This is a genomic window from Candidatus Methylomirabilota bacterium (assembly GCA_035709005.1).
Classification (GTDB): Bacteria; Methylomirabilota; Methylomirabilia; order Rokubacteriales; family CSP1-6; genus 40CM-4-69-5.
Map to the genome: position 1 here is coordinate 1 of DASTFB010000101.1, position 54,782 is coordinate 54,782.

The window sequence follows — 54,782 nt, forward strand, 5'->3', positions numbered from 1 at the left end:
GCGGGGCATGCGCGCTGCGATGCTATCACGGTGCTGCTCGCCCTCATCTGGGTGCTCGGCATCCCCGGGTCGGCGGCCGCGCTGACCTTCGTCGACATGCTGGGACGAGACATCGTGCTCGCCGCACCGCCCTCGCGCATCGTCTCGCTGGTTCCCAGCGTGACCGAGCTGGTGTTCGCGCTGGGCGCGCACGATCGTCTCGTCGGCGTCACCGACTACTGCGATTTCCCGCCCGAGGCGCGGCACAAGCCCAGCGTGGGGGGAATGGTCGCGCCCAGCCTGGAGACCATCGTCGCGCTGCGTCCCGATCTCGTCGTGGCCACCGACTCTGGTAATCGCCAGGAGACGTTCGATCAGCTCCGCCGCCTCGGGATCCCCGTCTACCTGGTGCGGGCCAACCGGTTCGACGACGTCATGCAGGTCACCGCGCGGGTCGGCCAGCTCGTCGGGCGCGAGAGCGCCGTGGCGGCGCTCACGGCGAGGCTGCAGGCGCGTGTCGACGCCGTCACCCGGGCGGTGCGCGGTCGCCCCCGGCCTCGGGTGCTCTACGTCCTCTGGCCCGAGCCGCTCCTCGTTCCCGGCCGGGACGCGATCGTGACCGAGCTGATCCGGCTGGCCGGGGGGGAAAGCATCACCGCCAGCGAGCCGAGCGACTATCCGCGCTTCAGCATGGAGGCGGCCGTCGTGCGGGCCCCCGAGGTCATCCTGCTCGCTCGCCACGGCACCGGCTCGGGGCCGCTGCCTCGTGCCAAGTGGGAGGCGCTGAGCCAGCTGCCCGCCGTCCAGGCCGGACGCATCCACGCCGTGGACGGCAATCTCCTGCATCGCTACGGGCCGCGGATCGTCGATGGCCTGGAGCACCTGGCCCGGCTGCTCCATCCCGAGACGTTTCCATGAGCCATCGGGGCCGGCTCCTGCTGGCGCTCGCCGTGCTCACCGCCGCCCTCCTGGCGGTGGCGGCCCTCGCCGTGCTCGTGGGAAGCGCTCGGCTCAGGCCGGGCGCCGTCGCGGAGGTCCTGGCGGGCCGTGCCGATCCGGCTTCGACGGCCAGCGTGGTGATCCTCAGCCTGCGCCTGCCCCGCATCGCCGCGGCCGTCCTGGCCGGCGCCGCGCTCGCGGTCGCCGGCGTCGGCTTCCAGGCCCTCACCCGCAACCCCCTGGCCGAGCCTTCCGTGCTGGGGGTGTCGAGTGGCGCCGCCTTCGGCGTGGTCATCGCACAGCTCGTGAGCACGGGCGGGGGAGTCGTGGCCGAGGCCGTCCGCCTCACCCTGTTCGGATTCGCCGGAGCGCTGCTGGCCGGCGTCGCCGTCTACCTCATCGCTTCCATCGGCGGCGGCCTGCCCGTACATACGCTGCTGCTGGCCGGCGTGATCGTCGGCATCTTCTTCGCCTCGGCCACCACCGTGCTGACCTCCCTGCTCGACGTCAACCGCCTCGGGGGCATCGTGCACTGGCTGCTCGGCAACATCAGCCCGATCGCGCCGGCGCCGCTGGGCGTGTTCGCGGCCCTGGCTGCTCTGGGGTTCGGGCTGATCGCCGGCCGGGCCCGCGAGCTGAACCTGCTCGCATTGGGCGAGGAGGCCGCGCTACAGCTGGGGGTCCACGCCGAGCGGCTCAAGATCCGGATCTTCGTGGGCTCGGCGCTGCTCACCGCTAGCGTCGTCGCGTTCGCCGGCCCCATCGGCTTCGTCGGGCTCGTGGTGCCCCACGCGCTGCGGCTCGTCCTGGGGCCGGACAATCGGGTGCTGACGCCCGCCGCCCTGGTGGCCGGGGGCGCCTTCCTGCTCGCCGCCGACACGCTGGCCCGCAACGTCGTCGCTCCCGCCGAGCTCTCGGTCGGCGTCATCACCTCGTTCTGCGGCGCGCCGGTCTTCGTCTATCTCCTGCGCTCGCGCCCGCGCGGCAGCCTGTGAGCGCGCGGCTGGACGTCGTCGGCGTCGATTTCGCGTACGCCGCGGAGCGGCGCCGGCGGGCGCGCCCCTTCGGCCTGTCGGGGATCACGTTCACCCTCGCGCCCGGCGAGCTTCTCGGCGTGATCGGCCCCAACAGCGCCGGCAAGACGACGCTGATCCGCCTCCTGACCCGGGTCCTGGAGCCCACCGCGGGCGACATCCGCCTGGACGGGACCTCGCTGCGCCGCCTCGCGCGCGGCGAGCTGGCGCGCCACGTGGCGGTGGTTCCGCAGGACGTCCCGCAGGCGCTGCCCTTCACCGTGGAGCAGGTCGTGCTCATGGGCCGTTATCCTCACGCCCCGCACCGCTTCTTCGAGACCGCGGCCGATGTCGCGGTCGCGCGCGCCGCCATGGACATCACCGGGGTCGCCGACCTGGCCCAGGCCCCCATGCAGAGCCTGAGCGGTGGCGAGCGCCAGCGCGTTGCGCTGGCGCGGGCCCTGGCTCAGGAGCCCCGGTTGCTGGTGCTGGACGAGCCCACCGCGCACCTCGACCTGCGCTATCAAGCGGAATGCGCGGCGCTGCTGCGCTCGGTCAATCGCCAGCGCGGCGTGAGCGTGCTCCTCGTGTCGCACGATCTCAACCTGGCCGCCGAGGTGTCCGACCGTCTGCTCCTCATGAGCGAGGGGCGCGTGGCCCGGCTCGGCCAGCCCGCCAGCGTGCTGGCGGAGGAGCTGCTGACGGCCGTCTACGGGTGCCCGGTGGTCGTCGACCGCCATGCCGTGACGGGGCGCCCGGTGGTGCAGGTGGCGTGGGCGCCGGCGCCCTCACGCGCCGGCCGCGAGGGGAGGTGAGCGGCGCGCTCTAGAGCCAATCGACATACCCCGAGGTGAGGGAAGCCGGTGAGGCCCGACCCCGGGCCGAGGCCGGCACGGTCCCGCCACTGTGAGTGGGGAGCGCCGTCCCGTTCCGCGCGCGCGGAGCCACTGTCGGACGTCACGTCGTCGAGGACGACGGAGGCGCGATGGGAAGGTGGGGCGGACGCGACGATCCACGAGTCAGGAGACCCGCCCGGGGAGCTGCTTCGAACCCCTTTCGCGGAAAAGGAGTGAAGCATGAAGCGCAGGGTGGGAGCCATCGTGATCGGACCCGTCGTGGCGGCGGCCCTGGCCATGCCGGCCCAGGGCCAGGAGGAGACGAAGCTGGAGCCGGTCGTCGTGACCGCCACCAAGATCGAGACGCCGTCGGAGCGCCTGGGCGCTGCCGTCACCGTCATCAGCGAGGACGACATCCGCGCCTATCGGTGGGAGACCGTCGGGGATGCGCTCCGGCACGTGCCCGGCGTCGACGTCCAGCGCTCGGGGACACTCGGCAAGACCACGACCCTCCGCATCCGGGGTGCCACACCCCAGCAGGTGCAGGTCCTGGTGGACGGCGTCCGGGCGAAGAGCCCGACCGCCGGCCTGGTCGAGCTGGCCGATATCGCCATCGACCAGATCGAGCGCATCGAGGTCGTGCGGGGGCCACAGTCCACCATCTACGGCGCCGACGCCATCGGTGGCGTCGTCAACATCATCACCAAGCGCGGCCGCGGTCCCTTCTCGAGCTACGCCTCCCTGGAGGCCGGCAACGACGACACCCATCGGGAGCGCGCCGGCTTCAGCGGCAGCGCGGGGATCTTCGATTACTCGCTGGGCGGCTCCTGGTTCGCCAGCCAGGGGCAATTGCCCAACGACGCCACCGAGCAGGGGGCCGTGAGCACCCGGCTCGGCCTGACCTTGCCTCGCGACGGCCACCTCGGGGTGAGCTCCCGCTACACCAGCACGGCGTCGGAGCTGCCCCTCGACGGGCTCACGCCGACGCCTCAGAGCCCGTTCTTCCTGCTCGATCCCAACGCCGACCAGGACAGCGACACCCTCACCCTGGCGCTGGAGTGGACCCACAAGCCCGTCGCCTGGTTCGAGGCGCGGGCCCGCTACGGCGTGTTCTGGAACTGGCTCACCTTCCGGGATCCGGCGACGCCGGAGGACGCGGCGGCCGGCAACCAGGACCTCCTCTTCGGCGCGACCCGCTCCCGGATCGACACCAACCGCCAGGAGGTCGAGGTCGTCACCGCCTGGCACGCCGGGAAGTGGAACACGCTGACGGTGGGCGGCGAGTACCAGACCGAATCCGGCACGATCGACTCGGTCAGCGGCGGCTTCGCGACGGAGCTCGACGAGCGCCTGCACACCACCTCGTGGTTCGTGCAGGACGAGCTGCGCCTGTTCGACCGGCTGATCCTGTCCGCCGGGCGCCGCTGGGACGATCACAGCAGCTTCGGCGACGTCGCCACCGACCGCGCCTCAGCCGTGCTCCTGATCCGCGAGACCGGCACCAAACTCCGGGGAACCTGGGGCGAGGGGTTCCGGGCGCCCACGATCAACGATCTGTTCTTTCCGGGCTTCGCCAACCCCGACCTGGAGCCCGAGCGCAGCGAGAGCTGGGACGCCGGCGTCGACCAGCGGTTGTGGCGTGACCGCGTCCGGCTCGGCGCCACCTACTTCCACAACCATTTCCGCAACCTGATCCAGCTCACGTTCGACGCATCGCAGTGCCCGCCCGGCAACCCGTTCGGCTGCCCGATCAACGTCGGTCGGGCCCGGACGGAGGGGCTCGAGGTCTCCGTCGCCGTCGACCTCCTCGACACGCTGACGCTGTCCGGGGGCTACACCTACACGGACACGGAGGATCTCGCCACGAACCGGCCGCTGCGCCGCTTTCCCCGCCATCGCTACACGGCTGGCCTCACCTGGGAGCCGGTCAACACGGTGAGCCTCTTCGCCGAGGCCCAGGTGGTGTCGAGCCAGTTCGAGCAGGAAGGCCTGCCGAGCAATCCTGGCCACCACCGCATCGACGTGGGGGGAGTCTGGCGGATCGCGCCCCGGCGGGGCACGGCCCCGGCACTCGACCTCACCGTGCGCGTGAACAACGTCACCGACGAGGATTACATGGAGGTGCTCGGCTTCCCGGCACCGGGCATCAACTTCCTCGCCGGGCTGCAGGCGCGCTACTGAGCTCGGGCGTGAGCCGACGACCGTTGCGCGGGCTGGTGACCTCGCTCCTGCTCCACGTCGTCCTGGTGACCGCTGCGTTGGCTGTGTTGCCGCGCAGCGAGCTGCTCCCTGCGCTCTTCGTCGACCTCACGGCGTCCGACGTGGGCGAGCGGCAGCCGACCGCGGCGATGTCCACGTCCGCGTCGAAGCCATCGCGCGCCCCTGCGGCAATCCGCCGGCAGAGCACGGCGTCGTCGTCGACGGTCCCGGTAGTGGAGGAGCGCCCGCAGGTCGCATCCGCGCCGCCCAGGGCGACGGTACCCGAGGCGCCTGTCCCGTCTTCGCCACCCGAGCCGCCCGCGCCCGAACGGCGCGAGCTCGAGCCTGTTCCGCAGCGAGCTCCGTTGCCCGCGCCGGAGCGTCCGCCGACTGGGCCAGAGGTCTCGCCGCCACCAGCGGCTCTGCCCGCCGCCGCGCCGGTGGAGCCGGAATTGGCGTCACGCAGCGTGGCGTCTGCCGACGCCGGCCCGGCACGCCAGGCCTCGCCAGCGCCGCCGGAGAGAGCGGGCGGCGATCCCGCTGCCGCCGCAGAGACCGCTGCCAGCGAAACCGCTGCCTCTCCAGCAAGCGACAGTGTGGCGGTCGGCCACGACCGCACCGGACGGGAGGCACACGATGACGCCAGTGATGCGAGTCCCTCGGAGCAGGGGCTGGCCCGGGGCTCTCCGACCGGCGAGGGCGGTGAAGCGCTGCCGGGCGTCTACAGAGACTATCTGGCCGGACTGCGTCAGCGCATCCACGAGGCGCTACGCTATCCGCCCGCAGCTCGCCGCCGCGGTCTCACCGGCGCCGTCACCATCGAGCTCACGGTCTTGCCGAGCGGAGTCATCAGCGACGTCAAGGTCGTGCACTCGTCGTCGCACTCGCTGCTCGACGATGCGGCCGTCGAAACGGTGCAAGAGCTGCGAGCGCAGCGGTTCCCCCCGAACGTGCCCGCCCGTCCGCTCCGTGTTCGCCTGCCAGTAGTCTTCCAGCTCGAGTGAGCAGAAGAGAATATCCGACAGATAGTTACGGCTCGTAGAGTGCTGAATAACTCAACCTCGTTCGGTGCGGCGTCAGCCATGCGCCCCTGGCCAGCGGAGCTCGCGCCGGTCGAGCAGGCCTCGCGGGCAGATGGGGCTCCGCCCGGACGAGGTGAGCGTGCTCCGTCCTGCGTGCCCGCAGAACGCGGCGAAGCCGGCGAAAACAAGCGGGCTTTTTTTTCGGCACGCCCGGGTGCCGCCGGTATCATGTGGCGTGATCGCCGCCACTGGCGGCGATTTTGGTTCTGGCGGGGGCGATGTCGAGGAGCATCACCGAGCGGTTGACCGAAGGAGTGAAGACGGCGCTCGCCGCAGCGGGGCTGCCCGAGCCGGACGCTTGCCTGTGGGAAGTGCCCCGCCAGGCCGAGCATGGCGACTACGCGACGAACACCGCGATGACGCTCGCCAGGGCGGCGCGGCGACCGCCCCGGCAGATCGCCGAGCAGATCGTCCGGCACTTCCCGCCGCTGTCCGAGGTCGAGCGGATCGAAGTCGCCGGCCCCGGGTTTCTCAACGTCGTGCTGGCGCCCGCGTGGTGCGCGGCTGCGCTCCGCGACATCCTGAGCCTCGGCGTGGGCTTCGTGCGGGGCGAGAGCTTCCGTGACCGGCGCGTGCGCCTGGAGTTCGTCTCGGCGAACCCGACCGGGCCGCTGGTCATCGTGAACGCGCGGGCCGCCGCCATCGGCGACGCGCTGGCGCGGCTGCTCCGGGCTCAGGGCGCGCGGGTGACGACCGAGTATTACGTGAACGACGCGGGCACGCAGTTCGAAGCCCTGGCGCGGTCGTTCGAGGCGCGGGTCCGGCAGGCGCTGGGCGAGGCGGCCCCGCTGCCCGAGAACGGCTATCCCGGCGAGTACCTCGTGGATCTGGCCGCCGACTATCTGCGCGAGGGCGGCGCCCCGCCCGCCGAGCTGCCGGCCGACCGGCGCGTGGAGCACCTGGGGCGCTGGGTGGTGGCCCGGATCGTCGAGCAGCAGCGGGCCGTCCTGCGCGCGTACGGCGTGGAGTTCGACTGCTGGACGTCCGAGCAGCGCGACGTGCGCGACCGCCACCTGTCCGAGAAGGCGCTCGACGAGCTGGCCTCCCGGGGCCTCACCCACGAGCACGAGGGCGCCCTGTGGTTCCGATCGCCCGAGTTCGGCGACGACAAGGACCGCGTGCTGCGGCGCTCCAACGGCGAGGTGACGTACTTCGCCGTCGACGTGGCGAACCACCACTACCTGAAGTTCCCGGGCGCCGACCGCGTGATCGACCTCTTCGGGCCCGACCACCACGGCTACGTGCCGAGGCTGCGGGCGGCCATGGAGGCCCTGGGCCATCCGCCCCAGGCCTTCGAGGTCCTGATCGTCCAGCTCGTGACGCTGCTGCGCGATGGCCAGCCGGTGCGCATGTCCAAGCGCCGGGGAGAGTTCGTCTTGATGGAGGAGCTGCTGGAGGAGGTCGGGCGCGATGCCGCCCGCTTCACGTTCCTGACCCGCCGTCACGACAGCCCGCTCGAGTTCGACCTCGCCGTCGCCACGCGCCAGTCCGCCGAGAATCCCGTCTACTACGTCCAGTACGCCCACGCCCGCATCCGCTCGATCGAAAAGCAGCTGGCCGAGCAGGGGATCCAGGTGCCGCCCTGGAGCGCGGTGGACCTCGAGGTCCTGCGCGCGGGCGAGGAGCTGGCCCTGATGAAGCGACTGGTGCAGCTGCCCGACGTCGTGGCCGGGGCGGCCCGCGCGCTGGAGCCCCACCGCGTCGCCTACTGGCTCTACGAGCTGGCCGGGCTCTTTCATCCGTACTACAAAGCTCACCGCGTGATCCAGGCCGACGAGCGGCTCATGTTCGCCCGACTAGCGCTCTGCACCGCCGTGGGCGAGGTGCTGCGCCATGGGCTCGAGCTGCTCGGCGTGAGCGCCCCGGAGAGCATGTGAGGCGGCGCGAGCCGACGTGGGGCAGCCAGACGGCGTCCGCCCTCGTCCTCGTCGGCTTCGTGGTCGTGGTCGGCTTCGTCTTCCTCGCCGGCGTGCTGGCGGGGCGTCACTGGCCGCGCCTGTTGCCGTCGCTGGGCGGTGTCCCCGCTCCGCGACCCGAGCCGGACACGCGCCGGGTGGCCCAACCCGAGCGGCCGCCCGCTCCGGTGCTCAGCTTCTACCAGGATCTGCGGGCGCCGCTGCCGCCGCAGCCGCTGCCGCCGCGGTCGCGGCCGCGACCATCCCCCCTGGCTGCGCCGGAGCCCGCCAGTCCCGAGACGCCCCGGCCGCCGGCGCGCGAGCGCGATCCCCTACCGGCGGTGGCGACCCGGCGAATGGCCGGGCCGGAGCTGCCCCGCCCGCGGTTCACCATCCAGGTCGCCGCCTTCCGCACACGCCCGCAGGCCGAGAACATGCGCCAGGCCCTCGTCAAGGGTGGCTACGACGCCTACGTCTCCGAGATCCAGGGGCCGAACGGGGCGCGCTATCGCGTGCGGGTCGGCACGTACCCCACGCGCGACAACGCCCAGGAGGCGGCCCGGCGCCTGGCCGCCGAGCGGCGGCTGACGACCTTCGTCACCGCTCGCTGAGCACGCGGGGGGTCGGCGCCCCAGCGACGGTACGCCCGGTGCTATAATTGAGCCCGCATGAATCAGGTCTACAAAAACCTCGCGCTCTGGATGGTGATCGGCCTCATCGTCATCCTCCTGTTCACCGTCTTCCAGGGCGCGCAGCAGAGCGGGCACGAGCAGCCCAATTTCTCGGAGTTCCTGCGCGCGGTCGAGCAAGGGCGGGTCGACTCCGTGGTCATCCGCGGCAACCTGGTGACCTATACCCTCAGGGATAGCAGCCAGACACACCGCACGTACATCGTCGACTACCCGGACCTGATCAAGATGCTCCGCGAGCGCGGCGTGCGAATCGCCGTGAAGCCTCCGGACTCCAATCCCTGGTATGCGATCTTTCTCCAGTGGGTGCCCATGCTGCTGTTCATCGGCGTGTGGATCTTCTTCATGCGCCAGATGCAGGGTGGCGGGGCCAAGGCGCTGTCCTTCGGCAAGGCCCGGGCCCGGCTGATCTCCGAGAAGCACAACAAGGTCACCTTCGCGGACGTGGCCGGGGTCGACGAGGCCAAGGAAGAGCTGCGCGAGATCATCGACTTCCTGAAGGATCCGCAGAAGTTCCAGAAGCTCGGGGGCAAGATCCCCAAGGGCGTTCTCCTCGTCGGCCCCCCGGGCACCGGCAAGACGCTCCTGGCCAAGGCCATCGCCGGCGAAGCCAACGTGCCGTTCTTCTCGATCTCCGGGTCGGATTTCGTGGAGATGTTCGTGGGGGTCGGCGCCTCACGGGTGCGCGACCTGTTCGAGCAGGGCAAGAAGCACGCGCCCTGCATCATCTTCATGGACGAGATCGACGCCGTGGGCCGGCACCGCGGGGCGGGCCTGGGCGGCGGCCACGACGAGCGCGAGCAGACGCTCAACCAGCTCCTCGTCGAGATGGACGGCTTCGAGACCAACGAGGGCGTCATCCTGATCGCGGCCACCAACCGTCCCGACGTGCTGGACCCGGCGCTCCTGCGCCCCGGGCGCTTCGATCGGCAGGTCGTGGTGCCGCGGCCGGACGTGAAGGGTCGCGAGGAGATCCTGCGGGTTCATGCCCGGCGCATCCCGCTGGCGCCCGATGTGGAGCTCAAGGTCCTGGCCCGCGGCAGCCCGGGGTTCTCCGGCGCCGATCTCGCCAACCTGGTCAACGAGGCGGCCCTGCTGGCCGCTCGTCAGAACAAGAAGTTCGTCGAGATGCTCGACTTCGAGAACGCCAAAGACAAGGTTCTGATGGGAGTGGAGCGCCGCTCCATGATCATCAGCGACACCGAGAAGCGCACGATCGCCTACCACGAGGCCGGTCACGCGCTGGTCGCCGATTTCCTGCCCGGCACGGATCCCGTGCACAAGGTCACCATCATCCCGCGCGGGCGGGCCCTGGGCCTCACCCAGCAGCTGCCGCTCGACGACAAGTACAACTACTCGCGGGAGTACCTCATCAACCGGATCACCATCCTGCTCGGCGGCCGCGCGGCCGAGGAGATCGTGCTCAACCAGCAGACCACGGGCGCCGGCGACGATTTGGAGAAGGCCACCGAGATGGCCCGCAAGATGGTGTGCGAGTGGGGGATGTCCGACCGCCTCGGGCCGCTGACCTTCGGCAAGAACGAGGAGCACATCTTCCTGGGCCGCGAGGTCGCCCGGCAGAAGGACTACAGCGAGGACACCGCCCTGATGATCGATGCCGAGATCAAGCGGATCGTCGTGGACTGCGCCGTCCGGGCCCGGCAGATCCTCGAGGAGAACATCGAGAAGCTCCACGCCCTGGCCCGCGCGCTCCTCGAGCGGGAGTCGCTGGACGGTGAGGAGATCGCGCGCATCCTCCGCACGCGACCGTTCTCGGAGGCTCCCGCCCCGGCCTGATCACGGTCGTCGAGGCGGGGTGAGCGGGGACTCGTGCTCGACCACGCTGCCCGACACCACGCTGCGCCTGTCCGGGGGCCACGATGGATGCCCGGAATCGACACGACACCCAGAAGATACGGGTCTCACACGAGTCCCCGCTCACCCCGCCTCGACGCCCTGAGCTCGGCGGCCCCTGATGCTCCTTACCGCCGCGCGCCCCGGATCGCGTGAGCACTTCGGGCGTGGCCTGGCTGGCTGGTGTGCCCGTCGGTGGCGAGCATCCCGTGGTCATCATGGGCGTGCTCAACGTCAGCCCGGAATCCTTTTACGGGGGGTCGATCCGGCGCGGCCGGGACGAGCTCGTCCGTGCCGCCGGCGACATGGTGCGGGCGGGGGCCGCGCTGATCGACGTGGGCGCCCGCTCGACGGCCCCCTATCTCCCCGACACGCTCGGCGAAGCCGAGGAGCGCGAGCGGCTGGCTCGCGCCATCGAGGCCGTCGCGCCCGCGGTACCCGTCCCGGTGTCCGCGGACACCGCTCGAGCCGGGCCGGCGGCCGCGGCGCTAGACGCGGGCGCCCGGGTCATCAACGACGTGAGCGGCCTGCGCGACCCCCGAATGGGGGCGCTCCTCCGCGCGCGCGGCGCCGCGGTCATCCTGATGGCGTCCCCCGAGCGCCCCGGGCGCGGGCCTTCCTCTTCCATCGACACGCCAGGGCCCGGCGTTGATCCCGTGGCCCGGGTCGCGCGACTGCTCGAGCAAGCGCTGGCCCGGGCCCGCGCCACGGGCATCCCGGAAGACGACGTCGTGCTCGATCCCGGCATCGGGTTCTTCCGCGGGGAAGCGGTGTCCTGGCACGAGTGGGACGTTCACGTCCTGGCCGGCCTGTCCGGGCTGAGCGCCCTCGGGCGTCCCCTGGGTCTCGCCGTGTCCCGTAAGTCATTTCTGGGCGCTATCACGGGGCGGGAGGAGCCGGCCCGCCGGCTGGCCGGCTCGCTGGCGGCGACCGCCGTGGCGGTGCTGGAGGGGGCGGCCCTCATCAGGACCCACGACGTCGCCGAGACCGTGGACGCCGTCAGGGTGGCCGAACGGGTGCGCCGGGCGCGGCTCGCCGCAACATCCTGAGGCCGTTCGCGGTCCTCGTCTTACAATCAGAATCGAGGAAGGTCCGGGTCACCCCATGAGCCGTCTCTTCGGGACCGACGGGATCCGAGGTGTCGCCAACGAGCCGCCCCTGACCCCCGAGCTGGCCTATCGCGTGGGCCGCCAGCTGGTGGCGACGCTGCTGGTCGAGCGACAAGTGAGCCACGTGCGTCTGGTCATCGGCCGCGACACGCGCCGGTCCGGGCCGCTGCTGGAGGCGGCGCTGGCCGCCGGAGTGCTCAGTGCCGGGGGCGACTGCTTCGCCGTGGGCGTCATGCCGACGCCCGCCATCGCGCTGCTCACCCGGGGCCTGGACGCGGACGGTGGAATCGTGCTCTCGGCCTCCCACAACCCGTTCCAGGACAACGGGATCAAGCTGTTCTCCTCGGAGGGCACCAAGTTCCCCGACGCCTGGGAGGAGGCGATCGAGACCGGGCTCGACGGGCCGGACCGGGCGCCACGCGCCAGCGGTGGGGAAATCGGGCGCCACGTCACCTACGGCCGTGCCGAGGCGTACTACGTGGATTTTCTCTGCCGGGCCTTCCCCCTGGACCTGGGGGGGATGACCGTCGCCCTGGACTGCGCCCACGGCGCCACGTACCGCGTGGCGCCGCGCATCTTCCGTCGTCTGGGCGCCAAGGTGGTCGCCATCGGCGCTCGGCCAGACGGCACGAACATCAACGCCAGATCGGGAGCCCTGCACCCGGAAACGCTCCAGCGCAAGGTGCGCGCAGTGGGGGCGAGCGTCGGGTTCGCGTTCGACGGCGACGGCGACCGCCTGATGTCCGTCGACGATCGCGGCGAGATTCGTGACGGCGATTTCGTCCTCGCCATCGCCGGCCGGCACCTCGCCGCGCGTGGACGCCTGAAGGGCAACGTGGTCGTCACCACGGTCATGGCCAACCTCGGTCTCGACGAGGCGCTACGCGCGGCGGGCATCGCGGTCGTGAAGACTCAGGTCGGCGACCGCTACGTGGCCGAGGAGATGCAGCGCCGGGGCGCCAACCTGGGCGGCGAGCAGTCGGGACACCTGCTCTTTCTCGACTACGCTCCGGTCGGTGACGGTATCCTCTCCGCCCTGGCGCTGTTGACCGTCATGCGCGAGACCGGGCTGTCCCTGGCGTCGTTGTCCGAGTGCCTGCGCAAGTATCCCCAGGTTCTCGTCAACGTGCCCGTGCGAGCCAAGCCCCCGATGGAAACCGTGGCCGGGCTGGAGGACCGGTTGCGCGCGTTCGAGGCGGAGATGAACGGCGACGGCCGTATCCTCATCCGCTACTCCGGCACCGAGGCGCTGGCCCGCGTGATGATCGAAGGTGCGGACGGCGATCGCATCCGGGCCATGGCCGACGAGCTCGCCGGCCTGATCCGCGCGCACATCGGCGTCGCGTGAGCGTCAAGGGCATCGGCGTCGATCTGGTGCACACGCCGCGGTTGCGCGCCGTGATCGAGCGGTGGCAGGAGCGCTTCCTGACTCGGGTCTTCACCGACGACGAGATCGCCTACTGCCGGGCGCGCCGGGATCCCGTGCCCCACTTCGCCGCGCGCTTCGCCGCCAAAGAGGCAGGACTCAAGGCGCTGGGCACGGGATTGCGCCTGGGCATCCGCTGGCGTGAGCTGGAGGTCCGGCGGGAACGTGGGCAGGCCCCGGTGCTCGTGCTGTCGGGACGCTCACGCGAGATCGGCCGGGCTCGTGGCGGTGACCGCATGCTCCTGGCCCTCACGCACGACGGCGACTACGCCATGGCCCAGGCGGTACTCCTCTCGGAGGGGGCCTCGACGGCCCCCTCCGAATCCTCCCCCAGGACCGGAGGCGCCGGTGGAGCCGGCGCTCGAGCGGCGCCTGGTCCCGACGCGAGGTAGCGGCGGTGCTGCCGGTGTTTACGGCGGAGGAGATGCGGCGGCTGGACCGGCGCGCCATCGCCGAGCTGGGCATCCCCAGCGCGGTCCTGATGGAGAACGCCGGCCGCGGGGCAGGGCGGGCGATCCTCGCCGTCGCGCCGGCGCTCGGTGTCGGCCGCCGGGCGCGTGTCGCCGTCGTCTGCGGCAAGGGAGGTAACGCCGGCGACGGCTTCGTCGTCGCCCGCTGGCTCAAGGCTCGGGGCCTGAGGCCTGAGGTCTGGCTCGCCTTCCCTCCCGACGAGATCGCCGGCGATGCCGCGCTGAAGCTGACTGCGCTCCGCCGCAGCGGCGGGCGGCCCGCCCTGGTGACGGACGTGGCCCGCCTCGTCGACGCCTTGCGTGGCGTCGATCTCGTCGTCGATGCGTTGCTCGGCACCGGGGCGCGGGGGGCGCCCGAGGCGCCGATCGCGGCCATCATCGGGGCGATGAACGCCGCCGGTCGTCCGATCGTCGCCCTCGACGTGCCCTCCGGTCTGCCGGCCGACGGCGGGCCGCCGGCGGGGCCCGCGGTCCGGGCTACGCTCACCGTCACCTTCGCCGGGCTCAAGCAGGGACTGGTGACCGGGCCGGGCGTGGACTTCGCAGGCCGGGTTGAGGTCGTCGACATCGGCGTTCCGGCGGCCGAGGTGGGCCGAGGCGTCTCGACCTTCCTGCTCGAGGCCAGCGACGTGGCGCGACAGCTGCCGCCGCGTTCCCGCTCGGCTCACAAGGGCACGCTGGGCCATGTCCTCATCGTCGCCGGCTCGCTCGGCAAGACGGGAGCGGCGGCGCTGGCCGCTGGCGGGGCGCTCCGCAGCGGCGCCGGGCTGGTCACCGTCGCCACCGCGGCGAGCCAGCAGCCGGTGGTCGCGGGGCTGGTGCTGGAGGCGATGACCGCGGCGCTGCCCGAGACGGCGGCACACTCGGTAGCGCTCAAAGCCGTCGATGCCATCGCCGAGCTGGCGGCCGGACGCGATGCGGTGGCGATCGGCCCTGGCCTCGGTCTCGATGCCGACACCCAGGCCCTGGCCCGCGAGCTCGTGCGGACGCTGACGATCCCGGTCGTGGTCGACGCCGATGCCCTCACCGCGCTCGCCGGTCACCTGGACGCCCTCGACACTGCCCCGGCCGCGCGTTGTCTCACTCCGCACCCGGGGGAGATGGCCCGCCTGCTGGGCGCGACGGTGACGGAGGTGGAACGTGACCGTGTCGGCGTCGCCCGGCGCCTGGCGAGCGAGCATCGCGCCTGGGTCGTCCTCAAAGGCGCGGGCAGTCTGGTCGCGGCGCCGTCCGGCGAGGTCTACATCAATCCCACCGGAAACCCCGGCATGGCGAGCGGCGGCACCGGCGACGTGCTGACGGGAATGGCCGGCGCCCTCCTGGCCCGCGGCCTGCCCCCGGTGGCGGCGCTGCAGACGGCCGTGTACGTGCACGGGCGCGCTGGCGACCTGGCCGCAGCCCGGCTGGGCCAGGAGGCCCTCATCGCCGGCGATCTCGTCACGGCGCTGCCCGAAGCGCTCGTCGAACTGCAGTCCCGGCATGCCGGTTGAGCGCATCCTCACCGAGAGCCCGGGAGAGACAGAAGCGGTGGGGGAACGCCTCGGACAGTCGCTTCAGCCTGGCGACGTCGTCGCGCTGACCGGTGAGCTGGGAGCCGGCAAGACCTGTTTCGTCCAGGGCCTGGCGCGCGGACTCGGCGTGCGCACCCAGGCCACGAGCCCGACCTTCGTGCTCATCAACGAGTACCGTGGTCGCGTGCCCGTCCATCACGTCGACGCGTTTCGAACGGTGAGCCTCAGCGAGCTGATGGATCTGGGATTGCCCGAGCTCTTCGGCGAGGAGGGGGTGACGGTCATCGAGTGGGCCGACCGGCTCGCCCCGCTGCTGCCCGCCCGCACGATTCACGTGGAGATCGCCGGCGTGGGCGACGAGCCGCGACAGATCACCGTGCGCCGGCCCTCCGTATCGAACGCGCGACATTGACGCGCCCCCCGGGCTGCGGCTACCAGAGAGCATGGCGCTCGAGCGGTGGCCGACGGGGGAGCGGCCGCGCGAGCGGTTACGCTGCCAGGGGTTGACGGCGCTGGCCGACGCCGAGCTGCTGGCGCTGCAGCTGGGGTCGGGAGCCCCGGGGCAGAGCGCCGTCGATGTCGCCCGGGAGCTGCTGGCGACGTATGGATCCCTCGCCGAGATCGGCGCCCGCGAGGTCAGCGAGCTGGCCCGCCAGCGCGGCGTGGGGCCCGCCAAGGCCGCGCGGCTCGCCGCCGCCTTCGAGATGACGCGGCGGCTGCGGGCGCGTCCCCCCGGCGTTCGGGTCGTCCTGGCCGCCCCCGCCGCGGTGTTCGCCGCGTTCGCCCCGCTCATGGAGGATCTCAAGCGCGAGGTGTTCCGGGTAGCCCTGCTCGACGCCAAGAACGGCCTGCTGCGGGACTGCGTGATATCCGAGGGCACGGTCTCGGCGAGCTATGTGCATCCGCGCGAGGTGTTCAAGCCGGCGATCCTGGAATCGGCGGCCTCGGTGATCCTCCTGCACAATCACCCCAGCGGCGATCCCACGCCGAGCCGCGAGGATGTCCGGCTCACCCGGCAACTCGTGGAGTGCGCCCGGCTGCTCGATCTCCGGCTGCACGACCACGTCATCGTCGGCCGGGGGCGGTTCGTGAGCTTCGCCGAGCAGGGTATGATTTGAATCGGAGAGGGCGATACACAGGCGCGCCTGTTGGGCGCGACGGCCCCCTCCGAGGCCTCCCCCAGAAAAACGGGCGCCGGCAAAGCCGGCGCTCGAATAGGAGCGACCTCCACATGGCGATCAAGGTGGAGCGGGTAGGGCACGTGGTGCTGAAGGTCAGCGACTTGGAGCGGGCGGTGGCGTTCTATCGGGATGTGCTGGGGCTCCGGGAAGTCGCCAGGGGCACGTTCGGGGCGCCCATGGTCTTCTTCTCCACCACGGGCGACAACCACCACGATCTCGCGCTGCTCGAGGTGGGCCCGACGGCGCCGCGTCCCGGCGCGCAGGCCGTGGGGCTCTACCACGTCGCCCTGAAGATCGGCGACAGCCTGGACGCGCTCCGGGCCGCCCGGGCCCATCTCGAGGCCCACGGGATCACCAGGTTGGCTCTGGTGGATCACCGCGTCAGCCAGTCGATCTATCTCAACGATCCCGACGGCAACGGCCTCGAGCTCTACGTCGACGCCGACCCCGCGGTGTGGCGGACGAACCCGGCCGCCGTGGCCACCGTCGGGCCGCTGCAGCTCTGACCCTCAGCTCTTCGCCAGCTTCTCGATCTCCTTGCGAGGCAGCGTCTGGAGCCGCGACAGAAGTGTCTTGACCTTGCGCTCGGAGGCGTGGTCAGCGAGGATCAGCTTCTTGGAGCGCGTGCCGTTCACGATGTAGGCGACCCAGTCATCGAGGCTCGGCGTGCCACGCCAGGCGATGGTCACCCCACTGAGTCGCATGCGCCGACGACCTTCTACCTTCGCGAGAGGCTTGCGGTTGCTCTCCATCGGTGCTGTTCCTCTTCTGCCGCCTGCGGTGTGCACCGCCGCGCGCCACGACACGGCTCGTTCAAAAGCCCGCTCAAGGTACGAGGGCCGCTCGCGCAGTGTCAAGGTCTCGTTTGCCCGCGTGAAATCGGGCGCGCCGCGCTCGGGCCTCGCTCGCTGTCGCGTGGGGACGGCGAAAAGCGGAGGCGCCGACGACGGTGGACGAGCAGTCCGTCACTTTTTCGCGCCCTGCCCGCCAGAGCGCGCTGAGACGGGCGATTCTTCGTTCTGTGGATACCTGTGGACATGTGGACAACCGGTGAGTAACCCGGGCACGTCAGCGGCGTGCGAGTAGCGACTGCAAGATCTCGCGTGCCAGCCCAGGACCCCGGGTAACGAAACCCGTGAAGTATCCGACGGCGGTCGCGCCGGCGTCGAGCAGCTGGAGCGCCTTGTCGGCCGAGTCGACGCCGCCGGTGGCGATGAGATCCAGCGCGTTCCCGAAACGGGCCCGCGTGCGGCGGACGTTCTCCAGCGTGGCGGGAAAGATTTCCGGACCCGACAGGCCGCCGGCGCCCTGGGACAGCCGCGGTTCGGGCACGCGGCGTGCGTTGCCATAGTTGATAACGGGCACGCCGGCCTTGAGGACGGCCGGGATGATCTCGCGCTCGTTGGCGTCGGCGAAGTCCGGCGAGAGCTTCACGGTGAGCGGTACCGCGATGGCCGCGCGCACGCGGTTCAGCAACCCGGCGAGCTCGTCGGGGCGGGTGCTCCATGTGTAGACCAGCGCGGTGTTCGGCGAGGAGATGTTGAGCTCGATGAGGTCGGCGAACGGGGCCAGCTCCCGGGCCAGGTCAAGGTAGTCCTCGGCGGTTTCCCCGGCCACACTGACGATGAGAGGAACCCGATGGGGGAGCCCAGGGAGGGTCGCGCGGAACGCATCGAGGCCGGGATTGTGGAAGCCGTTGCAGTTGACGAACCCGACGCCGGCGGCCGTGCGCACCCGAACGAGGTTCGGCGGGGGGTGGCCGGGTCGCGGCCGCCGGGTGATGCTCTTGGTGGTGACGGCGCCGAACCCCAGGCCCATGGCCCGCTCGAGGATTTGCCCGTCGTAGTACATGGCGGCGAGGATCAGCGGGTTGGGGAGCCGCACGCCGCCCAACGTGATGGCCAGGCGGGGATCGTCGAGCCGGAACGCGCCGAGCCGATCGAGGGGCAGCCAGCGCAGGCCGGCCTGGCCCGCCGCGACGGCCGCCCGCTCCGGCAGCCGGCCGAGCACGCCGCCGTACAGGGCCCGGTACAGGAGCGTCAGGGCGCGCGTCATCGGCGTGCTCCGCACCTTAGCACAACGCAGCGCTTGACGATCGACGGATCGGGCATTTACGTTAGGAAAGCTTGAGTCCCAGCTTTCGCTCCGTGCTGAGTGGTGGTCGGCCGAAAGCGCTCGGTCAGGTGGCCCTGGTCGCGCTCCTCTTCACGGCAGCCTGTGCGACCTCGGGCACGGGCAACGTACCCGCCGCCGACGGCCGGCAGGTCGTCACGACCGACTTCGCCTTCGCTCGAGACACGTTCACCTTCCGCAACGAGATCCGGTCACGTCACCCCGATGTGGAGGATCTGTACGCGAACTACTGTTTCGTCCTCGCCCGGGGCGTGCGGCAGTTCTTCCTCTTCGCCCGCTTCGATCCCTCGGCGCCGAAGCTCGCCTCGGCGGCCTACGCCGAGCGCGTGCGCGAGGTGGCGGCGCACCCGCCCTGGCACGCCCCGCTCCCTCGCGACGAGCGGATCGTGATTCCCGGCTACGCCAGCCTCCGCGAGTTCTCCCGCGCCGAAGAGGCGGCCGTGAAGACCGGCCTGGGCGGGCCCTTCTGGACGTGGCTGCACTGGACCAACTGGCGGGTGACGTTTCCGGTGACGCGTGGCCAGCAGGCGCGCGTCGCCCGCGAGATCTTGCAGGAGCTGGAGCGAGGCCGGATGGTGCAGCTGCTGATCACCAACCTGCCGAGCTGGGAGCTCAACCACACCGTGGTGACGTACGCCTACCGCCGGGCCGGCCCCAACGTCGAGCTCACGGTCTGGGATCCCAACAATCCCGATGGGCCCGGTCTGATCACGTTCGACGCCACGCAACGCCGGTTCTGGGCGACCGACGTCTACGACACGAGGCCCGGCCCCATCCGGGTCTTTCGCATGTACTACTCGTGGCTGCTGTGAGCAGCCGCCAGCGCCCGACGGCTGAGCCCGTCGTCGTGGTGGCGGCCGGCGTGGTGACGCCGATCGGCACCGATCTCGACGCGTTCTGGTCCGGTCTCGTGACCGGCAGCGACGGCATCTCGGTGATCGAGCGCTTCCCGGTCGCCGATCTGCGCGTGGCCCGGGGTGGGGAGATCAAGAAGCTGCCCCTGCCGGGCGGGGGACCGGACGGAGCATGTCGGGCGACGCTCCTGCTGGAGGCGGCGGCCCGCGATCTGCTGGCTCGCGTCAGCTTGCTGGCGCCGCCGGAGCGGCGGGCCGTGGTGCTGGGCACTGCGCTGGGCGGTGTGGAGGAGCTGGATCGGGCCATCGCGGGCGACGCCGGCCTCCGCCGGGCAGCGGGCGGCCTCTACGATGCCCCGACCCTGGCCCTGGCGCGCCGCCTCGGCGCGCGCGGCCCCGCGCTCACCGTCTCGACGGCGTGCGCGTCGGGGGCGACCGCCCTGGGCCTGGGCGCCGACCTCTTGCGCGACGATCGCGCCGATCTCGTGGTGGCCGGAGGGTACGACGTGCTCTGCCGCTTCGTCATGCGGGGCTTCGATGCGCTGCGCTCGCTGACCCGGGAGCGGGTGCGTCCGTTCGACCGGCGGCGGAGCGGGCTTCTGCTCGGCGAGGCGGCCGCCCTCGTGCTGCTGGCCCGGGAGGCCGACGCGCCCGCCCCGCGGCTGGGGCGTCTGCTCGGCCACGCCAGCACCAGCGACGGCGCCCACATCGCGGCGCCGGATCCGAGCGGCCGCGGACTCGAAGCCGCCATCAGGAGCGCCATGAAGCAGGCGGCCGTGACGGCGGGCGACATCGACTTCGTGAGCGCCCACGGCACGGCGACACCGCTGAACGACCCCATCGAGACGGCCGTGCTCAAGCGGGTGCTGGGCGCGCGCGCCCGGGCCATTCCCGTCAACTCCATCAAAGGAGGGCTCGGCCATACCATGGGCGCCGCCGCCACCCTGGAGGCCGTCATGTGTCTGCTGGCGTCGCGACACGCGGTGATTCCGCCCACGCTCGGCTTCGAGGAGCCCGACCCCGAGTGCGACCTCGACTACGTGCCTCGCCAGCCACGGCCCGCGCGGCCGGTGGTGAGCCTCAGCACCTCCGCGGGCTTCGGCGGGTGTAACGCGGCGCTCGTCCTGGAGGGCGCGGCGCCGTGAAGCTCGCCGCGGTGGGCGTGCTGACGGGCTGGGGCGCCGGGCTCGCGGCCTTCCCCGCCGATGCCCGGGAGGCGGCCGGCGATCGGCCGGTCGTGCCGCTGGCCGACCCGCTGCTGGCCGGAGAGCGTTTTCGCCGCGCCACCCGCGAGTGCCTGCTGGGCGTCGCGGCGGTCATGGAGCTGTTGAAGCGCGCCGGCATGGCCGGCCAGGCCATCCGGGGCTGCGACAGCGCCCTCGTCTACGTGACCGCCGGCGGCTATGGCGCCTCGAACCGCGCCTTCATCGAGGCCGGCTCGCGACCTGGCCGGGGAGCGCTCCACTTCCCGTACACGGCGCCGAGCGCCGTGCCGGCAGAGGTGGCCATCGAGTTCGGGCTGACCGGCCCCTACGTCATCCTGGTCGGCGGCGCCACGGCCACGCTGGATGCGCTCTGGCAGGCCGAGCGCCTGCTCGCCGAGGGCGCGTGTCGCCGGGCGCTCGTCGTGGCCGTCGAGACGTTCGCCGAATGCGCCGACCTCTACCGTCGCGCCCGCTGGCTCGTGAGCCGGCCCCTCGTGGAGGCTGCCGTCGCGGCGTTGTTCCTGCCCGGCGAGCCGGCCTCGACGGTCCAGCCAGCCGTCGAACCGGCGGCGCTGGAGCGACTGGCCCGGAAGCGGGCCGGCGAGACCCTGGCCTGCGCCCCGCTGATCCAGTTGGCGCTGGCGCAGGAGTTAGGCGAAGATGCCGGTGACCTCACCGGCATCTGGCGCGGGCGGCGCGCCGCGCTCGTCGCCCGCCGGGGAGCCGGCCCGGGCCGCCGCCGTCCGGACCAGATCGTCTGCGCTGCCGTTGCTCCGGCGGCGCGCTAGAAGGGGGCCATGGAACCGCGGGACGTGCTGGAAGACCTCAGGGGCATATTCGTGAGCCGGCTCAAGTTCGAGCCGCGCCGGGTGGCCGACATCGGACCCGAGACCGCGTTGCCCAAGGGCATAGAGGGTTCGATCGGCCTCGACTCGCTGGACTTCATCGAGCTGGGGTTGGCCATCGAGGATCGCTTCGGCGTCGTGGTCGACGAGTCCCAGGACGACCTCGCCGAGCACTTCGCGACGTTCGGGACCCTGTGTCGCTTCATCGTGGAGCGGGCCAAGCCGGCATGAAACGCGTCGTCGTCACCGGCGTCGGCGCCGTCAGCCCGTTCGGTCCGGGCGTCAAGGGTTACTGGGACGGGGTTCGCAGCGGCGTCTGCGCCATCCGGCCGGTCACGCTGATCGACGTCGACGGGCTCCGCTGCCGGATCGCCGCCGAGGTCCCGGAGCCGGTCCTGGCCTCGGCGCGACGGTCACGCGCCGATCGCCTGGCGCTGCAGGCGGCGCGCGAGGCCGCCGAGGATGCGGGTCTGGGCGGCGACGAGCGCGGGCAGGCCGGGCTCGTCGTCGGCGCGGTCGGCGGCGGCATGCTCGAGGTCGAGCCGTGGTACTGGCGAGTGGGCGAGGCCGACGGACGTGGCCTGCCCCGCGCGGCGCTCCGGGCGATCCTACCCTCGTCGCACGCCGACGTGATCGGTCATGCCCTCGGGCTGGGCGGCCCCCGTGAGACGCTGGTGACCGCCTGCAGCTCCGGCGCGGCCTCCATCGCGGTGGCCGCGGAGCTGATCCTGGACGGCGTCACGCCGGTGGCGCTGGCCGGGGGGGCGGACGCCCTGACCCGTATCTGCTATCTCGGCTTCAACGCCCTGAAGCTGCTCGACCCCGAGCCCTGCCGCCCGTTCGACCGGGAACGCCGGGGAATGTCGATCGGCGAAGGCGCGGCCTTCCTCGTCCTCGAAGACGCCGAGCACGCGCGGGCCCGCGGGGCGCGCGCGTACGCGGAGCTGGCCGGCTGCGGCATGACCTCGGACGCCTTTCACGTCACCTCGCCCGATCCCGGCGGTGACGGCATGGTGCGCGCCATGCGCGCGGCGCTGGCCGCGGCGGGCCTGCCGCCCGCGGCGGTCGGCTACTGCAATGCGCACGGCACCGGGACCCTGCAGAACGATCGCATCGAGGCGCGCGCGCTGCGGCAGGTCTTCGGCGACGGCGGGCTGCTGGTGAGCTCGACGAAGTCGATGATCGGCCACACGATGGCTGCCGCCGGCAGCCTGGAGGCGCTGGCCACGATCCTGGCGCTCGGCCACGAGACCGTGCCGCCCACGGCGAGCCTTCGCACTCCGGATGCCGACGTGCCCTTCGACTGCGTGGCGGGCCAGGCCCGCGAGGCTCCGCTGGAGTACGCCATCTCGAACTCGTTCGGCTTCGGCGGCCAGAACGTCACGTTACTGTTCCGGCGAGCATGAGCATCCCGGTCGTCATCACCGGCGTGGGCGTGGTCCACGCTAGCGCCATCGGCGGCGCCGACGCGCTGGCCGGCGCCCTGTCGGCGACGGCGCCGGACCTGCGGCCGATCGACGCTCTTCCCGAGGATCTGATCGACGAGACCGAGCTGCGGCGGCTCTCGCGCGTGTGCCAGCTCGCCGTGGCGGCCGGACGGCTGGCCGTCGCCGATGCCGGCGTGGAGCCGGGTGCCGCGCTGGGCCTGATCGTCGGGACGGAGTTCGGTGACTTCTCCTCCACGCGAGCCTTCGCCGACGGCTTCTTGAAGGCGGGCCCCGCAGGCTTGTCGGCCCTGCAGTTTCCCAACACGGTCATGAACACGATGGCCGCCGCGACGACGATCGCGCTGACGGCGCGATCGTCCTCGCTCACGCTCAACGCCCGTGTCGTCGCGGGCGAGCTCGCGCTGGCCCGGGCCGCCGCGGCCATCGCTGCCGGTCGGGCCCGGACGCTGATCGCCGGCGGCGTGGATCAGGTGGAGCCCCTCGTCGCCGAGGCGCTGCCCGCCCTCGGCGAGCCGGCGGTGGAGGGGGAGGGCGCCACGTTTCTGGTCCTGGAATCCGGCGACTCGGCGCGGGCACGGGGTGCGCGCGTGCTGGCCCGGATCGCCGGCACGGCTTCGCGCGCGCTCGCCGCACGTCCGCACGGTGTCGGCCGTCACGACGGCTCCCGCGCCATTCCGGCTGCGCTCCAGGCCGCCGGTCTGGATGCCGGGGCCATCGGCTGGGTGTACGACTCGGCCTCGGGCGACGCAGTCCGAGACGCCTGGCAAGCGCGGCTGCTCGCCCGGGCGCTGGCGCCGGCCGAGCCGCTGCGGGCGAGCCTGCGTTCCCGGCTGGGGGCTCATGCCGGCGTGAGCGCGATGGGGCTCGCCGCGGCGGCGTGGACGACCGGGTCCGGTCATCTGCCGTGGCGCGGAGCTGCTGCTCGCGGTCCCGGCCTCGTCTACGGCCTCGCCCGAGGCGGCACCGAGGTCGCGCTGGTCGTCCGGTGACCGTCTGGATCGCGATCCCCGTGTTCAACGAGGCCGGCACGGTGGGCGAGGTCGTGCGCGCGGCCCGGCGGCACGCGCCCGTGCTGGTCGTCGACGACGGCTCGAGCGACGACAGCGGCCGGGTGGCGACGGCGGCGGGCGCCGAGGTCATTCGCCATTCGCGTCGCCTGGGCAAGGGGCCGGCGCTGCGCACGGCCCTCACCGCCGCCCGCCACCGGGGTGCCTCTCACCTCGTCACGCTGGACGGTGATGGCCAGCACGCCCCGGACGACGTGCCGGTGCTGCTGGCGGCGGCCCGGCAGGCGCCCGGCGCCATCATCGTGGGCACCCGCGTGGGATCCGACGGACAGGCCCCGGGCCTGCCGGTGGACCGTCTCAACGCCATTCGTCTGGCGGGGTTCTTCGTGAACTGGTCCAGCGGGCTCAGCCTGGGCGACACCCAGTCTGGATTCCGCGTGTACCCGGTGAGCGCCCTGGACGGCATGGCTCTCCGGCGCGGCGGCTTCGTCCTCGAGACGGAAGCGCTGGTGACTGCGGCCACCCGCGGGATACCGGTCCACGAGGTGCCGATCACAGTGATCCCCCGGGCGGCCCGGCGCAGTCGCTTCCGCCCGGTGGCCGACGGAGTGGCGATCGGCTCGTATCTCGCCGGGCGAACGCTGCGGCGCTGGGCTGCCGAGGCGCGGGCGGCCGTCGTGGAGGTGGCCGCGGTGCTCAGCCGCGACCGCCGCCGCGCTCGTCATGCCGACATGCTGCAGGCCGGAGCCGCACGCGCCGACTCCTTCGCCGGTTGGGGCGTGGCCATCAGCGCGGTCGCCGCCTCCCACGCCAGCGCTCGCCTGACGTACTGGTGGGCTCATCCCCGCCGGCGCCGCGCGACCGCGGCCGCCGGCGCGATCCTGACGCTGCCGGTGGTGCTCGCTCTGACGATCACCCAGGTCGTGGCCGGACGCTTCTTGCCGGACCTCGTGACACCCCTGGTCGATCGCGTGTTCTCTCAGGCCCGGCTCGGCGCTGCCCAGCCGCCAGGCCGGCCACGCCAGCGGCCTGACGGGACGGGCGCGACCGTCGCTACGCTGCCATGAACGCGGCCGAGACCTTCGACGTCGTGGTGGTGGGAGGCGGTCCCGGTGGCTCCACGACGGCCAGCTTCCTGGCCGACGGGGGTTTGCGCGTGGCGCTCTTCGAGCGCGAGGTCTTTCCGCGCTTCCACGTCGGAGAGTCGCTCATGCCGGCCGCCATGTGGGTGCTGGAGCGGATGGGCGCGCGTCAGGCCGTGGAGTCGGCGGGGTTCCAGATCAAGTACGGGGCGACCTTCGTCGATACCGAGGAGGAGCGGGAGGCGAGCTTCTTCTTCCTCACCGGCCAGGCCTGGCCGAGCTACACCTATCAGGTGCCCCGGGCGGAGTTCGACACCCTGCTCCTCGACCACGCGCGCAGCCGCGGCGTGACCGTGTACCAACCGGCGACCGTGGAGACAGCCGCCTTCGACGGCGAGGGCGTGGCCGTGACCGCGGCGGCCGACGGACGCCCGCTGAGCGTGCGGGCCAGCATGCTGGTCGACGCCAGCGGCCGCGACGGCTTTCTGGCCGCTCGGCTCGGTCGTCGGCAGCGCATCCCGAACCTCGGCAAGGTGGCTCTCTTCGCGCACTTCCGCGGGGCCGACCGGCTCGGCGGCAAGGCAGAGGGCAACATCCGCGTCTACGTATTCCCCGAGGGCTGGTTCTGGTGGATCCCGCTGGCCAACGATCTCACCAGCGTGGGCGTGGTGATGCACGCGCGCACGGTGCGCGACTGGACGGGCAGTCACGAGGATCTCTACGCCAGGATGATCGGACGGTGCGCCGGGGTGGCGGCCGGGCTCGGCCACGCGGAGCGAGTCACCGCCGTGCATCCGATCGCGAACTTCTCCTATCTCAACCGGCCTGTCGTCGGGGACCGCTACCTGGCGGTGGGGGACGCCGTGATGTTCGTCGATCCCATCTTCTCGGGCGGCGTCTACATCGCCATGCGGACGGGGCAACTGGCCGCCGAGGCGATCCTGGCGGCCTTCCGGGACGGCCGCTTCGAGGCGCGGCGCTTCGCGGCCTACGAGCGACGGATCCGCCGAGGGGTGGCGCCGTTGCTGCGCTTCATCCACCGGTACTACGAGCCGGCGTTCTTCTACCTGTTGATGCGGCCGCACAACTACTTCGGCGTGTACACCGCGGTGCTCAACGTGCTGTCGGGCGGCAGCTTCGTCCGGATGCGCTGGCGCACCCGGCTGTCCCTGGCCATCCTCTTCGGCGTGGCCCGTGGCCACCGGCTGCTCCGCTGGTGGTCGGGCCTGCCCATCGCCTCCCGCCTGGAGTGGTAGGGGAGGACGGATGAGGATTTTGCGGTCCTACGCCTTCACGGCTCTCGGCATCGCCATCGGCGTGGCCGGGCTGGTGGCCCTGGGCGCGATGAGCGAGCGGATCATGCGCTTCATCGAGGGCGGCGACCGGTTCGTGCTCGGTCAGATCTCCGTGGCCGGTCAGGGGATGGGGATGGGCGCCGGCTTCACCGCTGGCGGCCTGCTGCCCGCGGCGAAGATCCAGGCGATCGGCGCGGTGCCCGGGGTATCCGGTGTGCAGCCGCAAGTCATGCTGCCGCTCAACCCGTCGACGTCCCAGTTCATGACCTTGACCCAGGAGCTGGTCCTCGGCATCGATCTGTCGGTGCCCAGTCCGAACCGACACTATCCGGCGTTGCCCGTGCAGGCCGGGCGCTTCCTGCAGCCGGGGGACAGGTACGCGGCCGTGGTGGGCGCCGCCCTGGCCGCCTCCCGCGGCCTCGCCGTGGGCTCCCGCCTGACCCTGGAGGGGCGAGACTACGAAGTCGTGGGTGTGCTGGAGCGCATGCTCACGGCGCCCGACCGCTTCGTCGTCGTGTCGATCGAGGACGCCCGCGAGCAGTGGGTGGCCAAGGACGCCATGCTGCGCACGCTGTTGGCCTCGGGGGCGGCGGCGCTCACCGCCGCCGATCTGAACACGGGCGCGGCGGTCGGCTGGCGGGACGGCGCGGATCCCGACGCGCTGGCCGAGCGCATCCGGGCCGTGGTGCCGGGCGTGAACGTCCAGCTCCCGCGCGAGCTGAGCAGGCTTCTGCAGTCGTCGACGGTGTTCTTCTCCGCCCTCGTCGTCGGGATCGCGGTCCTGGGCCTGGTGATCGGCGGGCTCTCGGTGGCCAACACGGTGGCCGCCGCCGTGTTCGAGCGGCTGCGCGACTTCGGGATCAAGCGGGCTCTGGGGGCCACCGACCTTCAGCTCGGACGGGAAGTGCTCGCCGAGGCGCTGGCCGTGACGGTGTCCGGGGGGCTCGCCGGTATCGCGCTCGCCGTCGGGCTCGGCCTGGCGATCGACCAGTGGTCCGGCGTCAAGGGCCAGCAGCTGTTCCTGTTCTCGCCCCGCCTGGTGGGCGGGGCGCTGGGCTTCTCCCTGCTGCTGGGCGGACTGGCGGCGCTGTACGCCACGCTGCGCGTGGCGCGCCTGTCGCCCGCGGAAGCCATGCGCCGGGGCGCCTGACGCCGTGCTCCTGCGGGCCGAAGGGCTGGTCAAGTCGTACCGCGCGCCGTCCGGGGCCACGATCGCCGTGCTGGGCGGTATCGATCTCAAGGTGGCGAGCGGGGAGCTGGTGGTGATCATCGGCCCGTCGGGGTCGGGCAAGAGCACCCTGCTGAACGTCCTGGGGCTGCTGGAGCAGCCCGACGCGGGCGACATCTGGTACGGCGACGAGCGGGTCAGCGCCCTGGGCCGCTCCCGGCGCAGCCAGGCCCGCGGGCGTCGGGTCGGCTTCGTGTTCCAGTCGTTCATGCTGTTGCCCTCGTTGACGGCGCTCGACAACGTCTTGCTGGCCGCCCGGTACGCCGGCAAGCCGGGCCCGGCCACGCGGCGGCGGGCCCTGGAGCTCCTCGAGGGCTTCGGGGTGCTCGATCGTCGCGATCACTACCCACCTCAGCTCTCGGGCGGCGAGCAGCAGCGGGTGGCCTTCTGCCGCGCGTTGCTCAACGATCCGCCCATCCTGCTGGCCGATGAGCCCACGGGGAACCTCGACGAGGACAACGCGCGAATCATCCTGGACGCGCTCCGGTACCGCGCGCGCGGAGGCGCCGCCGTGGTCGTGGTGAGCCACAACCCGGAGGTCGCCGCCGACGCGGCCGCCGTCCTGAGTCTCGAGCAGGGCACGTTGCGATAGCATCCAGCATCAAGGGGGACACGAGATGAAAGTGGTCGCGATACTGCTGGCACTCGGCCTGGGACTGGCGGCTCCGGCCGCCGGCGCCGATCCCGTCGTGCGGACGTTCAACGCACCCGTGGATCGCGTGTGGACGGTGACGGAGTCGGTGCTCAAGCACCTGGGCTGGGACATCGACAACGCCGACCGCGCGGTCGGCTTCATCACCACCGAGTCCCGCTCGCTGGACGGCGAGGACTACGGCGTGTATGCCAAGGGCACGCGTCACCGGCTCCGCCTGCACGTCAAGGAGGTCAGCGCCGGCAAGACCTCGGTGAGCGTCGAGCGGATCGTCTTCAAGCGGGAGCGGATCTTGTTCGTGGACAAGGACGAGCCCCTGGTGGTCGGCGGCGACCAGTCGGTGGAGAAGACGACGCTGGACACGATCGCCAAGGCGTTGTGATGGCCAAGACCCTCGCCCTGGTGCTTATTGCCGCCGTCATCGGGGGCACCGGCCACACCTTCCTGTCCAAGGGGATGCGGACGGTGGGCGATCTGACGGAAGCCCCGGCCCATCGCGTCGGCGGCATGGTGGCCCGCGCCCTGGCCAATCCCTGGCTGCTCCTCGGGGTGGCGCTGCAGGCCACGTTCTTCTTCCTGTACCTGACGCTCCTGTCGCGCGCCGAGGTGAGCCAGATCCTGCCGATGACCGCGATCGATTACATCGTCGTGGCCTTCCTCGCCTCGCTCGTGCTCGGCGAAGTGGTGACGCCCGTGCGGTGGGCCGGCATCGGGTTGATCGTCACCGGCGTGTTCCTGGTGTCGCGCACCTGACCGTGACGCGGCGTCTGACGCTGGTCTGCGCGGCGGCCGTGGTCGTGGCCGCGGCCCCCTGGCTCCTGATCGGCCTGGGCGCGGCGCCGCTGGACGACCCCGGAGAAGGCATGCACGTGCAGATCGCCCGCGAGTTGCGGGCCAGCGGCGACCCGTTGGACCTTCGCCTCAACGGTGTCCGGTACGTGGACAAGCCTCCGCTGCTCTATCTGCTCGTCGCCGGCGCCTTCGCGCTGGCCGGCGAGAGCGAGGCCGTGGCCCGGGCCGTGCCCGCCGCGGCCGCGCTGGCGGCAGTGGCGGCGGTGGCCTGGCTCGGCGCGCGGCTGCTCGGTCCCGGCGGCGGCGTGCTGGCGGCCGGCGCGCTGCTGACCAGCGTCGGCTTCTACGCCTACGGTCGCTACGTCCGGCCCGAAACGTTGTTCGTGGCGGCGCTGACGTGGGGCTTCGCCCTGGCCCTGATCGGAATCCTCGAGGAGCGCCCGGCGCTGGTGGCGGGCGGCTTCGCGGTGTTCGGTGTGGCCGCCGTCGCCAAAGATCCGCTGGGAGCGCTGGGGCCACCGGTGATCCTCGGGCTCGGTCTCGCGCTGGGTGGTCGCGCCCGCCCGCTGCGCCGCTGGCTTCCCCCCGCCGGCGTGGCGGCCGCGCTCCTGCTGGGTTTCGGCTGGTGGGCGCTGGCCGAGCTACGCAGTCCCGGCTTCACGTGGTACACGGTGGTCGACAACCACGTGTTGAACGTCCTCCGGGCGCGCCATTTTCCTGACGAGGACGTCCCCCTCCCCGCGCTGGAGTTCCTGGTGGTGGCCGCCATCGGCGCCGCGCCGTGGGTGATCGCGGCCGCGGCCGCCGTCGTGGCGCTGCTGCGCGATGGTCGCTGGCGGCGACCGGAGGAGGCGCCCTGGGTGGTGCTGACGTTGTGGGCGCTGGCCGTGCTGGGTCTCACAGCGCTGTCGGCGTTCCGGTTGCCCCACTACGGGTTGCCCGCGTACCCGGCCATCGCCCTGCTCGCCGCGCGTGGCTGGCTGCAGGGGCCGCGCCGGGTTCTGCTCAGCGTCCACCTCCTGGCCTTCGCGGCGCTCGCCGTCGCGTGTGCGGCGCTGTGGGCCGGCGGGAGCGAGCGGTTCGCCAGTCACGTGCTCGACGCCACCGACGTGGCCACGCGAAAAGGCCCCGAGGCCGGACACGCCAGCGTGGCCCCGCCCTGGGAGGCGATCCGACCACTGCTGGGGGCGACGGCGCTGATCTTCGCGGCGGCCGCGGGCGGCCTGGGCAGCCTGGCGCTCGCTCGCCGGGCGGCGGCCGGGCCGTGGGTACCCGCCCTGGTCCTGGGGGCGATGATGGCCGTCCTGCCCTGCGTCGGCACCGGGCTGGCCGCGGTGGCGGCGCACCGGGCCGTTCGTCCCCTGGCCGCCGAGCTGGCCCGGCGCGCGGGGCCCGACGATCTGATCGTGCACGAGGGGCCCCTGGAGAACTCCGGCGCGCTGGAGTGGTACGCGCAGCGTCGTCCCGTGATCGTGGACGGTCGGCGAAGCGTGCTGGGCTTCGGCGCCACCTTCGACGGCGCTGCCGATCTGCTCTGGGAGCCGGAACGGCTGGAGCGCGCCTGGGAGGACCGCCGGGTGTGGCTCGTCACGGTGCGGAGCCCCGCGCATTCCGTGGCCGCCGAGCTGCCGGGAGCCCGGCTGGTGGCCGAGGCCGGGGGACGCCGGCTCTACGTGAACCGGTGAGCTATCTGCGCACGCTCTTCTTGCATCCGCCTTCGTTCCGGGGCTTCGACGGCGGGGCGGGGTCGCGCTATCAGGCGCGGCGCGAAGTGCGCTCGTTCTGGTATCCGACCTGGCTGGCTCAGCCCGCCGCCCTCGTCCCCGGCAGCCGGCTCGTCGACGCCCCGCCGGCGGCGCTGACGCTGGAGGACGTCGCCCCGCTGGCCCGGGACTATGACCTGGCCGTGCTGCACACGAGCACGCCGTCCTTCGCCCACGACCTGCGGGTGGCCGAGGCGCTGGAGGCCGTCAATCCCCATCTCCTGGTCGGGCTCGTGGGCGCTCACGTCGCCGTGCAGCGCGAACAGGCGCTGGCCAGCTCGCCGGCCATCGACTTCGTGTGCGGCGCCGAGTTCGACTTCACCGTCCAGGAGGTCGCCCAGGGTCGGCCGCTGGCCACGGTCGCCGGCCTGTCCTACCGGGCCAATGGCAGCGTCGAGCGGACGGCCGAGCGGCCTCCGCTCGAGAACATGGACGCGCTGCCGTTCGTGGTCGACGTCTATCACCGGGACCTGGTGATCGAGCAATACTTCATCGGCTACCTGCTCCACCCCTACGTGTCGATCTACACGGGTCGTGGCTGCCGATCCAAGTGCACGTTCTGCCTCTGGCCTCAGACGGTCGGCGGGCAGCGGTACCGGACGCGGAGCGTCGAGCACGTGGTGGCCGAGATCGCCCGGGCCAGCCGACTGTTCCCCCAGGTCAAGGAGTACTTCTTCGACGACGACACGTTCACCGACGACCTGCCCCGGGCCGAGGCGATCGCCCGCGGGCTCGGGCAGCTCGGCGTCACCTGGTCGTGCAATGCCAAGGCGAACGTGCCCTACGCCACGCTGAAAGTGCTGAAGGACAACGGGCTCCGACTCTTGCTGGTCGGCTACGAGTCGGGCAGCCAGGCCATCCTCAACAACATCAAGAAGGGCGTGCGGCTCGACCGGGCCCGGCAGTTCACCCGCGACGCCAAGGCCCTCGGCATCAAGGTCCACGGCACCTTCATCATGGGCTTGCCCGGGGAGACGCGCGAGAGCATCGAGGAGACCATCCGCTTCGCCCAGGAGATCGATCCCGACACGGTGCAGGCCTCCCTGGCGGCCCCGTATCCCGGCACCGAGCTCCACCGGCAGGCCCGGGAACAGGGCTGGCTGGTCGACGACGACCTCGTGGACGGCGACGGTGTGCAGGCCGCCGTGCTGGCGTACCCGCACCTGAGGCGCACGGAGATCTTCGCGTCGGTGGACGCCTTCTACCGGCGGTTCTACTTCCGCCCGCGCAAGCTCTTCGCGATCGGGGCCGAGATGGTGCGGGACCCCGCGGTCGGCCGCCGCCGCCTCAAAGAGGGCGTGGAGTTCCTGCGCTTCCTGTCCCGCCGCTAACACCGCCAGTTGGATGGGCGTGTGGTCACAGCTCACGTGAGTGGGGGAGGGTTGGAGGGGGGCATGCTATGCCCCCCTCCAAGTCCATAAGAAGCTCGCTGACCGTCACCAGCTCGTAGCCCGCCCCCCGCAGCTCGTCGACCATGACAGCAAGCGCGGCCAACAGCCGCGCCGGCGCTCCGGGCAGCCCTTCGGCGTCGTGGAGATCGACGATGGCGCCGGCATGGGCCCGCTCGCGCACGTGGGCCGCCTGGGCCGAAGGGCTGCGGGGACGGAGGCCTTCGCCCTGGATCGACCAGAACACGCAGCGCTCGTTGCACCGGCGCAGGGCGGGGTACATCGCCGCATTGACCATGCCCCACGGCGGCCGGAAGAGCCGGGGCGCGCGCCCGCTGAGATCGCCGAGCAGCTCGTGGGCCCGACCGATCTCCTCGCCCGTCGCCCGCGGCCCCCGCAGCCAGAGGCTCGAGTGCGACCAGCTGTGGTTGGCGATCTCGTGGCCGGCCGCCGCCGTGTCCCGCACCACCTCGGCCGCCCGGGCCGCCCGCGCGCCGACGAGAAAGAACGTCCCGCGGACGCCCAGTCGGGCGAGGAGGGCCAGGACGCGCGGCGTCCAGGCCGGATCGGGGCCGTCGTCGAAGCTCAGGGCGACGCGGCGGCGGTCCCGCGGTCCGCGCCAGACGCAGGCCGGCGTCGCCAGGTGGGGCAGCCAGGCGTAGGCCAGCCAGGCGCCGACGGCCACACCCGCCGCCGTGAGCCCGGCGCTCACGGGGCGATCTCCCGCCGTTCCAGCACGGCCCTGACCACCCGGCGGCTCGCGTCCGGCCGCCGCAGCCGGCGCGTCTGGCGACGCAAGCGCTCCAGCAGGGCGGGCTCGGCCAGGGCCCGCTCGACGGCTTGTCGGAGCTCGTCGCGCGAGCGGGCGACCAGCGCGACGCCGCACCGCGAGGCGAACCGCTCGTTGCGCTGCTCTTGCCCCGGCAGGGAGCCGAAGACGACCAGCGGCACCTCGGCGGCCAGAGCCTCGGCCAGGGTCATGCCGCCGGCCTTCGTGACCAGCACGTCGGCCGCCGCCATGAGCCGTCGGATGTCGGTCACGTAGCCCAGCGTCCGGATCGGGCTGCCTGCGGTGCGGACGCGCAGCTCGGTCTCCAGGCGCCGGTCGAGCCCGGCGATGACCAGGGCCTGAAGGGGCAAGCGGAGCTGGGCGAGGACGTCCACGACGTCGGGGAGCCGACCGAGCGAGCCCTGGGCCCCCGCCATGGCGAGCACCACCGGCAGCCGCGAGGACAGGCCGAAGGCGGCGCGGGCCTCGGCAGGGTCGATGGGATCCTCGAACTCCGGGCGCACGGGGACGCCGGTCACGACGATCCGCTCCGGAGGGATGCCCCGGGCGATGAACTCGTGCTTCACCTCGTCGGCGGCCACGCAGTAACGGTCCACGTTCCGGGCGATCCACTGGCTGTGGGCGACGAAGTCCGTCACGACCGTCGTGTGAGCCGGCACCGCGAAGCCCCGGTCGGCGAGGCTCGCCAGCACCACGGCGGGGGTGGCGTGGACGCTGACGACGGCGTCCGGGGCCTCGCGCGCGAGCAGCGCGGCCAGCTTGGCCGCCCCCAGGCGGGTGGCGCCGAACGTCAGGGGCGAGTCGCTGGTCAGCCGGTCGCCGAGCGCGTAGGCCGCTCCCCACAGGCTGGGGCAGCGGCGCAGCGCCCAGTGATACAGTGCTCGCGTCGCGCGCGCGAAGAGCGGGTGGACGAGATCACGGAAGTGGTCCACCACGATCGCGGAGGCGCCGGCCCGGCGAAACGCGGTGGCGAGGCTGCGGGCGGCGGCGTTGTGCCCCGAACCGTAGCTCGCGGTGAGGACGAGCACGCGCGCCATGGCGCGACTATCCTACCCCGAGCGCGCCGCTCCGCTACACTGTGCCGAGACTACGAGTCAGGAGGGCGGATGGGGAACAAGGGCGCGCTGCAAGTTTTGATCTGGGTGGCGACCCTGTTCTTCGTCGTGATGATGTTCGTGCCGCTGGTCCTGGAGCTGGTGCGTCGTCTCGCTCAGGGGATCGAGGGCGTGCCCTGATGACGGGGGCCGAGCAGCGGCGCCAGCTCGACGGCGTGGAAGCCCTGGACCGCCAGGATCGCTCCGAAGCTCGGCTGGGGCACGGCCCGGCACGTCGTGGCGTCCACCAGCACCGAGCCCGGTGCCACGGGGACGACCTCGGCCCCCGGTACCTGGAGGAACACGCGGCGGGTCGGCGCCAGCACGGCGACGGCGGGCAGGAGGGACTCGGGAAGCTCCCCCGCGCTCTCGAGGAACGGCAGGCCCGAGCAGTCGTGCGACTCGAAGAAGACGCTGCTTCGCACGCCGAGGGCGGCGTCGCGCGCGCCGTGAGAGGCGACGCCCGGGGCGGGGAGCAGCGTGGCGACTGCGAGCAGAACGGGGAGGGCCGCGATCAGCAGGGCGCTTGACCGCAGCATCGCCCGGACCTACGCCGGCTCGCCGGCGGCCCGGCGGAACTCCTGGCGCCCGACCTTCCCCAGCGGCTTTCTGGTCAAGAAATAGTGGCAGCTCCCCGTGTGGGCCATCACCGCGCTCGTGGCATCGCCCCGGCATCCGGGGCAGCCGTACCGCTCGGGCGTGGCGGGCGTACGGACGAGGGCGCGCAACGGGTGCTGCTGGCCGCAGCCGGGGCAGGCGATCAGGTGGCTCTCGCAACAGAGGAAGAGGATCGCGCGCTCGTCGGCGTCCAGCATAGGGCGGGCATAGTGAGGCGGGGCGCTCGTGCCGTCAAGCCGCAATGCGTCGACGCGCGGTGGGCTATACCCGTCGGCACAGAATTGTGCCGAATGGAGGAGGGACGCGCGCGAGGATGAACATCGGTCGCCGTCGACCCGTCGTCAAGACCATGCTCCTCTGCGAGGGGGCGACGCTGGACCCGGCGACGAAGCGCTATACGCTCTCGGGGGTGTTTCACCGGCTGGAGGTCGGCGGATTTCCGTGCCCCGTCCCGCCGATGATCGCCTACATCGTGATGACCGAGGTGCAGGGCCGGCACCAGTGCGGTCTCTATCTCAATGATCTCGAGAGTGGCCAGGTCCTGGTGGGACGGGAGGGACGCTTCGGCGGGAGCCAGCCGACGGACATCGTGGAACTCGCGCTCCAGGTCCTGCCGCGGGTCCATTCCGACGTGCCACCGCTGATCCATGCCGGCCTCTACGAGGTCGCCTTCCTGATCGACGAGCAGCGGGTGGCGTACTGTCCCTTCGTCGTGCGCCAGGCCGGTGCTTGACGATGAAGGTCGGGGAGGTTGCTGCGGGCACAAGACGCGGGCCGTGTTCGACCGCTACCATATCGTCAGCCCGGGCGATCTCCAGGAGGCGGCGAGCAGGCTGTCGGCAACGACGCAGCCTGCCCGTGGTTAGGGGCTGCTACCATCCTTCCCGTGATGACGCCGGGCTGCTGAGGACAGAGGCCGGAAGGGAGAGATGTCATGAGAGCTGTTCTCGCACTGGCGGTAGTGATCCTCGTGTTCGTGACCGGCTGCGCCACCAGAGACAAACGGGTGGCGGTGAAAAAAGAGGAGCCGGTCCTGTGCGCGTTCCTGGGCGACGCCTGCGAGCTCCTCAAACCGGCCGCGCAGAGCGAGGCGGGACTGCGCTACGTGAACCCCAAAGTCAACTTCACCAGGTACAACAAGGTAATGGTCGACGTGGTCGGCTTCTTCGGCTCTGATGTGGCGAAGGTCCCGCCCAGGGACCAGCAGGCGCTCATCGACCTCTTCCACAAGACACTCACCGAGCAGTTGGCAAAACGGTACCAGATCGTGGACCAGCCCGGCCCAGGGGTCGCTCGAGTCCAGGTGACACTCCTGGACGCCGAGGCGGCGACGGCGCGGGCACGGTCGATCTCTGTGGTGATCGCGCAGAAGCGGGTACCGGCCGCCGGTGCTTCCCTCGTGACCGGGAGGTATCCGTTCGCCGGCGGGGCCCAGGCGGTCGCGAAGCTCACGGACTCGGTGAGCGGCCAGCTCCTCGGCGCCGCGGTGGATCGGCGCGCAGGGGGAGGAGCGGTCCAGAGGGCCGGCCAGTGGCAGTGGGGGGACGCCGAGAACGCGATCAAGGCGTGGTCCGAGATCATGGTCGGCGGGCTGTACTCCTATACCTCCGGCGCGAGGAAGCCCTAGCCGGCGATCACGCGTCCTGCGGCTCCGTGCCATCCCCCGCGCTCGCGAATTCTGTGAAACGGCAAACGTTCAGGCGATCGCTTGACGAGCGTCGTGTAAGTGTGTAACTTCCCGGCCGTGGACGATTAGCTCAGTTGGCAGAGCGCTGGCCTCACATGCCAGAGGTCACTGGTTCAAGTCCAGTATCGTCCACCATCAACCCGCGCGGCGGGAGGTCGCATGGACGAGAAGCGTTTGCAGACCCTGTTGAACGTGCTCACCGTGATCCTCGTCCTCGTCCTGGCGGGCTCGTTCGCGACCGTGATCAGCGCGGCGCTGTCGGCCAGCTAGAGGAGGGTTGCTGAGCCGAAGCGTTCAGCCTATACTGCGTCACCGTTCGACATGGCCGGCGAGGCATTGCTCTGGGAGCGACGGATGAAGGTGTGCATTTTCTTTGACGGGCAGAACTTCTATCGGTCACTGCTCCGTTTCGACGAATCTCTTCGCGTCGACTACGATCGTCTCGCCCTCTGGATCACACAGCAAGTGGGTGGCCCGGTCGGAACCTTCGGGGGCGCCTACTACTACGTCGGCCTGTCCCAGGACGCCCCGCCCCTCGTCGAAGGCTTCCTCAAGGGCCTCGAGCTGCGACCAGGCTACTTCGTCAAGCGTGAGCCGCGCGTCCGCCGCTCCGGCCGGTGCTTCACCTGCGGAACGGAGTACGAGTACACGACGGAGAAGCGGGTCGATACGCGCCTGGTGGCCGACCTGATCCACTATGCGGCCAACGACGCCTACGACGCCGCGGTGCTCGTGTCGGGCGACGACGATTTCGTGCCGGCGGTGGAGGCGGTGAACGCGCTGGGCAAGCAGGTCTGGGTGGCGACGTGGTCGGCCGAGGAGCTCTCCAAGGACCTGCGCGTGCGCTGCTTCGGTCAGCTCCACCTGAGCGAGGGCATCGCGGCGTTCCGGGCGGAGCGCGCCCGCATCGCCGTGGCCCGCCCGCTCCGGCCCCCGGCCGTGCCCGTCCTCGACCGGACGCTGGCCGAGCTGCAGCGCGCCGAGGCCAGGCTGCCCCACGTGGGCCGGGGATACTTCGTCATGCGCTGGCGCTCGCATCTGCTGCCGCCCGCGGGCCCGGAGCGCGAGGCGCTCGTCCAGCAGCTCATCGACGCGGGGCTGGCCGAAGAGTTCGAGGTCACCGACCCCGAAGGGCGTTCCGTTCGCGCGATTCGCACCCGGGCGATCAGGGCTCCAGAAGGCGTTTCAGCAGCCGGTTGACTCCTTCCCGCGCCGTCTCGCTGCTCGAGCGGCGGCGCGACTCCCGCGGGCTCTCGCAGTCGGGCTCGAGGTCGATCACGGTGAGGGCGGGACCGGACACCGTCATCCGGGAGACGGCGTCGCTGGCCCGCACGACCTCGACGGCCTGGATCCACGTGGTCACGGGCGCCCGGAACGGCCGGCGACCGTCACGGCAGAAATAGGTCTCTACCTTCTCCACGCGGACGTCGACCAGCAGCGCGTGGTCGGCCCCCACGTCCCGGGCCCGCATGGCCGCGGCGAGCCGGTCGATCCGGCTGACCTGCTGCGCATCCCGGGCGGGGACGGCGCGCGCGTCGAGGGCTTCCAGCAACAGGCCCGCGTAGGCGACGGGCAGAGACAGCCGCTCCTGCGCGCCGAAGTCGCCGGAGTCCACGACGAAGCGCAGCACGACCGCGGGTTGACGGATCTGGGCCGGTGTGAAGTCCGGGGCCGGTGGCGCGGCCTCCTCGCTGGCCGGTCCCGCACAGGCGGCGAGGAGCAGAACGAGAGCCAGAATACCGGCCAGCATACCGGCAGGGTATCATTGCCGCCGTGGCGCCGGCTGTAGATCCGCCGTAACGTCGCGCCCGGGGGACGGATGGACTTCGCGTTCACGCCAGAGCAGGAGGAGCTGAGCCGGGCCCTGCGTGCCTTCGCCCGCAAGGAGCTGGCCCCGCGTTCCCAGCGCTGGGACAAGAGCGGGGAGTTCCCGTGGGATGTCTGGCGGCACATGGGGGAGCTCGGCCTCTTCGGGCTCCGCGTGCCCGCGGAGCTCGGAGGCCAGGAGGCCGATCTGGTGACGACCGGCATCGCCATCGAAGAGGTCGCCCGGGGAGACTTCAGCTGCACCTACGGCGTGCAGCTCGCCTGTCTGGGGGGGGAGATCATCGGCCGCAACGGCACCGACGAGGTGCGCAAGCGCTGGCTGCCCCCGATCGCTCGCGGCGAGGCGGTGCTTGCCATCGGGCTGACCGAGCCGTCGGTCGGCTCGGACGCCGCCAACCTGACCTGCCGCGCGGTCCGCGAGGGGGACGAGTACGTCATCACGGGCGAGAAGTCCGGGATCAGCCTGGGCATCGCCGCCCACGCGATCATGCTGTTCGCGACCACGAATCCCGGGGCGCGGGCCCAGGGGGTGACCGCGTTCCTGGTCCCGCTGGACCTGCCCGGGGTGTCGCGCAGCGCGCTGCGCGACCTGGGCGCGCGGGCCGTGGGCCGGGCGGTGCTGTCGTTCGACCACGTCCGCGTGCCCGTGTCCCACCGTCTGGGCCAGGAGGGGACCGGCTTCTACCAGGTGATGCGGGGCTTCGACTTCAATCGCGCGCTCATCGCCCTGGCCTGCCTGGGCTCGGCGCAGGCGTCGCTCGAGGAGACGATGGCGTACGTCAAGGAGCGCAAGGCCTTCGGCCAGGCCATCGCCCAGTTCCAGGGAGTCTCGTTCCCCATCGCCGAGGCCGCGACGCTGATCGAGGCGGCGCGGCTGCTCTGCTACCGGGCCCTGTGGCTGGCCGACCGGGGCGAGCGCCACACGAGGGAGTCGGCGATGGTGAAGTGGTGGGCGCCCCGGCTGGCCGTGGACACCATCCATCAATGTCTGCTCCTGCACGGCCACTACGGCTACACCGAGGAACTGCCCTTCGAGCAGCGCCTGCGCGACGTCATCGGCCTGGAGATCGGCGACGGGACCGCCGAGGTGATGAAGCTCGTCGTGGCCCGCGAGCTCATGGGCCGCGAGAGCGTGCTCTGAGGGATGCCGCTCAAGACGTACACGCTGAGCGAGCGTCCCGCGCTCGAGGACGAGTTCGAGCGCCTGGCCGCGGCCGCCTGGCCGCGCTTCCTGCGGCAAGGCGACCAGCTGGGACTCGGCCGGTACTGGCCCTGGCTCTTCGAGCAGGGGGACTTCCAGCTCCTCGTCTGCGACGGCGCCGATCGCGTGGTGGCGGCCGGCCATACCATCCCCATCGACTGGGACGGCACACCGGACGGACTGCCGGAGTCGATGGTGGCGGTGCTCCGCAACGCCCGAGAGACCCGCGACACGGGCCGCCGTCCCACGGCGCTCTCCGCGCTTGCCGCGATGGTGTCGCCCGAGCGCCGCGGCCAGGGGCTCAGCAGCGAGCTGATCAGGGCCATGGCGGCGGTGGCCCGCCAGCACCGGCTGTCGGCGCTCGTCGCCCCGGTGCGACCGACCCTCAAGGCCAGCTACCCGCTGGCGCCGATGGAGCGCTACGTGCGCTGGACGCGCAGCGACGGCGCGCCGCTGGATCCCTGGATCCGCGTGCACTGGCGGCTGGGGGCCGAGATCGTGCGCGTCGTCCCGCGCACGCTGCTGATCGCCGGTCGCGTGGCGGACTGGGAGGCGTGGACGGAGATGGCCTTCCCCGACACCGGGCCCTACGTGGTGCCGGGCGCCCTGCAGCCGGTCGTGATCGACCGCGAGCGGGACGAGGGACGCTACGAGGACCCCAACGTCTGGATGCAGCACCCCGTCATCTGAGGGACCGCATATGGATCTGAACCTCGCCGACAAGACCGTCATCGTCACCGGAGGCGGCTCCAACATCGGTCGCGCCATCGGCCTGGCCTTCGCCCGCGAGCGCGCCAACGTCGTGATCGCCGAGATCGACGCGGGCCAGGGCAAGAAAGTGGTGGCCGAGGCCGAGGGCCTCGGCGCCCGGGCGCTGCTGGTGCCCACCGACGTCACCAGCTGGCCGTCGGTGCAGGCGATGGTGCGGACGGCCGAGGAGCGGTTCGGCGGCGTGCACGTGCTCGTGAACAACGTGGGCTGGACCCGCGACGCCCTCTTCGTGGAGAAGACCCGCGAGGAGTGGGACAAGGAGATCCAGCTCAACCTGTGGGGGATGATCAATTGCACCCGCGCCGTGCTGGACGGCATGATCGCCCGGCGCGCCGGCGCCATCGTCAGTCTCGGCTCCGACGCCGGACGGATCGGGGAGTTCCGGGAAGGCGTGTACGGGGCCTGCAAGGCGGGCGTGATCGCCCTGTCCAAGTCGATCGCCCGCGAGGTGGGCAAGCACGGCATCCGGCTCAACGTCGTCTGCCCGGGCATGACGATGCCGGCGCCGGACGAGGACGTCGGCGAGCTCAGCATGTGGGCCCAGGCCGAGAACCGCGCGTGGATGACGGACGACATGCGGGCCCGGATCGCCAGGGCGTACCCGTTGCGGCGCGTGGCCCGTCCCGAGGACGTCACCGGCGCCGTCCTGTTCCTGGCCTCCGACGCCGCCGGGTTCGTCACCGGGCAGACGTTGAGCGTCAGTGGCGGTTACACGATGATGTAGGATGCCGGGCGGACGGGCGTGACGCCGGCGTCACGCCGGGTCCGCCGGCCCGATCACTGGCGGTCCTGCTTCTCGCGCTGCTCCCGGCCACCCGGACTGGCCGCCGGCGCCTGCTCGAGCATGTCCTGCTGCATGGTCACGACGAGCTCCTGGTCCTGCCCGCGCTGCACGCGCACGGCGTTCCAGGGCACAGCCATCTCCTGACCGCTGCCGGTGAGAAGGCCGCCGCCCCGCGTGATGACGACGGAGCTGACCTTGCCGTCCGTCGGATCGATCAACAGCTTGCCGACTTTGCCGATCTCCTTGCCCTGCTGATCGCGCACCTGCGCGCCCACCAGGGAGTCGGACGCGATGGTGGCGCCGTGCTGCGCGCCGGCCTGGCCGGCCGGACGTTCCGCCACCGGCGGCTGCGGCGGCGGTGGTTGCTGCTGTGGCTGCGTCTGCGGGGCCGGTTCCGATTGCTGCTGAGCCAGCGCGCCCGGCGGCAGGACGAGCACCGCCGCCACGGCGGCGAATGTGACGAGCTGCTTCATGGCCATCCCTCCTTCATGTGTTAGCGAGAGTACGGTTGCAGGAGGGATGCCAGCGAAGGCCCCCGCGACGTGGCACTTCCTACAGGGGATCGTCGGCGGCTCGCCGTCGCGGGCGTGGCGGCCTGAGCAGCCGCCAGAGCTTCTCCGCGTGCAGCGGCGTGTCGGGGGCGCCGGGGACATCGTCAGGCACTCACTGGTGGTGACGGCGTATCGTGTCAAGCGCTGGTCCCGTCCGCTTGACGATGCGCGGACGCCCGGCGTAGGGTCGTCGCCATGCGATCGGCTCCCATCGCCGCCATCACTTGCCCGCTCGACTGACGGCGTGGCGTTTCCGGACGAGGTGACGCTCACTCCGGCGCACGCCCGGGCCATGCGCGCGGCGGGCTGGTGGCGCGACGAGACGCTCGACGCCTACCTGGACCGGTGGGCCACGGAGCGGCCGGACCGCACGGCCATCGTCGACGGCGTGAGCCGTCTGACGTGGGGCGAGCTGGCGCGGCGGGTGGAACGTGTCGCCTACGGGTTTCAGGCGTCGGGGCTGGGACCGGGCTCGGTCATCTCCTGCCAGCTCCCCAACTGGAACGAGTGGATCGTGCTGGCCCTGGCGGCCGTCCGGCTGGGAGCGATCCTCAACCCGATCCCGCCCACGTATCGCGCCAGCGAGCTTCGCTTCATCCTGACCACGCTCGAGGCCGAAGCGCTGGTCGTGCCGGCGCGCTTCCGACAGTTCGACTACGCGGAGATGGCGGCCGGCCTGCGCGCCGGCGCGCCCACGCTGCGCGAGATCTTCGTCGTCCGCGGCGACCGGGAGCCCGGGATGCGCCCGTTCACCTGGTTGACCGAGACCGCCTGGGAGCAGCGCGCCGGCCGGGGGAGCCTGGCCGGCTCCGATCCCAACCAGGTCAGCGAGGTCATCTTCACCTCGGGAACGACCGGCGAGCCCAAAGGCGTCATGCACACCTCGAACACGACGCTGGCCATCATCTACCCGCTCATCGAGCGCCTGCGATTCGACGAGCGGGACGTCGTGCTCATGTCCTCGACCTTCGGGCACCAGACCGGCTATCTCTACGGCTATTGCCTGACCCTGCTCCGCGGCGGGACGGGCGTGTGGCTGGACGTCTGGAACGCGGACGAGGCCGCTCGCCTCGTCGAGGCCGAAGGCGTCACCTACACGATGGGCGCGACGCCGTTCCTTCAAGATTTCGTCTCGTCGGCGGCGCTGGAGCGCCGCGACGTGTCCTCGCTGCGCCTGTTCATCTCCGCGGGAGCTGCCATCCCCCGTACGCTCGTGCAGGAGGGCCGGCGGCGGCTCGGCTGCGCTATCTCCGCCGGATGGGGAATGAGCGAGAACGGCCTGGTGACCTGCAACGGCCTGGACGATCCGGAGGAGAAGGTGTTCGGCACCGACGGCCGTCCGCTGCCCGGCATGGAGCTGCAGGTGGTCGACGGGGAGGGCCGTCCGGTGCCGGCCAAGACCGAAGGCGACCTGCTGGTGCGCGGACATTCGCAATTCGTCGGGTACTGGAAACGGCCCCAGTTCACCCGGGAGGCCCACACCGCCGACGGGTGGTTCAAGACCGGCGATCGCGCCCTGCTCGACACCGACGGTTACGTAGCGATCACCGGCCGGTCGAAGGACCTCATCATCCGGGGGGGCGAGAACATCTCGGTCGCCGAGGTCGAGAACCTGCTCTTCGCGCATCCCAAGGTCCAGGGCGTGGCCGTGGTGGCCATGCCCGATCCCCGGCTGGTCGAGCGCGCCTGCGCCTTCGTGATCCCGCGGCCCGGCCACACCGTGACCCTGCAGGAGCTCGTCGACTATCTGCAGGCGAAGGCGGTTGCGCGGCACAAGTTCCCGGAGCGGCTGGAGCTGGTGAGCGAGTTCCCGATGACCCCCAGCGGGAAGATCCAGAAGTACCGGCTGCGGGAAGCGATCGCCAGCAAGCTGGGATTGCCGCCGGTGCGCTGAACGCTTCAGGGAATTTCTCCCCGGCCTGGGATTTCTCCCGGACCGAAATCCCGGCTCACGGGGAGGAGGCGTCTGCTAACGCATTGTTTGTACGTGCCGGCCCGCCTGGCCTCACTGTTGCGTTCGGACGTCGGCCATGACGACCAATGGATCGGCCCCCAACAGTGTCGCGAATGGCAGTCTGGTCATCGCCGGCGACGACCCGTCGTTCCGGCGCCGCGTGCTCGAGACGCTGGACCCCGAAGATCCCGGTAAGGTCGCCGAGGTCGCGGCCCGTCCGGGCCTCTACCACGAAGTCGCCGCGCTCGCGCCGTCGATCATTCTGTACGATGTGGGCCCGCGGACCGACATCGATGCCCTGGGGATGGTGTCGGCGCTGAGCGCCCTGAGCAAGGTCATCGTCCTGGCCGATGTCGACAACGACGCGCTGGCGCTCGAGGCCCTCAAGGCGGGTGCCAGTGGCTTCTGCCCGCGGGACACTCCGCCCGAGCTCATGCAGAAGGCGGTGCGGCTCGTCCAGGCGGGTGAGGTGTGGGTCGGGCGGCGGGTACTGCTGCGCCTGATCGAGGAGCTGACCCATGAGTCCCCGGGCCGCGGACGCAGCCGCGCCGGCGTCCGGAGGGGGCACCCCCTGGAGACCTTGGCCTGACGGTAGGTAGCGCGCCTGCCGATTGGACGTAGCGGCGCGCCGGCTGCTAGAGTCGCGCTCCATGAGCGAGCGCCGCCTGCGGTCGATCGTCGCCGCTTACCTGCTCGCCTTCGTCGGCATCGTGGCGTTCAGCTTCCTGGCGCTGCTCCTGGTCCGCGCGATGTACCCGGACGGCTCGCCGGCGGAGCTGACCCAGGGGTTGCCCGCGCTCCTCGCCGGCACGCTCGCTTCCGCCACCGCCCTGTTGCTCACCATCGTCATCGTGTTGCGTCCTCTCGACGCCGCGGCGCTCAGGCTCCTGCCCGGCCGGGAAACGGGGCCGTCGCTGGCGGCGATGATCCTGGGCACGCTGGCGCTAGGCCAGACGCTCGATTCCGCCGTGGCCCTGCTCGGCCTGACCAACCGCGGGGCGATGGCGGTCATCAGACGCGCCCTGGAAGGCGCCGCAGGGCCCGAGCTGTTCCTCGCCGTGCTGGTGATCGGGGTGATCGCGGGCGGGGCCGAAGAAGCGTTCTTCCGCGGATATCTGCAGACGAGCCTGCGCGAGCACGTGTCCGCCGTCACGGCGATCGTGCTCACCAGCCTCGGCTTCGCGGTGTTCCACCTGGACTGGGTGCACGGGGCGCTGGCGTTCGGGCTGGGTCTGTGGCTGGGCTACATCACCGAGCGGACGGGCAGCGCCCTGCCGGCCTGCGCCTGTCACATGGTCAACAACGCGCTCTTCACGCTCCTCACGGCGTTCGGCGTGACGATCGAGGGCATCGCCTCCAATGCCATCCTGGGTGCGACCAGCCTCATCGTGTTCGCCGGCTGCGCGGTGATCGTGACGCGCCTGCCGGACTGAGCGCGCCCCAAGGAGACTCGGATGAAGCTCGGGTTGAGTCCGCTGCAGGCCGGCGGCGACTTCGAGGAGACGATCCAGGAGTGCGAGCGCGCCGAGGCGGCGGGGTTCGACTCCGTGTGGCTGGGCGAGCACCACAACAACCCGGTGCTCTACCCGACCCCGCTCATCGGGCTGGCCGCCATCGCCAGCCGAACGCGGCGGCTTCGCCTGGGGACCGGGGTCCTGCTGGCGCCCCTCTATCACCCGCTGACCGTGGCCGAGCAGGCCGCGATGGTCGACGTCATCTCGCGCGGCCGTCTGATCCTCGGGGTCGGCGCGGGCTACGCTCCCGAGGAGTTCGCCGCCTTCGGCGTGTCGCTGAAGGAGCGCGGCAGCCGGATGGACGAGGCCATGTCGCTCATCGACCGGCTCCTCTCCGAGGAGAAGGTGACCCATGCCGGGCGCCACTATCGGGTCACGGAGGCCACGGTGGCGCCGCGCCCCGTGCAACGCCCGAGGCCGCCGATCTGGTTCGCGGGCTGGGTGGAGCCGGCCATCCGGCGCGCCGGGCGCATGGGGGATGCGTGGCTGGGCGGACCGTCGGCGAGGCTGGACGAGCTGGCCGCCTGCGTGCGGCTGTATCGGCAGGCGCGGGCGGCGGCCGGTCGTGATGCCGCGGGGGGCGAGCTGGCGCTGATGCGCTACGTCCACGTGGCCGAGAGCTCGGAGCGAGCGCGCGCGATCGCCGGCCCGGCGTTCGTCCGCTCGTTCGAATCGCTGTATTTCCGGTGGCCGCACCCCGTGGTCAAGCGCCCCGCCGGCGAGCTGAGCATCGAGCGCTTGAGCGAGGATCGGATCATCCTGGGCGATCCCGAAAGCTGCATCCGCCAGATCGAGCGCTTTCGAACGGCGCTGGGTGTCACCCACCTCATCTGCCGCATGTCGGTCCCGGGCATATCGCGCGAAGCGGCCCGCGCGGCGCTGGACCTGTTCACCCGCGAGGTCATGCCGGCCCTGGCGTGAGCTGATTTGCGCTCGGTCCCCGCAGGGCGGTAGGCTGGGGGCGCTCCAGGAGGCGCGAATGGGATTGGGTGGGAAGGTCGCGATCGTCGGCAGCGGCGTGATCAAGTACGGGGAGAACTTCCACCAGAGCCTCACCGACATGATCTACGAGGCCGTCTCGCTGGCCCTGGCGGATGCCGGGATGGAACGGGGCCGGCTGCAAGCGGCCTGGCTGGGCTGCTACGAGCCGATGCTCTACGGGTTCGAGGGCAACTCCGGTACGTTCGTGTCCGATCCCCTCAACCTGGCTCCGATCCCGGTGACGCGGGTCGCCGCGTACTGTGCCACCGGCATCGAAGCCGTCCGCAACGCCGCGCTCGCCGTGGCTTCCGGTGAGTACGACGTGGTCCTGGCCGTGGGCGCCGAGAAGATGCGTGAGGTGCCCTCGCGGGGCAGCCTGGTGGCCCAGGCCGTCACCCGCGGCCATCCCGTGCTGAGCAAGGGCCGGACGGCGCCCGGGATGTTCGCGCTCCTGGCCACGCGCTACTTCCGCGAGTACGGCGCCTCCGAGGAGGCCCTCTGCGCCGTGGCGATGAAGAACCACTATCACGGCTCCCTGAACCCCAAGGCGCACTTCCAGAAGGAGATCACCGCGGAGCAGCACGCGCGCGCGCCCAAGGTGGCCGAGCCGCTGGGACTCTTCGACTGCTGCCCCACCACCGACGGGGCGGCCGCCCTCATCTTGACCCGCGCCGACCTGGCGCCCACGCTGACCGAGCGCTACACGGTGCTGCGCGGGATCGCCTACGCGGTGACCGCGGGCTACTGGAACACGCAGTTCGATCCCTCGTGGGCCTTCACCTCCTTCCGGGCGACGCAGGAGGCGGCCCGGGCCGCCTACCGGATGGCGGGTATCAGCGATCCGGCCAGCGAGATCCACGTCGCCGAGTGCCACGACTGCTTCACGATCACCGAGATCATCAACTACGAGGACCTCGGCTTCGCCCGTCCCGGCGAGGGCTGGAAGCTGGCCACCAGCGGCGCCACCCGGCTGGACGGCGAACTGCCGGTGAACACCTCGGGTGGACTGAAGTCGTGCGGCCATCCGATCGGCTCGTCCGGCGTGCGCATGATCGCCAACATCCACGACCAGCTCCTGGGCCGCGCCGGCCGGATGCAGGTGAAGGGGGCGCGCGTCGGGCTGGCTCACAACCTGGGCGGCCCCGGCGCGGTCTCCGCGGTCGCGGTCCTCGGCCAGCCCTAGCCCGTCGCCCGCGCGGAGGACCCATGGCCGAGCTGACGCGCCGATACGCCGTGATGCCGCTCGCGACCCCGGCCCCGTTCGACCTGCAAGACCCGGATGCGCCCTTCGTCCTCAAGCCCTGGAAAGATCCGGCGGCGCTGCTCGCGCTCCGCACCTACCGGGACCACTGCCACCCCGAGCTGGCCCGCGAGATCGACGCGTGGATCGTGGTGGTGGAGTCCGGGCCGGTGATCCGGGGCGACGTGGGTCGCCGTAACGAGCCGTACGCGTCCGGTCGCGGGCGCGCCGCTCGACGCCCTGCCACCCGGCGTCCGGCCGCCCGGCGCCGGAGCGTGCGCCGCGCTGCCGGCAAGGCCAAGAAGCGGCGGCGCTGATGGGGAGCGTCCTCTACGAGCAGAAGGACCGGGTCGTCACCATCACCATCAACCGTCCGGAAGCCATGAATGCGATCGACCCCGAGACGCAGCAGGCGCTGGTCGAGGCCTGGATGCGGTTTCGTGACGACGACTCGGCCTGGGTCGCGATCCTGACCGGCGCCGGCGATCGGGCCTTCTCGGCCGGCGCCGACCTCAAGAAGATGATGCCCGCCGCCCTGTCGGGCGGGCGCGGCTACGACCCGGTGCACCACGGCAGCTACGGCCTGGGAGGCATCACCCGCGGGCTGGAGATCTTCAAGCCCATGATCGCCGCGATCAACGGCTTCTGTCTGGCCGGCGGCCTGGAGCAAGCGCTGGCCTGCGACATCCGCATCGCGGCCTCCCACGCGCGCTTCGGCCTCACCGAGGTCCGGTGGGCCATCATGCCCGGCGCCGGCGGGACCCAGCGGCTGCCACGAACGGTCGGACTCACCAGGGCCCTGCAGATGATCCTCACCGGCGAGCAGATCGACGCCGCCGAGGCCCTCCGCATCGGCCTCGTCAACAGCGTGGTGGCGCCGTCCGAGCTCATGCCCGCCGCGCACGCCGTGGCGGCGACGCTCTGCGAGCGGGGGCCGCTGGCGCTGCGCGCCGCCAAGGAGGCGGTGATCCGCGGCCTGTCGCTGCCGCTGCCAGACGGCCTCAGGCTGGAGGCGTTCCTGGCCGGCACGCTGCGCGGCACCGAGGACGCCGTCGAGGGGCCGCGGGCCTTCGCCGAGAAGCGCGTGCCTCAGTTCAAGGCGCGGTGAGCCGAACCGCGATGACCACCGCCGAGCTGGTCGGGCGCACCCGCGCCCGCCTGGAGCACCGGGCCCGCCGGACAGCGCCGCCCGGACGCCTGGTGCCGGCCGCAGTGCTGGTGCCGATCGTCGACCGCGGCGAGCCCTACCTGGTCTTCGCCAAGCGCACCGAGCGGGTGGGACACCACAAGGGACAGATCGCCTTCCCCGGCGGGATCGTCGACCCCGACGACGGCTCGTTCCTCGCGGCCGCCCTGCGGGAGTGCGAGGAGGAGATCGGGTTGCCGCGGCACGCGGTCGAGGCCCTGGGCGTGCTCGACGACATCGAGACGGTGGCCACCCAGTTCGTCGTCACGCCCTTCGTCGGGCTCGTCCGGGAGAGCGTCGCCTGGCGGCCGGATGGTGAGGAGATCGAGAGGGTCATCGAGGTGCCCTGGTCGGCGCTGCGGGATCCGAGGCGCTTCCGGGTGGAGCACTGGGAGCGGGACGGGGTCCGCCGCCCCGTGTACTTCTACGAGTGGGACGGCGAGACGATCTGGGGGGCGACCGCGCGCATCGTCAAGCACTACCTCGATCTCGTCCAGGAGCCGTGACCGGCGCCTCCGGGCCGACGACACCGGTCGGCCTCTGCGCGCGATGCCAGCACGCTCGGCCGGCGACCTCGCGACGCGGCTCGACGTTCTGGCGGTGCGCCCTCAGCGCTCACGACCCGCGCTTTCCGAAATACCCGCGCCTGCCGGTGCTGGCGTGCGCGGGGTACGTCGCCGGCGGTGACCAGCCCTCCACCGCCGGCGACTCGTGCTCCGAGCGCTCCGGTTAGGAGCGGTCAGGCGCGCGCTTGTGGAAGTGCCCGCGGCCCTCCCCGAGCTTGGCGAACGCTTCCCGCTGTTCCGGGGTGAGCACCGGGGTGATCGCCTGGAGCATCTTCACGCGCTGCTCCACCCCAGCCGCGGCCAGCTGCTGCACCTCGGCCTGCTTGGCGTCGATGCTGGCCTGGTCGGCTTCGATCAGAACGAGGCGGCGGAGCTCGGTCTGGGCTGCCCGCATCTGCTGCCAGTGCTGCTTGCGGGCCTCGGCGTTACGCGTGCGGATCTCGCGGATTGCCTGGACCTGCTGATCGGTGAGCCCCAGCCGCTGCTGGAGCCGCTCCTCCCAGGCGTGATGTCGAGCGTGCGCCCGCTTGGGCTCCTGCGCGAAGGCGGCCGTCGATACCGCGAGGGCGCTGAGGGTCAGCAGCGCGGCGGCCCGGAACAATACGGTGGTTCTCATCCGAAGGGACACCTCCATCGAAGATTCGATACTCGGCAGGTAAGACGGACGGCTGACGTCCGCCGTTTACGCGGTGGTTCGAGCGCGACCTGTCAAGGCCACCACAGATAGAGGAAGCGCGGCCCGGGTGCGGCCAGGGCGGCGAGGCCGGACACGCTCGCCTCGAGCCCCCCACTGGCGCCCTCGGCCCGTGCGTAGTACGTCGCGCGGTACTGCCGCGGCCTCCGGTAGACCACAACGCGCGCTTCGCTCACGCCGGCCGCTTGCCGGGCCAGGGCCAGCGCGTCCGGCATGTAGCCGAGACGGTCGACGAGGCCGTGGGTCAGGGCCTGCTGGGCCGTGAACACGCGGCCGTCGGCCAGCCGGCCCGCGGCGTCGGCAGACAGCCGCCGGCGCTCGGCCACCTTGGCCACGAACTGGCGGTGCAGATCGTCGATCACCGACTGCAAGATCGTCCGTTCCTCGCCGGTGAGGGGACGGAAAGGGCTGCCCATGTCCTTGTGCTCGCCGGACTTGATCGTGGTGGCCGCCACGCCGATCTTCTGCATGAGCCCTTCGGCGTTGACGTTCACCATGATCGTCCCGATGGAGCCGGTCACAGTCGTCGGGTGCGCGATGATCGTGTCGGCGGCCAGGGCGACGTAGTAGCCGCCGGACGCGGCCACGTCCATGAGGGCCGCCACCATCGGGATCTTGGCCCGCTCCCGGAAGAGCTGCAGCTCCCGGTACACGATGTCGGAGGCGGTCACCGTGCCGCCCGGGCTGTTGATCCGCACGACCAGCGCCCGCACCTTCGGATCCTCCTGGGCCTTCTTGAGCTCTTCACGGATGCGGACGAGCAGGGGAACGCGCGCGGGGGGCGAGCCGAGCGTGAGCACCGGCGTCACCGCCTCGTCGCTGAGGATGCCCGAGATGTCGAGGAGCAGGACCTTGGCGTCGCCCCGGCCCTCGACCGTCGTCTCTTCCAGCGGGCGGATGGGCGGCGTGAGGTCGAGCGAGACGACCGAGCAGCCGGCCAGCAAGAGGAAGATCGCGCAGACGGCCCACCGGACAGGCACGGGTCGAGTATACCGAAGCCTCGGCCTTGCCGGCTCGTGGTCCCGAGCGGATAATCGCGCTCCGTGGGCGGGCTCACCATCGACGACGTGCGGGCGGCCGCCCGCCGGCTGGCCGGACGGATCACGCGCACGCCGGTGCTCACCGCCGAGTCCCTGGATCACCGCAGCACCCTCCGGCTCTTCTTCAAGTGCGAGAACCTCCAGCGCGCCGGCGCCTTCAAGATCCGCGGGGCCCTGAACCGGCTGCTCATGCTCACGCCCTCGGAGCGCGAGCGCGGCGTGCTGGCCTTCTCCTCCGGCAACCACGCCCAGGGCGTGGCCCTCGCGGCTCGTCTCGTCTCCACCACGGCGGTCATCGTGATGCCGACCGACGCGCCCGCGTCGAAGGTGGCAGCCACGCGGGGGTACGGGGCCGAGATTGTCACCTACGACCGGTTACGCGAGGACCGCGAGGCCATCGCCCGGCGTCTGGCCGGCGAGACGGGGCGCGTGCTCGTCCCGCCGTTCGACGACTACGCGATCATGGCCGGGCAGGGGACCGCCGCGCTCGAGTTGCTGGAGGAGATCCCCGACCTCGACGCGCTGATCGCGCCCGTCGGCGGCGGTGGACTCATGGCCGGCTGCAGCACGGTGGCGCGGGCGCTCCGGCCCCAGATCGCGATCTTCGGCGTGGAGGCCGACACGGCGAACGACACCTACCTCTCGCTCCACAAGGGCGAACGGGTGACGATCCCGCCGCCGCCGACGATCGCCGACGGCATCCGGCTCACGACCCCTGGCGCGCTGACATTCCCCATTCTCCAGGGCAACCTCACCGACATCGTGCTCGTCACCGACGACGAGATCCGGGAGGCCGTGCGCGCGCTCACCCTCGGGCTGAAGGTCGTCGTGGAACCCACCGGCGCCGTCGCGGCCGCAGCGGCGCTCGCCGGCCACCTGCCGCTTCCCGCCGGGGCCAGGGTCGGCGTGATCCTCTCCGGCGGTAACGTCGATCTCGCGCTCCTGATCGAGATCCTCAGCGGGCGTGGAACGCCGGGATGATCTCCTCGGCCACCCGCTGCACCTGCTCGAGCACCCGGTCGGGCGGGCACATCGGCCGGAGCACGAATTTCGAGCCGCCGGCCCGCACGTATTCCTCCAGTCGCTCGTTCAGCAGGGCGGGGGGCCCGAACGCCGTGCACCGGGCCAGCGTGGCGTCGTCGGCGCGATTGCGGGGGACGAAGGGCGCGGCCATGACCGCCGCCGTCGCTCGGTCGGAGGCCAGGCAGAAGTAGACGAGCGCGCCGAAGTGGTCGGCGGGCACCTCCCGCCCCGCTTCGGCGGCGAGGGCCTGAGTCTTCTCTACCCCGACCCGAAACTGTTCAGGCGTGATGAACGACGGGATCCAGCCGTCGCCCAGGCGCCCCGCCCGCCGCATCGCGGCCTCGCTGTTGCCGCCGATCCACACGGGCAACGGCTGCTGGACGGGTCGGGGCAGCACGGTGATGCGCTCGAGCTGCCAGAACTCGCCGGCGTGGGTCACCTCGTCCTCGGACCAGCAACGGCGCATGATGGCGATGGCCTCGTCGGTGCGCCGGCCGCGCTCCTTGAAGGGCACGCCGGCGGCGCGGAACTCGCGCTCCTGCTCCACACCCACGCCGAAGGCGGGCAGCAGGCGACCGCCGGAGAGGAAGTCGATGGTAGCGAGCTCGCGGGCCAGCAGGACCGGGGTCCGGAAGGGCGTGATCAGCACGCTGGGGCCGAACTTCAGACGCCGCGTCCGCGCCGCCACGGCGGCCATCGCGGCGATCGGCTCGAGCACCGGCGCCGGCGACGTCAGGCGCTCGTTGAACCACAGCGAGTCGACGTCGCTCCGCTCGCACAGGTCCACGAACCGCCAGAAAGCCTCGGCGCCGGCCGCGCCGGCCGGCCAGCCCCCCGGCATGACGCCCAGACGGTACTTGATCTTCATGCCGGGATGCTACCACGCGCCGGATCCCTGGCGGTTCGATCGCGCACCTGCTTCGGCACCAGATCGATGAAGCAGAATCCGTCGCGAGAAACAGCGTCCCCCGGCTGCACGGCGATCTCGGCCGCAAACATCGGTCCAGCGAAACAGAACGTGTGGAACTCTCCGCGTTCCCCGCACGGATCGACGCCGCCTGGCAACTCGGCCAACAACGCCGCGTCGTACAGGCGGCCGACGAAGGCCTCGGGAAGCTTCTTGGGGTCGACGCACGTCAGCACCGCCCGCAGGCCACCGCGCAGCATGCTATGGGCGAGGGCCGGTGTGTCGGCGGCCGAGCACCATAACGGAAAGAGCGGCTCGATCCCCGTGCCGGACAGCATGCGGAGGCGGTACTCCCGCACGTCCTCCAGGAACAGGTCGCCAAAGGCGACGTGCGTCACGCCTTCTTGTCGTGCGCGCCCGATCACCGCACGCATCCTTTCCTCGTACCGGGCGTTGGAACAGGGGAACGGCAGAGGAACTGGCCAGAGGGGCAGACCGGCCGCCAGGGCTTGTTCTTCCACGAGAGCGTGGCGAACCGCGTGCATCGCCACACGGTCCGCGGCTTCGTTGAACGTGGTGAGCAGGCCCACGACCTCCACGTCCCTCCGCTGGCGGAGGACGTGCAGGGTCCAGGCGCTGTCCTTGCCCGAGCTCCAGGAAAGCAGAACGCGGCGCATACGGGTGGTTCCTTTAGAGGCCTCGCCTCGCCCCGGCCTGTGACGCGTTGATCGCATCGGTAAACGTAACACCTCCGCGAGGGCGATCGAAGAGACGCTTGCGTTTGACCTTTGTCCGGGTGCCCGTCTACAATGAACCGCGGTTCATTCGCCCGATCATGCGTGATCCGAGCAAGCCCCAGCAGATCATCGAAGCCGCGATCCGGGTCTTCGCCCGCAACGGCTACTACAACTCGCGCGTGAGCGACATCGCCCGCGAGGCCGGGATCGCCAGCGGCACCATTTACCTGTACTTCAAGACCAAGGAAGAGATCCTCGTCACGCTGTTCCGGGAGAAGATGGCCGAGTGGGTGGACCAGGTGCGCCGCCAGATCGCGGCGGAGCCGGACGCGGTGGCCAAGATCCGGCGACTGGTGGCGCTGCACTTCGGCGTGCTCGAGAAGGATCCCCACCTGGCCGAGGTCGTGCAGGTCGAGCTGCGCCAGGGGCACAAGTTCTTCCGCGGAGCGTCCGCCCACGAAGTGTCGGCGTACTTCGACCTCATCGGCTCTATCCTGGAGCAGGGCATCGCGGCCGGGCAGTTCCGGGCCGACCTGCCCGTCAAGCTGGCGACCAAGATGCTCTTCGGGGCGATGGATCAGGTGGCCACATCGTGGGTCCTGGGCAAGCGTGCCTATCAGCTCAGCGACGCCGCCGAGCCGGTGGCGTCGCTCTTCTTGCGAGGAGTGTGCCGCGATGACGTTTGAGACCCTGCTGTTCGTGCGGGAGGAGAGCTTCGTCGTGATCACGCTCAACCGGCCCCCCGCCAACGCCATCAGCGAGCCGCTCATGCAGGAGCTCAACGAGGCTCTAGCCGCCGTGGAGCAGGACGAGACGGTGCGGGCCGTCATCATCACCGGCAGCGGTGACCGCATCTTCTGCGCCGGCGCCGACCTGGGCTCGGCCTTCGCGGGCGGCAGCGTGGATGCGTTCATCCGCTTCGGCAACGGTGTGCTCAGGCGCATCGAGCGGTTCCCCAAGCCGGTGATCGCGGCCCTCAACGGTCACGCCCTGGGCGGCGGCTGCGAGATCGCCATGGCCTGCCACTTCCGGCTGCTCAAGGAGTCGGCGCGCATGGGCCAGACCGAGTCGAATCTGGGCATCATCCCGGGCTTCGGCGGAACCCAGCGCATGCCCCGCCTCATCGGCCGGACGAAGGCGCTGGAGTTCATGATTCTGGGCACCCAGGTTCCCGCCCCCGAGTGCCTGGCTCTCGGGCTCGTGAATCGTCTGAGCAAAGAGGGCGAAACCCTCGATGATGCAAAGGCTTTAGCCGGGCTCATCGCCAGGCGACCGCCGATCGCCACGCGCCTCATCATCGAGGCCGTGGACGACGGCCTGGCGGGCCCGATCGACCAGGCTCTCGAGATCGAGGCCCGGGCCTTCCTCAAGACGCTGCGCACGGAGGACGCTGCCGAGGGCATCCAGGCGTTCTTCGCCAAGCGCGAGCCCGAGTTCAAGGGGCGCTGAGGATGGACCTGGGCATCCGCGACCGCGTGGCCATCGTGACCGGGGGGGCCCGCAGCCTGGGCCGGGCCGACGTGGAGGTGCTGGCCGCGGAGGGCTGCCGGGTCGCCGTGCTCGACCTCAACGCCGAGGGCGCGGAAGAGGCGGCCAAGGAGGTCACCGCGGCCGGCGGCGTCGCCCGTGGCTACGCCTGCGACGTGCGCGATGCCGGGCGCGTCGCCGAGGTGGCGGCAGCCGTGGAGCGCGATCTGGGGCCGGTCTCGATCTGCGTCAACAACGCCGGCTTCGTCTACACG

General features: G+C 71.6%; 60 protein-coding genes, 1 tRNA gene and 1 riboswitch (1 of these 62 running past the window's edge). Of the genes, 49 read left to right on the plus strand and 12 right to left on the minus strand.

Annotated features, from left to right (window positions below):
- The 15 genes from VFR64_18325 to VFR64_18395 all read left to right on the plus strand — a co-directional run.
- Positions 1-897 (plus strand): cobalamin-binding protein (locus tag VFR64_18325; GenBank protein HET9491693.1); only part of this gene is annotated, 897 nt, incomplete at its 5' end.
- On the plus strand, positions 894-1,913 hold the full coding sequence (locus tag VFR64_18330) for an iron ABC transporter permease (protein HET9491694.1): 1,020 nt from the start codon (positions 894-896) through the stop codon (positions 1,911-1,913). The genes VFR64_18325 and VFR64_18330, both read left to right, overlap by 4 nt.
- On the plus strand, positions 1,910-2,746 hold the full coding sequence (locus VFR64_18335; GenBank protein ID HET9491695.1) for an ABC transporter ATP-binding protein: 837 nt from the start codon (positions 1,910-1,912) through the stop codon (positions 2,744-2,746). Before VFR64_18330 ends, VFR64_18335 begins: the two co-directional genes overlap by 4 nt.
- A 39-nt stretch (positions 2,747-2,785) precedes the next feature.
- Positions 2,786-2,960, plus strand: a riboswitch (cobalamin riboswitch).
- A 47-nt stretch (positions 2,961-3,007) separates the two neighbouring features.
- On the plus strand, positions 3,008-4,948 hold the full coding sequence (locus VFR64_18340; GenBank protein HET9491696.1) for a TonB-dependent receptor: 1,941 nt from the start codon (positions 3,008-3,010) through the stop codon (positions 4,946-4,948).
- A gap of 614 nt (positions 4,949-5,562) precedes the next feature.
- On the plus strand, positions 5,563-5,970 hold the full coding sequence (locus VFR64_18345) for an energy transducer TonB (GenBank protein ID HET9491697.1): 408 nt from the start codon (positions 5,563-5,565) through the stop codon (positions 5,968-5,970).
- A gap of 296 nt (positions 5,971-6,266) precedes the next feature.
- The gene (gene argS, locus VFR64_18350; GenBank protein ID HET9491698.1) at positions 6,267-7,925 is read left to right on the plus strand and encodes an arginine--tRNA ligase; all 1,659 of its coding nucleotides are present in this window, start codon (positions 6,267-6,269) and stop codon (positions 7,923-7,925) included.
- Complete coding sequence (locus VFR64_18355; protein ID HET9491699.1) at positions 7,922-8,554, plus strand: SPOR domain-containing protein; 633 nt, start codon at positions 7,922-7,924, stop codon at positions 8,552-8,554. Before argS ends, VFR64_18355 begins: the two co-directional genes overlap by 4 nt.
- Before the next feature lie 57 nt (positions 8,555-8,611).
- Entirely contained in the window at positions 8,612-10,429 is a 1,818-nt protein-coding gene (ftsH, locus tag VFR64_18360) for an ATP-dependent zinc metalloprotease FtsH (GenBank protein HET9491700.1), read from the plus strand.
- Between the two features lie 209 nt (positions 10,430-10,638).
- Positions 10,639-11,535, plus strand: coding sequence for a dihydropteroate synthase (gene folP, locus VFR64_18365; GenBank protein HET9491701.1), 897 nt, complete (start codon positions 10,639-10,641; stop codon positions 11,533-11,535).
- A 55-nt stretch (positions 11,536-11,590) separates the two neighbouring features.
- On the plus strand, positions 11,591-12,943 hold the full coding sequence (glmM, locus tag VFR64_18370; GenBank protein HET9491702.1) for a phosphoglucosamine mutase: 1,353 nt from the start codon (positions 11,591-11,593) through the stop codon (positions 12,941-12,943).
- Positions 12,940-13,413, plus strand: coding sequence for a holo-ACP synthase (gene acpS / locus VFR64_18375; protein HET9491703.1), 474 nt, complete (start codon positions 12,940-12,942; stop codon positions 13,411-13,413). Before glmM ends, acpS begins: the two co-directional genes overlap by 4 nt.
- Before the next feature lie 5 nt (positions 13,414-13,418).
- The gene (locus VFR64_18380) at positions 13,419-14,981 is read left to right on the plus strand and encodes an NAD(P)H-hydrate dehydratase (protein ID HET9491704.1); all 1,563 of its coding nucleotides are present in this window, start codon (positions 13,419-13,421) and stop codon (positions 14,979-14,981) included.
- A complete protein-coding gene (gene tsaE / locus VFR64_18385) occupies positions 14,971-15,414 on the plus strand; it encodes a tRNA (adenosine(37)-N6)-threonylcarbamoyltransferase complex ATPase subunit type 1 TsaE (GenBank protein ID HET9491705.1) in 444 nt (147 codons plus the stop codon). Before VFR64_18380 ends, tsaE begins: the two co-directional genes overlap by 11 nt.
- Positions 15,415-15,445: 31 nt before the next feature.
- On the plus strand, positions 15,446-16,120 hold the full coding sequence (radC, locus tag VFR64_18390; protein HET9491706.1) for a DNA repair protein RadC: 675 nt from the start codon (positions 15,446-15,448) through the stop codon (positions 16,118-16,120).
- A 113-nt stretch (positions 16,121-16,233) separates the two neighbouring features.
- Positions 16,234-16,689: a VOC family protein gene (locus VFR64_18395; protein HET9491707.1), complete on the plus strand. Its 456-nt coding sequence runs from the start codon at positions 16,234-16,236 to the stop codon at positions 16,687-16,689.
- Positions 16,690-16,692: 3 nt separating this feature from the next.
- Here VFR64_18395 and VFR64_18400 read toward each other — a convergent pair whose 3' ends face one another.
- The gene (locus VFR64_18400; GenBank protein HET9491708.1) at positions 16,693-16,887 is read right to left on the minus strand and encodes a hypothetical protein; all 195 of its coding nucleotides are present in this window, start codon (positions 16,885-16,887) and stop codon (positions 16,693-16,695) included.
- A 364-nt stretch (positions 16,888-17,251) separates the two neighbouring features.
- On the minus strand, positions 17,252-18,238 hold the full coding sequence (locus VFR64_18405; protein HET9491709.1) for a hypothetical protein: 987 nt from the start codon (positions 18,236-18,238) through the stop codon (positions 17,252-17,254).
- 71 nt (positions 18,239-18,309) lie between these two features.
- On the opposite strand from VFR64_18405, the gene VFR64_18410 reads away from it, so the two are divergent.
- From VFR64_18410 to hpnJ, 14 genes are read left to right on the plus strand one after another with little or no spacing between them, the layout of a single operon-like run.
- Entirely contained in the window at positions 18,310-19,128 is an 819-nt protein-coding gene (locus VFR64_18410) for a hypothetical protein (GenBank protein ID HET9491710.1), read from the plus strand.
- Positions 19,116-20,315: a beta-ketoacyl-[acyl-carrier-protein] synthase family protein gene (locus tag VFR64_18415; protein HET9491711.1), complete on the plus strand. Its 1,200-nt coding sequence runs from the start codon at positions 19,116-19,118 to the stop codon at positions 20,313-20,315. The genes VFR64_18410 and VFR64_18415 overlap by 13 nt, the downstream gene beginning before the upstream one ends.
- Positions 20,312-21,163, plus strand: coding sequence for a beta-ketoacyl synthase N-terminal-like domain-containing protein (locus tag VFR64_18420; GenBank protein ID HET9491712.1), 852 nt, complete (start codon positions 20,312-20,314; stop codon positions 21,161-21,163). Before VFR64_18415 ends, VFR64_18420 begins: the two co-directional genes overlap by 4 nt.
- A 9-nt stretch (positions 21,164-21,172) precedes the next feature.
- Positions 21,173-21,451, plus strand: coding sequence for an acyl carrier protein (locus VFR64_18425; protein ID HET9491713.1), 279 nt, complete (start codon positions 21,173-21,175; stop codon positions 21,449-21,451).
- Complete coding sequence (locus VFR64_18430) at positions 21,448-22,626, plus strand: beta-ketoacyl-[acyl-carrier-protein] synthase family protein (protein HET9491714.1); 1,179 nt, start codon at positions 21,448-21,450, stop codon at positions 22,624-22,626. The genes VFR64_18425 and VFR64_18430 overlap by 4 nt, the downstream gene beginning before the upstream one ends.
- Positions 22,623-23,657 carry a beta-ketoacyl synthase N-terminal-like domain-containing protein gene (locus VFR64_18435; GenBank protein ID HET9491715.1) on the plus strand — a complete coding sequence of 345 codons (1,035 nt, stop codon included), beginning with the start codon at positions 22,623-22,625 and terminating at the stop codon, positions 23,655-23,657. Before VFR64_18430 ends, VFR64_18435 begins: the two co-directional genes overlap by 4 nt.
- Positions 23,654-24,742 carry a glycosyltransferase family 2 protein gene (locus tag VFR64_18440; GenBank protein ID HET9491716.1) on the plus strand — a complete coding sequence of 363 codons (1,089 nt, stop codon included), beginning with the start codon at positions 23,654-23,656 and terminating at the stop codon, positions 24,740-24,742. The genes VFR64_18435 and VFR64_18440 overlap by 4 nt, the downstream gene beginning before the upstream one ends.
- The gene (locus VFR64_18445; protein ID HET9491717.1) at positions 24,739-26,013 is read left to right on the plus strand and encodes an NAD(P)/FAD-dependent oxidoreductase; all 1,275 of its coding nucleotides are present in this window, start codon (positions 24,739-24,741) and stop codon (positions 26,011-26,013) included. The genes VFR64_18440 and VFR64_18445 overlap by 4 nt, the downstream gene beginning before the upstream one ends.
- 10 nt (positions 26,014-26,023) lie before the next feature.
- The gene (locus tag VFR64_18450) at positions 26,024-27,202 is read left to right on the plus strand and encodes an ABC transporter permease (GenBank protein HET9491718.1); all 1,179 of its coding nucleotides are present in this window, start codon (positions 26,024-26,026) and stop codon (positions 27,200-27,202) included.
- Positions 27,203-27,206: 4 nt separating this feature from the next.
- On the plus strand, positions 27,207-27,872 hold the full coding sequence (locus VFR64_18455) for an ABC transporter ATP-binding protein (GenBank protein ID HET9491719.1): 666 nt from the start codon (positions 27,207-27,209) through the stop codon (positions 27,870-27,872).
- Positions 27,873-27,897: 25 nt separating this feature from the next.
- The gene (locus VFR64_18460) at positions 27,898-28,314 is read left to right on the plus strand and encodes a hypothetical protein (GenBank protein ID HET9491720.1); all 417 of its coding nucleotides are present in this window, start codon (positions 27,898-27,900) and stop codon (positions 28,312-28,314) included.
- Positions 28,314-28,685, plus strand: a complete 372-nt coding sequence (locus VFR64_18465; GenBank protein HET9491721.1) for an EamA family transporter — start codon at positions 28,314-28,316, stop codon at positions 28,683-28,685. Before VFR64_18460 ends, VFR64_18465 begins: the two co-directional genes overlap by 1 nt.
- Before the next feature lie 2 nt (positions 28,686-28,687).
- Positions 28,688-30,409 (plus strand): glycosyltransferase family 39 protein, encoded by a 1,722-nt coding sequence (locus VFR64_18470; protein ID HET9491722.1) that lies wholly within the window; start codon positions 28,688-28,690, stop codon positions 30,407-30,409.
- Between the two features lie 5 nt (positions 30,410-30,414).
- Positions 30,415-31,818, plus strand: coding sequence for a hopanoid biosynthesis associated radical SAM protein HpnJ (gene hpnJ / locus VFR64_18475; GenBank protein HET9491723.1), 1,404 nt, complete (start codon positions 30,415-30,417; stop codon positions 31,816-31,818).
- A 25-nt stretch (positions 31,819-31,843) separates the two neighbouring features.
- On the opposite strand, the gene VFR64_18480 is transcribed toward hpnJ, so the two are convergent.
- Positions 31,844-32,587: a polysaccharide deacetylase family protein gene (locus VFR64_18480; protein ID HET9491724.1), complete on the minus strand. Its 744-nt coding sequence runs from the start codon at positions 32,585-32,587 to the stop codon at positions 31,844-31,846.
- Entirely contained in the window at positions 32,584-33,702 is a 1,119-nt protein-coding gene (locus tag VFR64_18485; GenBank protein ID HET9491725.1) for a glycosyltransferase, read from the minus strand. The genes VFR64_18480 and VFR64_18485 overlap by 4 nt, the downstream gene beginning before the upstream one ends.
- A gap of 69 nt (positions 33,703-33,771) precedes the next feature.
- Here VFR64_18485 and VFR64_18490 point away from each other — a divergent pair, with 69 nt between their 5' ends.
- Positions 33,772-33,900, plus strand: a complete 129-nt coding sequence (locus VFR64_18490; GenBank protein HET9491726.1) for a hypothetical protein — start codon at positions 33,772-33,774, stop codon at positions 33,898-33,900.
- Here the strand turns inward: VFR64_18490 and VFR64_18495 are convergent.
- Positions 33,876-34,298, minus strand: a complete 423-nt coding sequence (locus VFR64_18495; GenBank protein ID HET9491727.1) for a hypothetical protein — start codon at positions 34,296-34,298, stop codon at positions 33,876-33,878. The two genes, VFR64_18490 and VFR64_18495, sit on opposite strands and share 25 nt — an antisense overlap.
- A 9-nt stretch (positions 34,299-34,307) precedes the next feature.
- On the minus strand, positions 34,308-34,574 hold the full coding sequence (locus VFR64_18500; GenBank protein ID HET9491728.1) for a hypothetical protein: 267 nt from the start codon (positions 34,572-34,574) through the stop codon (positions 34,308-34,310).
- A gap of 116 nt (positions 34,575-34,690) precedes the next feature.
- Between VFR64_18500 and VFR64_18505 the strand changes: the two genes are divergently transcribed.
- The 4 genes from VFR64_18505 to VFR64_18520 all read left to right on the plus strand — a co-directional run bounded on the left by VFR64_18505 (position 34,691) and on the right by VFR64_18520 (position 37,264).
- The gene (locus tag VFR64_18505; protein ID HET9491729.1) at positions 34,691-35,110 is read left to right on the plus strand and encodes a hypothetical protein; all 420 of its coding nucleotides are present in this window, start codon (positions 34,691-34,693) and stop codon (positions 35,108-35,110) included.
- A 201-nt stretch (positions 35,111-35,311) separates the two neighbouring features.
- Entirely contained in the window at positions 35,312-36,004 is a 693-nt protein-coding gene (locus VFR64_18510) for a DUF3313 domain-containing protein (GenBank protein HET9491730.1), read from the plus strand.
- Between the two features lie 119 nt (positions 36,005-36,123).
- Positions 36,124-36,199 (plus strand) — tRNA-Val (locus VFR64_18515).
- 219 nt (positions 36,200-36,418) lie between these two features.
- Positions 36,419-37,264 (plus strand): NYN domain-containing protein, encoded by an 846-nt coding sequence (locus VFR64_18520; protein HET9491731.1) that lies wholly within the window; start codon positions 36,419-36,421, stop codon positions 37,262-37,264.
- Here the strand turns inward: VFR64_18520 and VFR64_18525 are convergent.
- Complete coding sequence (locus VFR64_18525; protein HET9491732.1) at positions 37,230-37,814, minus strand: hypothetical protein; 585 nt, start codon at positions 37,812-37,814, stop codon at positions 37,230-37,232. The genes VFR64_18520 and VFR64_18525 overlap by 35 nt on opposite strands.
- Before the next feature lie 69 nt (positions 37,815-37,883).
- Between VFR64_18525 and VFR64_18530 the strand changes: the two genes are divergently transcribed.
- Genes VFR64_18530 through VFR64_18540 form a run of 3 tightly spaced genes read left to right on the plus strand, consistent with a single transcriptional unit; the run spans position 37,884 to position 40,587 of the window.
- Positions 37,884-39,032, plus strand: a complete 1,149-nt coding sequence (locus VFR64_18530) for an acyl-CoA dehydrogenase family protein (GenBank protein ID HET9491733.1) — start codon at positions 37,884-37,886, stop codon at positions 39,030-39,032.
- A gap of 3 nt (positions 39,033-39,035) precedes the next feature.
- The gene (locus VFR64_18535; GenBank protein ID HET9491734.1) at positions 39,036-39,782 is read left to right on the plus strand and encodes a GNAT family N-acetyltransferase; all 747 of its coding nucleotides are present in this window, start codon (positions 39,036-39,038) and stop codon (positions 39,780-39,782) included.
- Between the two features lie 10 nt (positions 39,783-39,792).
- Positions 39,793-40,587, plus strand: coding sequence for an SDR family oxidoreductase (locus VFR64_18540; protein ID HET9491735.1), 795 nt, complete (start codon positions 39,793-39,795; stop codon positions 40,585-40,587).
- Positions 40,588-40,640: 53 nt separating this feature from the next.
- Here the strand turns inward: VFR64_18540 and VFR64_18545 are convergent, their stop codons facing one another.
- Positions 40,641-41,120, minus strand: a complete 480-nt coding sequence (locus VFR64_18545; protein ID HET9491736.1) for a PRC-barrel domain-containing protein — start codon at positions 41,118-41,120, stop codon at positions 40,641-40,643.
- Between the two features lie 322 nt (positions 41,121-41,442).
- On the opposite strand from VFR64_18545, the gene VFR64_18550 reads away from it, so the two are divergent.
- The 8 genes from VFR64_18550 to VFR64_18585 all read left to right on the plus strand — a co-directional run bounded on the left by VFR64_18550 (position 41,443) and on the right by VFR64_18585 (position 48,579).
- On the plus strand, positions 41,443-43,092 hold the full coding sequence (locus VFR64_18550) for an AMP-binding protein (GenBank protein HET9491737.1): 1,650 nt from the start codon (positions 41,443-41,445) through the stop codon (positions 43,090-43,092).
- 136 nt (positions 43,093-43,228) lie between these two features.
- Entirely contained in the window at positions 43,229-43,741 is a 513-nt protein-coding gene (locus VFR64_18555) for a hypothetical protein (GenBank protein ID HET9491738.1), read from the plus strand.
- A gap of 61 nt (positions 43,742-43,802) precedes the next feature.
- Positions 43,803-44,585, plus strand: coding sequence for a type II CAAX endopeptidase family protein (locus VFR64_18560; GenBank protein HET9491739.1), 783 nt, complete (start codon positions 43,803-43,805; stop codon positions 44,583-44,585).
- 21 nt (positions 44,586-44,606) lie between these two features.
- Positions 44,607-45,587, plus strand: a complete 981-nt coding sequence (locus VFR64_18565) for an LLM class flavin-dependent oxidoreductase (protein HET9491740.1) — start codon at positions 44,607-44,609, stop codon at positions 45,585-45,587.
- 58 nt (positions 45,588-45,645) lie between these two features.
- Positions 45,646-46,830, plus strand: a complete 1,185-nt coding sequence (locus tag VFR64_18570; GenBank protein ID HET9491741.1) for an acetyl-CoA acetyltransferase — start codon at positions 45,646-45,648, stop codon at positions 46,828-46,830.
- Between the two features lie 23 nt (positions 46,831-46,853).
- On the plus strand, positions 46,854-47,204 hold the full coding sequence (locus VFR64_18575) for a hypothetical protein (GenBank protein ID HET9491742.1): 351 nt from the start codon (positions 46,854-46,856) through the stop codon (positions 47,202-47,204).
- A complete protein-coding gene (locus tag VFR64_18580; GenBank protein ID HET9491743.1) occupies positions 47,204-47,995 on the plus strand; it encodes an enoyl-CoA hydratase-related protein in 792 nt (263 codons plus the stop codon). The genes VFR64_18575 and VFR64_18580 overlap by 1 nt, the downstream gene beginning before the upstream one ends.
- Before the next feature lie 11 nt (positions 47,996-48,006).
- Positions 48,007-48,579 carry a CoA pyrophosphatase gene (locus VFR64_18585; protein HET9491744.1) on the plus strand — a complete coding sequence of 191 codons (573 nt, stop codon included), beginning with the start codon at positions 48,007-48,009 and terminating at the stop codon, positions 48,577-48,579.
- Positions 48,580-48,802: 223 nt separating this feature from the next.
- Here VFR64_18585 and VFR64_18590 read toward each other — a convergent pair whose 3' ends face one another.
- A complete protein-coding gene (locus VFR64_18590; GenBank protein ID HET9491745.1) occupies positions 48,803-49,255 on the minus strand; it encodes a Spy/CpxP family protein refolding chaperone in 453 nt (150 codons plus the stop codon).
- Between the two features lie 92 nt (positions 49,256-49,347).
- Positions 49,348-50,313 (minus strand): signal peptide peptidase SppA, encoded by a 966-nt coding sequence (gene sppA / locus VFR64_18595; protein ID HET9491746.1) that lies wholly within the window; start codon positions 50,311-50,313, stop codon positions 49,348-49,350.
- 63 nt (positions 50,314-50,376) lie between these two features.
- On the opposite strand from sppA, the gene VFR64_18600 reads away from it, so the two are divergent.
- Entirely contained in the window at positions 50,377-51,354 is a 978-nt protein-coding gene (locus tag VFR64_18600; GenBank protein HET9491747.1) for a threonine/serine dehydratase, read from the plus strand.
- Here VFR64_18600 and VFR64_18605 read toward each other — a convergent pair.
- Together VFR64_18605 and VFR64_18610 are read right to left on the minus strand one after the other, a co-directional pair.
- On the minus strand, positions 51,329-52,264 hold the full coding sequence (locus VFR64_18605) for a TIGR03619 family F420-dependent LLM class oxidoreductase (GenBank protein ID HET9491748.1): 936 nt from the start codon (positions 52,262-52,264) through the stop codon (positions 51,329-51,331). The genes VFR64_18600 and VFR64_18605 overlap by 26 nt on opposite strands.
- On the minus strand, positions 52,261-52,980 hold the full coding sequence (locus VFR64_18610; protein ID HET9491749.1) for an ATP-binding protein: 720 nt from the start codon (positions 52,978-52,980) through the stop codon (positions 52,261-52,263). The genes VFR64_18605 and VFR64_18610 overlap by 4 nt, the downstream gene beginning before the upstream one ends.
- A gap of 158 nt (positions 52,981-53,138) precedes the next feature.
- Between VFR64_18610 and VFR64_18615 the strand changes: the two genes are divergently transcribed.
- The 3 genes in view from VFR64_18615 to fabG are tightly spaced (at most 2 nt apart) and all read left to right on the plus strand, a layout consistent with a single transcriptional unit that may run on beyond the window.
- Positions 53,139-53,726 carry a TetR/AcrR family transcriptional regulator gene (locus tag VFR64_18615; GenBank protein ID HET9491750.1) on the plus strand — a complete coding sequence of 196 codons (588 nt, stop codon included), beginning with the start codon at positions 53,139-53,141 and terminating at the stop codon, positions 53,724-53,726.
- Positions 53,716-54,489 carry an enoyl-CoA hydratase-related protein gene (locus tag VFR64_18620; protein ID HET9491751.1) on the plus strand — a complete coding sequence of 258 codons (774 nt, stop codon included), beginning with the start codon at positions 53,716-53,718 and terminating at the stop codon, positions 54,487-54,489. Before VFR64_18615 ends, VFR64_18620 begins: the two co-directional genes overlap by 11 nt.
- 2 nt (positions 54,490-54,491) lie before the next feature.
- On the plus strand, positions 54,492-54,782 hold the 5' portion of the coding sequence (fabG, locus tag VFR64_18625) for a 3-oxoacyl-ACP reductase FabG (protein ID HET9491752.1). 459 nt of this gene lie beyond the right edge of the window; 291 of the gene's 750 nt are visible here — the first part of the coding sequence; the start codon lies at positions 54,492-54,494; its stop codon lies beyond the right edge, outside the window.

What these genes read in the sequence shown, in the direction of transcription:
- VFR64_18330 (HET9491694.1), top strand. Translation starts at nt 894, where the DNA reads ATGAGCCATCGGGGCCGGCTCCTGCTGGCGCTCGCCGTGCTCACCGCC.
- VFR64_18340 (HET9491696.1), top strand. Translation starts at nt 3,008, where the DNA reads ATGAAGCGCAGGGTGGGAGCCATCGTGATCGGACCCGTCGTGGCGGCG.
- argS (HET9491698.1), top strand. Translation starts at nt 6,267, where the DNA reads ATGTCGAGGAGCATCACCGAGCGGTTGACCGAAGGAGTGAAGACGGCG.
- ftsH (HET9491700.1), top strand. Translation starts at nt 8,612, where the DNA reads ATGAATCAGGTCTACAAAAACCTCGCGCTCTGGATGGTGATCGGCCTC.
- glmM (HET9491702.1), top strand. Translation starts at nt 11,591, where the DNA reads ATGAGCCGTCTCTTCGGGACCGACGGGATCCGAGGTGTCGCCAACGAG.
- tsaE (HET9491705.1), top strand. Translation starts at nt 14,971, where the DNA reads ATGCCGGTTGAGCGCATCCTCACCGAGAGCCCGGGAGAGACAGAAGCG.
- radC (HET9491706.1), top strand. Translation starts at nt 15,446, where the DNA reads ATGGCGCTCGAGCGGTGGCCGACGGGGGAGCGGCCGCGCGAGCGGTTA.
- VFR64_18395 (HET9491707.1), top strand. Translation starts at nt 16,234, where the DNA reads ATGGCGATCAAGGTGGAGCGGGTAGGGCACGTGGTGCTGAAGGTCAGC.
- VFR64_18400 (HET9491708.1), bottom strand. Translation starts at nt 16,887, where the DNA reads ATGCGACTCAGTGGGGTGACCATCGCCTGGCGTGGCACGCCGAGCCTC.
- VFR64_18405 (HET9491709.1), bottom strand. Translation starts at nt 18,238, where the DNA reads ATGACGCGCGCCCTGACGCTCCTGTACCGGGCCCTGTACGGCGGCGTG.
- VFR64_18425 (HET9491713.1), top strand. Translation starts at nt 21,173, where the DNA reads ATGGAACCGCGGGACGTGCTGGAAGACCTCAGGGGCATATTCGTGAGC.
- VFR64_18430 (HET9491714.1), top strand. Translation starts at nt 21,448, where the DNA reads ATGAAACGCGTCGTCGTCACCGGCGTCGGCGCCGTCAGCCCGTTCGGT.
- VFR64_18435 (HET9491715.1), top strand. Translation starts at nt 22,623, where the DNA reads ATGAGCATCCCGGTCGTCATCACCGGCGTGGGCGTGGTCCACGCTAGC.
- VFR64_18445 (HET9491717.1), top strand. Translation starts at nt 24,739, where the DNA reads ATGAACGCGGCCGAGACCTTCGACGTCGTGGTGGTGGGAGGCGGTCCC.
- VFR64_18450 (HET9491718.1), top strand. Translation starts at nt 26,024, where the DNA reads ATGAGGATTTTGCGGTCCTACGCCTTCACGGCTCTCGGCATCGCCATC.
- VFR64_18460 (HET9491720.1), top strand. Translation starts at nt 27,898, where the DNA reads ATGAAAGTGGTCGCGATACTGCTGGCACTCGGCCTGGGACTGGCGGCT.
- VFR64_18465 (HET9491721.1), top strand. Translation starts at nt 28,314, where the DNA reads ATGGCCAAGACCCTCGCCCTGGTGCTTATTGCCGCCGTCATCGGGGGC.
- VFR64_18485 (HET9491725.1), bottom strand. Translation starts at nt 33,702, where the DNA reads ATGGCGCGCGTGCTCGTCCTCACCGCGAGCTACGGTTCGGGGCACAAC.
- VFR64_18490 (HET9491726.1), top strand. Translation starts at nt 33,772, where the DNA reads ATGGGGAACAAGGGCGCGCTGCAAGTTTTGATCTGGGTGGCGACCCTG.
- VFR64_18495 (HET9491727.1), bottom strand. Translation starts at nt 34,298, where the DNA reads ATGCTGCGGTCAAGCGCCCTGCTGATCGCGGCCCTCCCCGTTCTGCTC.
- VFR64_18500 (HET9491728.1), bottom strand. Translation starts at nt 34,574, where the DNA reads ATGCTGGACGCCGACGAGCGCGCGATCCTCTTCCTCTGTTGCGAGAGC.
- VFR64_18505 (HET9491729.1), top strand. Translation starts at nt 34,691, where the DNA reads ATGAACATCGGTCGCCGTCGACCCGTCGTCAAGACCATGCTCCTCTGC.
- VFR64_18510 (HET9491730.1), top strand. Translation starts at nt 35,312, where the DNA reads ATGAGAGCTGTTCTCGCACTGGCGGTAGTGATCCTCGTGTTCGTGACC.
- VFR64_18520 (HET9491731.1), top strand. Translation starts at nt 36,419, where the DNA reads ATGAAGGTGTGCATTTTCTTTGACGGGCAGAACTTCTATCGGTCACTG.
- VFR64_18525 (HET9491732.1), bottom strand. Translation starts at nt 37,814, where the DNA reads ATGCTGGCCGGTATTCTGGCTCTCGTTCTGCTCCTCGCCGCCTGTGCG.
- VFR64_18530 (HET9491733.1), top strand. Translation starts at nt 37,884, where the DNA reads ATGGACTTCGCGTTCACGCCAGAGCAGGAGGAGCTGAGCCGGGCCCTG.
- VFR64_18535 (HET9491734.1), top strand. Translation starts at nt 39,036, where the DNA reads ATGCCGCTCAAGACGTACACGCTGAGCGAGCGTCCCGCGCTCGAGGAC.
- VFR64_18540 (HET9491735.1), top strand. Translation starts at nt 39,793, where the DNA reads ATGGATCTGAACCTCGCCGACAAGACCGTCATCGTCACCGGAGGCGGC.
- VFR64_18545 (HET9491736.1), bottom strand. Translation starts at nt 41,120, where the DNA reads ATGAAGCAGCTCGTCACATTCGCCGCCGTGGCGGCGGTGCTCGTCCTG.
- VFR64_18555 (HET9491738.1), top strand. Translation starts at nt 43,229, where the DNA reads ATGACGACCAATGGATCGGCCCCCAACAGTGTCGCGAATGGCAGTCTG.
- VFR64_18560 (HET9491739.1), top strand. Translation starts at nt 43,803, where the DNA reads ATGAGCGAGCGCCGCCTGCGGTCGATCGTCGCCGCTTACCTGCTCGCC.
- VFR64_18565 (HET9491740.1), top strand. Translation starts at nt 44,607, where the DNA reads ATGAAGCTCGGGTTGAGTCCGCTGCAGGCCGGCGGCGACTTCGAGGAG.
- VFR64_18570 (HET9491741.1), top strand. Translation starts at nt 45,646, where the DNA reads ATGGGATTGGGTGGGAAGGTCGCGATCGTCGGCAGCGGCGTGATCAAG.
- VFR64_18575 (HET9491742.1), top strand. Translation starts at nt 46,854, where the DNA reads ATGGCCGAGCTGACGCGCCGATACGCCGTGATGCCGCTCGCGACCCCG.
- VFR64_18580 (HET9491743.1), top strand. Translation starts at nt 47,204, where the DNA reads ATGGGGAGCGTCCTCTACGAGCAGAAGGACCGGGTCGTCACCATCACC.
- VFR64_18585 (HET9491744.1), top strand. Translation starts at nt 48,007, where the DNA reads ATGACCACCGCCGAGCTGGTCGGGCGCACCCGCGCCCGCCTGGAGCAC.
- VFR64_18590 (HET9491745.1), bottom strand. Translation starts at nt 49,255, where the DNA reads ATGAGAACCACCGTATTGTTCCGGGCCGCCGCGCTGCTGACCCTCAGC.
- VFR64_18605 (HET9491748.1), bottom strand. Translation starts at nt 52,264, where the DNA reads ATGAAGATCAAGTACCGTCTGGGCGTCATGCCGGGGGGCTGGCCGGCC.
- VFR64_18610 (HET9491749.1), bottom strand. Translation starts at nt 52,980, where the DNA reads ATGCGCCGCGTTCTGCTTTCCTGGAGCTCGGGCAAGGACAGCGCCTGG.
- VFR64_18615 (HET9491750.1), top strand. Translation starts at nt 53,139, where the DNA reads ATGCGTGATCCGAGCAAGCCCCAGCAGATCATCGAAGCCGCGATCCGG.
- VFR64_18620 (HET9491751.1), top strand. Translation starts at nt 53,716, where the DNA reads ATGACGTTTGAGACCCTGCTGTTCGTGCGGGAGGAGAGCTTCGTCGTG.